At 72.2% G+C, this 56384-nt stretch carries 53 protein-coding genes (2 of these 53 only partly in view); 29 read left to right on the forward strand and 24 right to left on the reverse strand.

The window, feature by feature from the left end; genetic code table 11:
* A protein-coding gene (locus AMIS_RS16430) for a fibronectin type III domain-containing protein (RefSeq protein ID WP_172666593.1) crosses the window boundary here: on the forward strand, nucleotides 1-1834 show its 3' portion. It extends 503 nt beyond the left edge of the window; only the last 1834 of its 2337 coding nucleotides appear in the window; its start codon lies beyond the left edge, outside the window; it ends in the stop codon at nucleotides 1832-1834.
* 20 nt (nucleotides 1835-1854) lie between these two features.
* On the opposite strand, the gene AMIS_RS16435 is transcribed toward AMIS_RS16430, so the two are convergent.
* Nucleotides 1855-2862, reverse strand: a complete 1008-nt coding sequence (locus AMIS_RS16435; RefSeq protein WP_014443458.1) for a hypothetical protein — start codon at nucleotides 2860-2862, stop codon at nucleotides 1855-1857.
* 34 nt (nucleotides 2863-2896) lie between these two features.
* On the reverse strand, nucleotides 2897-3637 hold the full coding sequence (locus AMIS_RS16440) for an esterase family protein (RefSeq protein WP_041829829.1): 741 nt from the start codon (nucleotides 3635-3637) through the stop codon (nucleotides 2897-2899).
* Between the two features lie 46 nt (nucleotides 3638-3683).
* Between AMIS_RS16440 and AMIS_RS16445 the strand changes: the two genes are divergently transcribed.
* Nucleotides 3684-4640 (forward strand): formylglycine-generating enzyme family protein, encoded by a 957-nt coding sequence (locus AMIS_RS16445; RefSeq protein ID WP_014443460.1) that lies wholly within the window; start codon nucleotides 3684-3686, stop codon nucleotides 4638-4640.
* 27 nt (nucleotides 4641-4667) lie between these two features.
* Here AMIS_RS16445 and AMIS_RS16450 read toward each other — a convergent pair whose 3' ends face one another.
* The gene (locus AMIS_RS16450; protein ID WP_014443461.1) at nucleotides 4668-6242 is read right to left on the reverse strand and encodes a sigma-70 family RNA polymerase sigma factor; all 1575 of its coding nucleotides are present in this window, start codon (nucleotides 6240-6242) and stop codon (nucleotides 4668-4670) included.
* A 22-nt stretch (nucleotides 6243-6264) separates the two neighbouring features.
* Nucleotides 6265-8997, reverse strand: coding sequence for an Ig-like domain-containing protein (locus AMIS_RS16455; protein ID WP_014443462.1), 2733 nt, complete (start codon nucleotides 8995-8997; stop codon nucleotides 6265-6267).
* A 264-nt stretch (nucleotides 8998-9261) separates the two neighbouring features.
* On the opposite strand from AMIS_RS16455, the gene AMIS_RS16460 reads away from it, so the two are divergent.
* Nucleotides 9262-10290, forward strand: coding sequence for a glycoside hydrolase family 11 protein (locus AMIS_RS16460; RefSeq protein ID WP_014443463.1), 1029 nt, complete (start codon nucleotides 9262-9264; stop codon nucleotides 10288-10290).
* Nucleotides 10291-10386: 96 nt separating this feature from the next.
* On the opposite strand, the gene AMIS_RS16465 is transcribed toward AMIS_RS16460, so the two are convergent.
* The 4 genes from AMIS_RS16465 to AMIS_RS42710 all read right to left on the reverse strand — a co-directional run bounded on the left by AMIS_RS16465 (nucleotide 10387) and on the right by AMIS_RS42710 (nucleotide 13653).
* A complete protein-coding gene (locus tag AMIS_RS16465; protein WP_014443464.1) occupies nucleotides 10387-10932 on the reverse strand; it encodes a hypothetical protein in 546 nt (181 codons plus the stop codon).
* A 157-nt stretch (nucleotides 10933-11089) separates the two neighbouring features.
* Entirely contained in the window at nucleotides 11090-11698 is a 609-nt protein-coding gene (locus tag AMIS_RS16470; protein WP_014443465.1) for a response regulator transcription factor, read from the reverse strand.
* Nucleotides 11699-12134: 436 nt separating this feature from the next.
* Nucleotides 12135-12755 (reverse strand): hypothetical protein, encoded by a 621-nt coding sequence (locus tag AMIS_RS42705; protein WP_157434891.1) that lies wholly within the window; start codon nucleotides 12753-12755, stop codon nucleotides 12135-12137.
* Nucleotides 12733-13653 (reverse strand): hypothetical protein, encoded by a 921-nt coding sequence (locus tag AMIS_RS42710; protein WP_157434892.1) that lies wholly within the window; start codon nucleotides 13651-13653, stop codon nucleotides 12733-12735. Before AMIS_RS42710 ends, AMIS_RS42705 begins: the two co-directional genes overlap by 23 nt.
* A 225-nt stretch (nucleotides 13654-13878) precedes the next feature.
* Between AMIS_RS42710 and AMIS_RS16480 the strand changes: the two genes are divergently transcribed.
* Nucleotides 13879-14181 (forward strand): tetratricopeptide repeat protein, encoded by a 303-nt coding sequence (locus AMIS_RS16480; RefSeq protein WP_014443467.1) that lies wholly within the window; start codon nucleotides 13879-13881, stop codon nucleotides 14179-14181.
* An 11-nt stretch (nucleotides 14182-14192) separates the two neighbouring features.
* Here AMIS_RS16480 and AMIS_RS16485 read toward each other — a convergent pair whose 3' ends face one another.
* Together AMIS_RS16485 and AMIS_RS16490 are read right to left on the reverse strand one after the other, a co-directional pair.
* Nucleotides 14193-14969 carry an NPP1 family protein gene (locus AMIS_RS16485; RefSeq protein WP_014443468.1) on the reverse strand — a complete coding sequence of 259 codons (777 nt, stop codon included), beginning with the start codon at nucleotides 14967-14969 and terminating at the stop codon, nucleotides 14193-14195.
* 99 nt (nucleotides 14970-15068) lie between these two features.
* The gene (locus tag AMIS_RS16490; protein ID WP_014443469.1) at nucleotides 15069-16010 is read right to left on the reverse strand and encodes a GlxA family transcriptional regulator; all 942 of its coding nucleotides are present in this window, start codon (nucleotides 16008-16010) and stop codon (nucleotides 15069-15071) included.
* A gap of 76 nt (nucleotides 16011-16086) precedes the next feature.
* Here AMIS_RS16490 and AMIS_RS16495 point away from each other — a divergent pair, with 76 nt between their 5' ends.
* Both AMIS_RS16495 and AMIS_RS40585 read left to right on the forward strand, forming a co-directional pair.
* Nucleotides 16087-16698, forward strand: a complete 612-nt coding sequence (locus AMIS_RS16495) for a cysteine hydrolase family protein (RefSeq protein WP_014443470.1) — start codon at nucleotides 16087-16089, stop codon at nucleotides 16696-16698.
* An 82-nt stretch (nucleotides 16699-16780) separates the two neighbouring features.
* Entirely contained in the window at nucleotides 16781-17158 is a 378-nt protein-coding gene (locus AMIS_RS40585; protein ID WP_014443471.1) for a DUF2750 domain-containing protein, read from the forward strand.
* Here AMIS_RS40585 and AMIS_RS16505 read toward each other — a convergent pair.
* On the reverse strand, nucleotides 17124-18257 hold the full coding sequence (locus AMIS_RS16505; protein WP_014443472.1) for a DMT family transporter: 1134 nt from the start codon (nucleotides 18255-18257) through the stop codon (nucleotides 17124-17126). The two genes, AMIS_RS40585 and AMIS_RS16505, sit on opposite strands and share 35 nt — an antisense overlap.
* On the opposite strand from AMIS_RS16505, the gene AMIS_RS16510 reads away from it, so the two are divergent.
* The gene (locus AMIS_RS16510) at nucleotides 18256-19641 is read left to right on the forward strand and encodes an aminotransferase-like domain-containing protein (protein WP_014443473.1); all 1386 of its coding nucleotides are present in this window, start codon (nucleotides 18256-18258) and stop codon (nucleotides 19639-19641) included. The genes AMIS_RS16505 and AMIS_RS16510 overlap by 2 nt on opposite strands.
* Before the next feature lie 226 nt (nucleotides 19642-19867).
* On the opposite strand, the gene AMIS_RS16515 is transcribed toward AMIS_RS16510, so the two are convergent.
* Nucleotides 19868-20650: an alpha/beta hydrolase-fold protein gene (locus AMIS_RS16515; RefSeq protein WP_041829833.1), complete on the reverse strand. Its 783-nt coding sequence runs from the start codon at nucleotides 20648-20650 to the stop codon at nucleotides 19868-19870.
* Between the two features lie 29 nt (nucleotides 20651-20679).
* Here AMIS_RS16515 and AMIS_RS16520 point away from each other — a divergent pair, with 29 nt between their 5' ends.
* From AMIS_RS16520 to AMIS_RS16550, 7 genes are all read left to right on the forward strand, one after another.
* Nucleotides 20680-21153 (forward strand): DinB family protein, encoded by a 474-nt coding sequence (locus AMIS_RS16520; protein WP_014443475.1) that lies wholly within the window; start codon nucleotides 20680-20682, stop codon nucleotides 21151-21153.
* A gap of 28 nt (nucleotides 21154-21181) precedes the next feature.
* Complete coding sequence (locus AMIS_RS16525; protein WP_014443476.1) at nucleotides 21182-21874, forward strand: hypothetical protein; 693 nt, start codon at nucleotides 21182-21184, stop codon at nucleotides 21872-21874.
* A gap of 178 nt (nucleotides 21875-22052) precedes the next feature.
* Nucleotides 22053-23282 carry a sensor histidine kinase gene (locus tag AMIS_RS16530; RefSeq protein ID WP_014443477.1) on the forward strand — a complete coding sequence of 410 codons (1230 nt, stop codon included), beginning with the start codon at nucleotides 22053-22055 and terminating at the stop codon, nucleotides 23280-23282.
* Nucleotides 23270-23923, forward strand: a complete 654-nt coding sequence (locus AMIS_RS16535; RefSeq protein WP_041829834.1) for a response regulator transcription factor — start codon at nucleotides 23270-23272, stop codon at nucleotides 23921-23923. Before AMIS_RS16530 ends, AMIS_RS16535 begins: the two co-directional genes overlap by 13 nt.
* A gap of 97 nt (nucleotides 23924-24020) precedes the next feature.
* Nucleotides 24021-24809: an ABC transporter ATP-binding protein gene (locus tag AMIS_RS16540; protein WP_014443479.1), complete on the forward strand. Its 789-nt coding sequence runs from the start codon at nucleotides 24021-24023 to the stop codon at nucleotides 24807-24809.
* Entirely contained in the window at nucleotides 24806-27277 is a 2472-nt protein-coding gene (locus AMIS_RS16545) for an FtsX-like permease family protein (protein ID WP_014443480.1), read from the forward strand. The genes AMIS_RS16540 and AMIS_RS16545 overlap by 4 nt, the downstream gene beginning before the upstream one ends.
* A 115-nt stretch (nucleotides 27278-27392) precedes the next feature.
* Nucleotides 27393-28415: an esterase/lipase family protein gene (locus AMIS_RS16550; RefSeq protein ID WP_014443481.1), complete on the forward strand. Its 1023-nt coding sequence runs from the start codon at nucleotides 27393-27395 to the stop codon at nucleotides 28413-28415.
* Here the strand turns inward: AMIS_RS16550 and AMIS_RS41685 are convergent.
* On the reverse strand, nucleotides 28330-29379 hold the full coding sequence (locus AMIS_RS41685) for a S66 peptidase family protein (protein ID WP_014443482.1): 1050 nt from the start codon (nucleotides 29377-29379) through the stop codon (nucleotides 28330-28332). The two genes, AMIS_RS16550 and AMIS_RS41685, sit on opposite strands and share 86 nt — an antisense overlap.
* Before the next feature lie 473 nt (nucleotides 29380-29852).
* On the opposite strand from AMIS_RS41685, the gene AMIS_RS16560 reads away from it, so the two are divergent.
* Nucleotides 29853-30839: a malate dehydrogenase gene (locus AMIS_RS16560; RefSeq protein WP_041830943.1), complete on the forward strand. Its 987-nt coding sequence runs from the start codon at nucleotides 29853-29855 to the stop codon at nucleotides 30837-30839.
* 350 nt (nucleotides 30840-31189) lie between these two features.
* Here AMIS_RS16560 and AMIS_RS16565 read toward each other — a convergent pair whose 3' ends face one another.
* The 3 genes from AMIS_RS16565 to pdhA are packed head-to-tail and all read right to left on the reverse strand — an operon-like array spanning nucleotide 31190 to nucleotide 34724.
* A complete protein-coding gene (locus AMIS_RS16565) occupies nucleotides 31190-32644 on the reverse strand; it encodes a dihydrolipoamide acetyltransferase family protein (RefSeq protein ID WP_014443484.1) in 1455 nt (484 codons plus the stop codon).
* Nucleotides 32641-33621: an alpha-ketoacid dehydrogenase subunit beta gene (locus tag AMIS_RS16570; protein WP_197538129.1), complete on the reverse strand. Its 981-nt coding sequence runs from the start codon at nucleotides 33619-33621 to the stop codon at nucleotides 32641-32643. Before AMIS_RS16570 ends, AMIS_RS16565 begins: the two co-directional genes overlap by 4 nt.
* Nucleotides 33622-33629: 8 nt before the next feature.
* Complete coding sequence (gene pdhA / locus AMIS_RS16575; RefSeq protein ID WP_014443486.1) at nucleotides 33630-34724, reverse strand: pyruvate dehydrogenase (acetyl-transferring) E1 component subunit alpha; 1095 nt, start codon at nucleotides 34722-34724, stop codon at nucleotides 33630-33632.
* Between the two features lie 139 nt (nucleotides 34725-34863).
* On the opposite strand from pdhA, the gene AMIS_RS16580 reads away from it, so the two are divergent.
* Nucleotides 34864-35298: an Lrp/AsnC family transcriptional regulator gene (locus AMIS_RS16580; RefSeq protein ID WP_231859320.1), complete on the forward strand. Its 435-nt coding sequence runs from the start codon at nucleotides 34864-34866 to the stop codon at nucleotides 35296-35298.
* 233 nt (nucleotides 35299-35531) lie between these two features.
* On the opposite strand, the gene AMIS_RS16585 is transcribed toward AMIS_RS16580, so the two are convergent.
* Complete coding sequence (locus tag AMIS_RS16585; protein ID WP_014443488.1) at nucleotides 35532-36923, reverse strand: aminotransferase-like domain-containing protein; 1392 nt, start codon at nucleotides 36921-36923, stop codon at nucleotides 35532-35534.
* A 64-nt stretch (nucleotides 36924-36987) separates the two neighbouring features.
* Between AMIS_RS16585 and AMIS_RS16590 the strand changes: the two genes are divergently transcribed.
* A complete protein-coding gene (locus tag AMIS_RS16590; protein ID WP_157434894.1) occupies nucleotides 36988-38058 on the forward strand; it encodes a pyridoxal phosphate-dependent aminotransferase in 1071 nt (356 codons plus the stop codon).
* Here AMIS_RS16590 and AMIS_RS16595 read toward each other — a convergent pair.
* Nucleotides 38015-38983: a helix-turn-helix transcriptional regulator gene (locus AMIS_RS16595; protein WP_014443490.1), complete on the reverse strand. Its 969-nt coding sequence runs from the start codon at nucleotides 38981-38983 to the stop codon at nucleotides 38015-38017. The genes AMIS_RS16590 and AMIS_RS16595 overlap by 44 nt on opposite strands.
* Nucleotides 38984-39036: 53 nt before the next feature.
* Here AMIS_RS16595 and AMIS_RS16600 point away from each other — a divergent pair, with 53 nt between their 5' ends.
* Nucleotides 39037-39468 carry a VOC family protein gene (locus AMIS_RS16600; RefSeq protein ID WP_014443491.1) on the forward strand — a complete coding sequence of 144 codons (432 nt, stop codon included), beginning with the start codon at nucleotides 39037-39039 and terminating at the stop codon, nucleotides 39466-39468.
* Here AMIS_RS16600 and AMIS_RS16605 read toward each other — a convergent pair.
* Complete coding sequence (locus AMIS_RS16605) at nucleotides 39436-39765, reverse strand: DoxX family protein (RefSeq protein WP_014443492.1); 330 nt, start codon at nucleotides 39763-39765, stop codon at nucleotides 39436-39438. The genes AMIS_RS16600 and AMIS_RS16605 overlap by 33 nt on opposite strands.
* A 200-nt stretch (nucleotides 39766-39965) precedes the next feature.
* Between AMIS_RS16605 and AMIS_RS16610 the strand changes: the two genes are divergently transcribed.
* Genes AMIS_RS16610 through AMIS_RS16625 form a run of 4 tightly spaced genes read left to right on the forward strand, consistent with a single transcriptional unit; the run spans nucleotide 39966 to nucleotide 44744 of the window.
* A complete protein-coding gene (locus AMIS_RS16610; protein ID WP_041829836.1) occupies nucleotides 39966-40322 on the forward strand; it encodes a hypothetical protein in 357 nt (118 codons plus the stop codon).
* Entirely contained in the window at nucleotides 40319-42388 is a 2070-nt protein-coding gene (locus AMIS_RS16615) for a hypothetical protein (protein WP_014443494.1), read from the forward strand. The genes AMIS_RS16610 and AMIS_RS16615 overlap by 4 nt, the downstream gene beginning before the upstream one ends.
* Before the next feature lie 48 nt (nucleotides 42389-42436).
* Nucleotides 42437-42859 carry a YunG family protein gene (locus tag AMIS_RS16620; RefSeq protein ID WP_014443495.1) on the forward strand — a complete coding sequence of 141 codons (423 nt, stop codon included), beginning with the start codon at nucleotides 42437-42439 and terminating at the stop codon, nucleotides 42857-42859.
* A gap of 46 nt (nucleotides 42860-42905) precedes the next feature.
* Nucleotides 42906-44744, forward strand: coding sequence for a hypothetical protein (locus AMIS_RS16625; RefSeq protein WP_041829838.1), 1839 nt, complete (start codon nucleotides 42906-42908; stop codon nucleotides 44742-44744).
* A 230-nt stretch (nucleotides 44745-44974) separates the two neighbouring features.
* Here the strand turns inward: AMIS_RS16625 and AMIS_RS16630 are convergent, their stop codons facing one another.
* A complete protein-coding gene (locus tag AMIS_RS16630) occupies nucleotides 44975-45376 on the reverse strand; it encodes a VOC family protein (protein WP_014443497.1) in 402 nt (133 codons plus the stop codon).
* A 96-nt stretch (nucleotides 45377-45472) separates the two neighbouring features.
* Here AMIS_RS16630 and AMIS_RS43680 point away from each other — a divergent pair, with 96 nt between their 5' ends.
* Entirely contained in the window at nucleotides 45473-46141 is a 669-nt protein-coding gene (locus AMIS_RS43680) for an excalibur calcium-binding domain-containing protein (protein ID WP_014443498.1), read from the forward strand.
* A gap of 149 nt (nucleotides 46142-46290) precedes the next feature.
* On the forward strand, nucleotides 46291-46584 hold the full coding sequence (locus tag AMIS_RS16640) for a hypothetical protein (protein WP_014443499.1): 294 nt from the start codon (nucleotides 46291-46293) through the stop codon (nucleotides 46582-46584).
* Here the strand turns inward: AMIS_RS16640 and AMIS_RS16645 are convergent.
* Nucleotides 46563-47918, reverse strand: coding sequence for a gluzincin family metallopeptidase (locus tag AMIS_RS16645; RefSeq protein WP_014443500.1), 1356 nt, complete (start codon nucleotides 47916-47918; stop codon nucleotides 46563-46565). The two genes, AMIS_RS16640 and AMIS_RS16645, sit on opposite strands and share 22 nt — an antisense overlap.
* Nucleotides 47919-48044: 126 nt before the next feature.
* On the opposite strand from AMIS_RS16645, the gene AMIS_RS16650 reads away from it, so the two are divergent.
* Genes AMIS_RS16650 through AMIS_RS16660 form a run of 3 tightly spaced genes read left to right on the forward strand, consistent with a single transcriptional unit; the run spans nucleotide 48045 to nucleotide 52399 of the window.
* Nucleotides 48045-49622, forward strand: coding sequence for an ABC transporter permease (locus tag AMIS_RS16650; protein WP_014443501.1), 1578 nt, complete (start codon nucleotides 48045-48047; stop codon nucleotides 49620-49622).
* Nucleotides 49623-49644: 22 nt separating this feature from the next.
* Nucleotides 49645-50760, forward strand: a complete 1116-nt coding sequence (locus AMIS_RS40595; protein WP_014443502.1) for a GAF domain-containing protein — start codon at nucleotides 49645-49647, stop codon at nucleotides 50758-50760.
* A 19-nt stretch (nucleotides 50761-50779) separates the two neighbouring features.
* Nucleotides 50780-52399: a sensor histidine kinase gene (locus tag AMIS_RS16660; RefSeq protein ID WP_014443503.1), complete on the forward strand. Its 1620-nt coding sequence runs from the start codon at nucleotides 50780-50782 to the stop codon at nucleotides 52397-52399.
* A gap of 292 nt (nucleotides 52400-52691) precedes the next feature.
* On the opposite strand, the gene AMIS_RS16665 is transcribed toward AMIS_RS16660, so the two are convergent.
* Complete coding sequence (locus AMIS_RS16665) at nucleotides 52692-53366, reverse strand: NUDIX hydrolase (RefSeq protein WP_041829840.1); 675 nt, start codon at nucleotides 53364-53366, stop codon at nucleotides 52692-52694.
* 62 nt (nucleotides 53367-53428) lie between these two features.
* Between AMIS_RS16665 and AMIS_RS16670 the strand changes: the two genes are divergently transcribed.
* Nucleotides 53429-54484: an SPFH domain-containing protein gene (locus AMIS_RS16670; RefSeq protein WP_014443505.1), complete on the forward strand. Its 1056-nt coding sequence runs from the start codon at nucleotides 53429-53431 to the stop codon at nucleotides 54482-54484.
* A complete protein-coding gene (locus tag AMIS_RS16675; protein WP_014443506.1) occupies nucleotides 54481-55392 on the forward strand; it encodes an NAD(+)/NADH kinase in 912 nt (303 codons plus the stop codon). Before AMIS_RS16670 ends, AMIS_RS16675 begins: the two co-directional genes overlap by 4 nt.
* Here AMIS_RS16675 and AMIS_RS16680 read toward each other — a convergent pair.
* Both AMIS_RS16680 and AMIS_RS44110 read right to left on the reverse strand, forming a co-directional pair.
* Complete coding sequence (locus AMIS_RS16680; RefSeq protein WP_014443507.1) at nucleotides 55358-55906, reverse strand: metallophosphoesterase family protein; 549 nt, start codon at nucleotides 55904-55906, stop codon at nucleotides 55358-55360. The two genes, AMIS_RS16675 and AMIS_RS16680, sit on opposite strands and share 35 nt — an antisense overlap.
* A 46-nt stretch (nucleotides 55907-55952) precedes the next feature.
* Nucleotides 55953-56384: the 3' portion of a hypothetical protein gene (locus AMIS_RS44110; protein ID WP_014443508.1), read on the reverse strand. 42 nt of this gene lie beyond the right edge of the window; only the last 432 of its 474 coding nucleotides appear in the window; the start codon falls outside the window, past its right edge; the stop codon is at nucleotides 55953-55955.

Consider the following 56384-nt stretch of genomic DNA (forward strand, 5'->3'; position numbering starts at 1 on the left):
CATGTACATGCTGGACAGCATGCAGGACCTGCTCGTGAAGCAGGACGCCCAGGGCAACCAGACCACCGTCGCCCAGTACCCGGACATCATCGGCAGCGGCTCACTGGCGATCGACGCCCAGAGACGGCTCTACGTGGGGTCCAGCTCGGGCACCCTCTACCGGATCACCCAGGGCTCCGGCACGGTGGAGACGATCACGGCGGCCGCGGGCGGTGTCGCCGATGTCGCGGTGGCGGCGAACGGCGACATCTTCGTGTCCCGATTCACCGGTGAGGTGGTACGGGTGCTCGAGGACGGCACCGTGCTCCCCGCTCTCGCCCAGATCACCCAGCTGAACGGCCTGGCGGTCCGGACGGTCCCGGACGCGCCGGGCAACGTGACGGCCACCCCGGGTGTCGCGTCGGCCGACGTCAGCTGGGACGCCGCCGCGACCAACGGCGGCGGTCCGGTCGTGCGCTACGCGGTCGTCTCCGACCCCGACGGCCGTACCTGTGTCCCGGCCAACCCGGCGGACACCGGATGCACGGTCACCGGCCTGACGAACGGCCAGGCGTACACCTTCCGGGTGCGGGCGTCGAACACCGTGGCCGCGGTGGGGGAGTCCCTGCTCAGCACCGCCTCCGACGTGGTCACGCCGGGCCTGCCGGCCGCGCCCACGGCGTTGCAGGCGACGCCGGGCGACGAGTCGGCGGTGATCTCCTTCCAGCCCGGGAACCCGGGCGGGGATCCGAACCAGAGCTTCGAGACGTCCACCGACCAGTGGCAGAGCTGGCAGCCGCTCACCACGGCGTCCGGCGCCGGTGGAACGCTGACCGGCACGGTGACGAACCTGCTCAACGACGTGCCGACCGAGATCCGCCTGCGGGGCCGCAACACGTTCGGTGCCGGGCCGGACGCCGACACCACGGTCGTCGCGGTCGCGCCGGCGCCTTCGGCGTCACCGTCGGCCTCCTCCTCGCCGGCCCCGTCGCCGTCGCGCTCGGCCTCCGCCTCGCCCACCGTCCGGCCGCCGGCGCCGGCACCCTCCACGGTCCCGCCGGCCTCGCCGTCGCCCGCCTCGCCGTCGCCCAGCCCCACGGCCCCGCCCGCCTCGCCGTCGCCCAGCCCCACGGCCACGCCGGCGCCGACCACGACCGCGCCGACGCCGGCCGTGCCCAACCCGCCGACCGGGGTCACCGTGCTCGCCGGCACGTCGTCGCTGCAGGTCTCCTGGCAGGAGCCGGAGCCCAACGGTGTGCGGATCACCGGCTACCGTGCGATCGCCGAGCCCGGCCCGGCCGTCTGCGTCACCACCGGAGCCACCAGTTGCCTGCTCGGTGCCACGGCTGGTGTGTCCTATCGGGTACGGGTCGTGGCGCTCTCCGCGAAGGGCCTCTCCGCGCCGTCGGCGTACTCCAGCGCCGCGACGCCGAGTGCCCCACCGGTGGCCACGACGCCGCCGGACACCGAGGTGCCGCTCGCCACCGATCAGGGCCGCATCTCCGCCGCGTCACCCGGCGAGAGCCTGACCCTGGTCGGTACGGGCTACGCCGCGTTCTCGACCGTGACCCTCACCCTCTACTCCGATCCGATCGTGCTGGCGAAGACCACGACCGATCCCCAGGGGACGTTCCGGCAGACCGTGACCGTGCCCGACGACCTGGCCCACGGGTCGCACGCGTTCACCGCGACCGGGGTGGACAAGAGCGGTGAGCCCCGCACGATGCGCATGGACGTGACGGTCCGCCCCGAGCCGAGCACCCTGCCTGTCACGGGCACCAGCGTCCTCTGGATGCTCGTCGCCGGGCTGAGCCTCACCACGGCCGGCGCGGGTCTGCGCAGCGTGCGGCCCTGACCCGGCCGTCGCTGCGGCCGTCAGCCAGCTGCCGCAGCGACGTCGATACCGGTCACCTCGCCGGTGCCCACGATCACCTGGCGGGGCTGGAAGTCCGGCGGCACCACGAAACACATCCGCCCCTCGACGCTCCCCGCCGGGACTTGACCGTCGAAGCCGCCCGGCCCGCAGTGCCGCGCCGCGATCCGTTCGGCGGTGCCGGAACCCGAGCCGATCAGCGTCAGTGGGACATACCGACCGCCGGGGGCGCCCGTGGAGGAGGCGCTGAACGGGACCGTCAGCACGGTGAAGTCGCCGAGCCAGGGCGCCGATCCTGCCGGTGCGCCGCGCGTGACCGGCCCGGTCACCCGGAGCGTGACGTCCTGGAACGCGACGGGCTGCCCGGTGGCGGCCCGGGTGGCCGGGGCGAACCTCGCCTCGGTATAGATGCCCATGCCGGTGCTCGGTGGCAGCCGCGGGGCGTCCGCGATCGCGGCGGTGGACGCCAGCTGCCAGCCGCCGACACCGGCGAAACCGGCGACGGCGGCCGCGAGGAGCAGCGTCCACGGAACCATGCGGGCCATCCGCCGGGCGATGAGCGCCGCGACGACCAGGACGCCGAGCAGGAGAACGACCAGGAACAGGTACTCGTTCGTCCGGTGCGGCTGGTAGAGGGCGCCCGCCGCGCGGATCGCCACCAGCCGTCCGGTCACCGTGGACAGCGTGACGACGACCGGTTCCCCGTACCCCGCGGGTGCACCGGCCCCCAACCCCAGCGCGCGTCCGTCGTCGGCGCGCGCCGAGGCCCAGCGATAGTCGGAGCTGTCCTTGTCGAAGCCGTTGTCAAGCGCCGTGATGACGGCCGGGACCCGCTCGCTCGGCGTCAGGTTGTCGACGAGCGCAACGCCGAGAACGGCCACCGCGACCCCGGGCAGAACGGCGAGCAGGACGACGAGCACCTGGAGCGAGGTGATCGATCCCGGCTCCCGCAACCAGCCTCGCAACGTCGGCGGCCCGGAGGCGTACCGGGCGGCGAAGATAGCTCGCATGCGCGCCAGCGTAGATCGCGCCCGCAAGAGATGATCAGCAGAATCGGGGCAGGTGGTGGGCCAGCTGGGCACGCCACGACGGCCAGTCGTGCGGGACGTCGAAACCCCACCGATCCACTTCATGGGGTACGGCCTTCGCCTCCAGCAGTCCTGCCATGTGCCGTGTCGACGCCAGGGAGCCGGTCGTGTCCTCCCATCGCCCCTGCCCGCAGACGAGCAGCACGGAGAGCCGCGACCGCAACCAGTCCAGGTGATCGCCGTGCAGGTTGGCGACGTACGCCGCGGGGTTGTTGAAGTAGACCGCGTCGCCGGGTTCGCCCCACCCGTACCATGTGGTGGGGTTGAAGTTGCCGGAGAAGCAGAGCGCCAGCGGAAACAGATCAGCCCGCTTGAAGGCGAAATTGAGGGCGTGGAACGCGCCGAGCGAGCAGCCCGCCGTCACGATCTCCCCGGTCCCGCCGCTGTCGTCGCGGATGTGCGGCACGACGGCCTCCACGATCCACGACTCGTAGGCGCCGTGGCGCAGCGCCCGCTCCTCGATCGGGATGTCCGCCGCCGACCATGTCCCGCCGTCGAACGAGCCGACACAGTAGAGCTTGACCCGTCCCGCGTCGATCAGCCCCTCGACGGCCGCCACCATGCCCCGATCGGCGAACTCCTGTGGGTACCCGCCCTCGCTCGGGAACACGAGGACGGGCCGCCCGTAGTGTCCGTAGACGGCGATCGTGCCCTGGATGCCGGAGGGGGTGCGCAGCTCAGCCGTGTAGTGCCGCATGCGGCCCATTCTCCCCGAGCCTGCCGAGGCCGCCTATGCTGCTGCGATGATCATCGACGCGGCGCAGTGGTTCCGGCTCGGCATCGGGGACGCCGAGAGGGTGGCGGCCACGATCGCCACGCGGTGCGGCGCCACGACGGTGGAGGTCCGGGAGCATGAGTACGCCGGTCGGCGCGGGCCGGTCGCGTACTTCCTGGTCGAAGGCGAGCGGTTCGCGTTCGTGCCGGGCGGGAGGGTGACGGTCGGCTTCGACGGCGACCGTTTCGAGCCGACGCCGGAGCAGGAGGAGAGCTTCGCGGAGAGCGCCGCCGAGTACGGCATCGAGGCCGGCATCCGGCAGTTCACCGACTCCGTCACGTCCCCCCGGCGCACCGTGGTGGTGCCGCCGCTGCTGGTGGCGGTCGACGCCGTGGAAGCGGGCGCGGTCGCGGCGGCGCCCGACCACCCGGAGATCGTGCGTCGCGTCGACCGGCTGCGGAATCGGCCGCGATCGGCGGCCGAACCCCCGCCGACGCAGGTCGAGTGGTCGGGCGCTCGCGTGACCCTCCGGCCGGACTGGACCGTGGAGAGCGCCTGGCTTCTCGACGCTCCGTCGTACGACGGTGAGGTCGCGCGACTGGCCGGTCTCGGGCAGCGGCTCCTGACACCGGACGAGTGGGAGCACGCGTGCGGCGCGGGTGCCGCCTCCCTTTTCCGGTGGGGCGACAGCAACCCGGGCCGCGACCCGTGGTCGGCACGGACCGGCCCGCACCGGGAACCCAATCGCTTCGGTCTGCGCATCGGGGAGGACCCCTATCGCCCGGAGCGCACCGCCGCCCGTGACGTGGTGTGCGGGGGTGACGGCGGAACCGCCGTCTGTGGTGGCGCCGGCAGTTACCTCTCCTGGTTGACGATCGCCACCGCGTACCGCGACATCCATTACGCGGCCGAGGTGGCGAACGACGACAGCTTCGGCACCATGCTCCTTCGCCCGGCTATCCCGTTGGCGGGTGTGGAACTGTAGAGAAGTGCCGGCGATGGGGTATGCCGGTCATCCGGCGAGGGGAGCACGGGGCAGGAACGAGCCGTCCGCGCGGAACGCCGCGGTGCCGTCGGACTGGTCCACCCACAACTCGTCGCCGCGGTGCCGGAGGAACCAGCCCGGATAGTTGGACGCCTCCAGACGCAGCGACCCGGCCACCTCCCCGGCCTGCGGGCAGAACGTGGCGTCCCCCCGGAACAGCGGCGTGTCCTCGGCCCGGTCCGCCCGCACCCGCCACGACGCGTGCCGCAGGTACCGCCCGCCGGCCACCCGGAACGAGAAGCACTCCGCGTCGGCGAGCCCCGCCACGACCTCGAACGTCGCCTGCTGACGGGCCGTCACCGTGTTGCCGGGCCCGACGGCGGTGAGCACGCCGAGATCGCCGGCGACGGTGGCATAGCGTCCGGGGGAGTTCGCGGCTTCCAGCGACGACGACCCGGTCCGCAGCAGCGCGCCGGCGGCCGGCGGGCTCGCGGCCGAGGAAGGCACGCCACTGGCGGGTGCCCGCGACGCGCCGCCCGCAGAAGCCGCCGACGCGCCGGCTCGGGGAGTCGCGGACGGGCCCCCACCGGTCGTCGCGCCCGCCCCGCGACCCGGAGTCGTCGCCAGCGCCGGAACCGCCACGGTCCCCCCGGCCTGCGGCCGGCTCAGCGCCACCGCACCCGCGGCGGCTCCGGCGGCCAGGGCCCCCGCCGCCACCGTGGCCACCACCGGATGCGCCGCCGCAAGCGGCAGCAGATGCCCGAACACGCCGACCTTCCCCGCGGCCAGAACCCCGGAACCGCCGGCCGCGGCGCCACCCCCGCCACCGTGCGCCAGGATCGCCGCCGCCACCCCCACCGGCACCGGGAACAGCACCACGCTCGGCAGCAACCGCTCCACCGCCACCAGCTCACCGGCTGCCCGCCCGCACACCGCACACCCGCGCACATGCCGTCCCAGCCGTTTACGCCACCGCGGGCTCCGAACCCCGTCCCACCCCGCCAGCTCCGCCTCAAGCCCGGGACACCGGGGCCGGGCGTCCAGCGCCCCCTCCAACGCCCGCCCCAGCTCGAGCTGCGCCCGCATCCGCTGAACCCGGACTCCCGCGTGGATCACCGAGATCCCCAGTGCCCCGGCCAGCTCGGCCCGGGACAGCTGCCCCGCCACCTCCAGCCACCACAGCGACAGCAGCTCCCGGTCGCCCGGATCGAGCCAGAGGCCGGCCCGCCGCGCCTGCCGGCGCTGCGCGGACAGCTCCACCCGCAGCTGGGTGACGCCCTCGAACTCCGCGTCCGCGAGCGGCGTGGCCTCGTCGAGCGGCGCGGTCTGCCCGGCCGACCGTTGCGCCCGCCGCTGGGCGGTGCCGACCTGGCGTACCGCGATCGCCGCGAGCCAGGAGCGGAAGCTCTCCGGCGTGCGCAGCGTGCCGAGCTGCCGCAACGCGCGCAGCATGACGTCCTGCACGACGTCGTCGACGTCGGTGTCGTCGTCCAGGCCCTGCCGCACGATCGCGTAGACCATCGGCAGGTGCGCCGACACGAGGTCGTCCAGGGCGCCGCGATCACCGGCTTGAGCGGCCCGGACCAGGCCGGAAGCTCGCATAGTCGAGCAATATAGAGCGACGTCAGGGCCGCGGCTTCAGAAGGGTGATCCGGTTGGCTCCCAGCTCGGTCACGTAGAGGTTGCCGGTCGCGAGATGCTCGGTGACGTCGAGCGGCTGGCTGAAACCGGTCAGGCCGGGCCGGCCGGTGACCCGGTTGCTGAGCGCGCCCGACGGCGCCACGTCGAAGGTCTGGATGTCCTGCCCGGCGGAGTAGCGCACCACCAGGAGCCTGCCGTCCAGGGCGCCTCCGAACGCGGCGCCCCGGTATTCGATCACGCCGTTGGCGGAGGCGTGCAGACCGGCGTCGTACGTTCCGGCCAGGTCGAGGTTCGGGTCCGGCAGCGTGCCCGCCGGGTAGGCCGGCACCTCGAACGGGTCGGTCGCGGTCGTCGGGTTCCCGCCCGCGAGGACCCATTCGCAGCGTGCCGGGTTGGGGTGGCCGTAGTAGCGGCCGGGCCTGATGTCGAAGACGTAGTCGGTCTCGGCGGTGGGCACGCCGGTCAGCGCGGGCACCGCCGGTCCGGTGTAGCCGCGCCTGGCACACGCGGCGGGCAGCGCCGCCGGGGTCGCCGGGGTGTTGCCGCCGGCCGCCGAGCCGTTGGTCGGGGCGTAGAGGTGACCGTTGCGGTGCCAGACCAGGTCGTAGGCGTTGCGGACCCCGGTGGCGTGCAGGGTGAGCGGCGCGCCGGCGGCATACGGGTCGTAGCTGCCGCCGCCGGCGGTCTGCGCGTTCAGCGGCAGCGTGGCCGGCAGCCGGGTGAGGTCGAGGCGCAGGATGGCCGCGCTGAGCAGCTGTTCCGGACGGTTCCCCCAGGTGGAGTCGGGTGCGCCCATGGCGTTGTTGGCGCCCTGGCTCAGGTAGAGCGCGCCGTCCGGCCCGAACGCGAGCGAGTTGGTCTCGTGGTCCTTGACCGAGCGCGGCAGGCCGGTGACCACGGGCGTGTAGGTGGTCCAGCCGGGTCCGCTGAGCCGTCCGAGGCGGCCGGACCAGTCGGGCACGTTCAGCGGTCCGACGTACTGATAGTTATCGGTCACCCACAGGTCCGACGATCCAGGGTCAAAAGCCAACCCGATCACGGTACGGGCGGGAGCGCCGGCCAGTCCGAGAGCGGTGGCGTTGTCCCGTACCGCGGTGATGATCGCCGGTGTGCCGAGCGTGCCGTCGGTGTTGATCGGGAAACGGAAGATCCGCCCGTCCAGGGTGCCCGCCCAGAGCCGCCCGTCGGGGCCGGTGACCACGGTGGTGAACGCGGCGCCGGTGGCCACGCCGACGGTCTTGTCGAACGCGATCGGCCCGCCGGTCCCGCCGCCGCTGCCGGTGGTGAAGACGATCGAGTACGGGGCGAACGCCCGTCCCGTCACGTCTTGAACGCCGCTGGTCAGCGTGAAGCGGTAGGCCGTGTTCGCGGCGAGCGGAGTCGTGGGGGAGAGGTTGACGACGTCCCCGCCGCCACTGGTGATCACGGTGGCCGGGACGGGCGCCGCGTCGCTGAGCCGGGTCAGCGTCACCGTCGACGAGGTCAGTGACGACGCCGCCACGCCACCGCCGGGCAGGACAAGATCCTGGACCACACTGGACGTCGTCGGGACGGCTGTCGCCAGGTTCGCGGGCGTGCTCACCCGTACCCCCGGAATGCTGCCCGCGGCGGGCACCGAGACGATGTCGATGTAGTTGAACTTGGTGTTGATCCCGCCGGACGGCGTCAGCGTCAGCCTGCCGTCGGTGACGCGGACCGTGCGGGTCGCGGTGGCGTGCCGCGTGGCGGCCGTCGGCACGAACGCCGCTATCGCGTTCTGGTCCTCGACGTTGGCCCAGTGCACGCTGTTCAGCGCCGTTCCGGCGTCACCCACCGCGACCGTCACCGTGTAGAGGCCGGTGGGCACGGCGGCCTCCCACGCGCCCGGCGTCGGTATGCCGGCCGAGCCGGCCGGCAGCTGCGCGTGCATCAGCGTGGCGAGACGGACGTCGGTCTGTCCGGCGGCGGGATTCCGGTTGCGGCCGTTCCCGGTCAGATTCACGGGGGTACGCTCGCCGAGGTCCACCCAGCCGTACCCCCGCTCCGCGGTGTACGCCTCACCGGAGTCCCGCACGTATCCGGCCGGTGGCGCCGTCGCCGCATCCGAGAAGTTCACCTTGAGCGTGAACGGCGGCGGCTCGTCGGTGACCCGGGCGATCGTGACGTGGTTGAGCTTGGTGTTGGTCCCGCCTGCGGCGTCGATCGTCAGCCGTCCGTCGGCGACCTCGACCGTGACGGTGGCCTGCCGGAACTCGGCGGCGGCGGTGGAGACGAAGCCGGTGATCGCCGGGGTGCCCTCGACGCGCAGCGTGTGGCTGCTGTCGTACGCGGGCTGGTCGCCGCCCGAGACGGTGACCTGGTAACGGCCGGGGGAGACCGTGTGCTCCCAGGCCGCGGGCGTGGCGACGCCGTTCGTGCCGCCGGTGTCCCCGTACTGCATGTGGATAAGGGTGTTGAGCCGCGCGTCGATGCCCGCGCGGGCCCGGTCGCGGGTGTTGCGCGTGACGTCGAGCGGGGTGTGGTCGTCCTGGCGCACCCAGCCGGAGCCGCGGGCGGCGGTGAAGGCGGCCCCGGTGTCGGCGGTCCAGCCGGCGGGGGTGGCGGAGCTGGCCGGCTGGAAGTTGATCGCGGCGACGGGCGTGACGACGGCGGCGACGGCGGCCCGTGCCGGTGTGGCCGGCAGGAGCGCCGCGAGCGGCAGGAGAGCGGCGGCGACTGTCCGAACTCGACGGAGCATGACGACAAGGTGACACACCGTACCCGGATCGAGGTTGTCGGATATCCGTCGCCGTCATTCCGAAACTTTCGGAATTGGGACTCCGAATGTTTCGCCGGGACCCGCTGACGCTGGTTCGTACTCGCAGATGTTGGGGTTTTCGGTATTTCCGAAAGATTTCCGGAAGTTGTTGACAGGAATACGCGGCGCAGTCCACGATCTCGCAATGACCGGCCTCGATGGCTGATCCCCGTCAGCCCATCCCCATGGGAGGAACCAGTCCAGATGACCGCAGAACTCGCCACCGGAAGACCCGGGCGGCGCAACCGCATCCGCCTCTTCACCGCGGCCGCCTGTACCGCCGTGATGGCGGTCGCCGGTCTGGCCTTCACCGGCGTCGCGCACGCCGAAGCCGACCGGACCGTCACCTCCAGCATCACCGGCACCCACAACGGCTACTACTTCTCGTTCTGGAAGGACAGCGGCGACGCGAGCATGACCCTGCTCGCCGACGGCCGCTACACCAGCCGCTGGAACACCAGCACGAACAACTGGGTCGGCGGCAAGGGCTGGGCCACCGGCACGCGCCGGACGGTGACCTACTCGGGCACCTACAACCCGGGCAACAACAACACCTACCTGGCCCTGTACGGATGGACCCGCAACCCGCTGATCGAGTACTACGTCGTCGAGAACTTCGGCAGCTACAACCCGAGCAGCGGCGCGCAGCGGCTGGGCACCGTCACCACCGACGGCGGCACCTACGACATCCTGCGCAGCCAGCGGGTCAACCAGCCCTCGATCGACGGCATCCAGACGTTCTACCAGTACTGGAGCGTCCGCCAGCAGAAGCGCTCCAGCGGCACGATCACCACCGCGAACCACTTCGACGCCTGGGCGCGGGCCGGCCTGAACCTCGGCACCAACCACAGCTACCAGGTGATGGCGACCGAGGGTTACCAGAGCAACGGCAGCTCGGACATCACGGTCCGGGAGGGCGGCGGCTCCGGCCCGACGAACCCGACCAGCCCCACCCCCGGCAACCCGGGCAGCAACTGCACGGCGGTGCTCTCCGCCGGTCAGCAGTTCGGTGACCGGTTCAACCTCAACGTCGCGGTCAGCGGCACGAACAGCTGGACCGTCACGCTCAACCTGAACGGCGGCCAGAGCATCCAGAACAGCTGGAACGCCGGCGTGACGGGTACGACCGGGAGCGTCACCGCCAGGCCGAACGGCAACGGCAACAACTTCGGCGTGACGATCATGGCGAACGGCAACTGGACGTGGCCCACGGTCACCTGCCGGACGAGTTAGCCGGCGCTGTTTTCCGGCGCCTTTTCCGGCGGCGGCGCGGTGCACCCGGTCCCGAGGGCGGGACCGGGTGCACCGTCGCTGGGCCGGTCATCCGGGTCAGGACCGGCTGAGCAGCGCGAGCAGGGCGTTCAGGATCGCGGCCAGCGCGCCGGCGCCCGGGTTCTGGTCGAGCAGGCGGGTGATCGCGCAGAGCAGGTTGCCGAGCAGGTTGCCCGGCGCCGACTCGGCGGTGATCGTCAGGTGCACCTGGTTCAGGTCCACGACCAGGCCGAGCAGGTCCAGGTGCAGCGGACCGAGGGTGAGATCGAGAACCCGGCACGTCGCCTGCGCGACGGCGACGGGCATGGTCACGGTACGGGTGACGGTGTCGACGGTTTCACCGGACGCGTCGGTGAGTGTGCCGGTCACCGTACCCGAAGCAAGCAGTTGTCCGTCCTCTGCGGAGAACCTCGTCGGGGTGAAGGCGCCGGCGAAGGCGCCCGCGCCGCCGGTCGCGTCGGTGAAGCTCCCGGTGATCGGAATGGCGGGAACGGTTTGTTCCGCGGCCGGGTTGCGCGGGGCGGCCGTCGCGCCCGCGGCGGTGAGCCCCAGCATCGCCAGCACGGTGACGACGATGATCGAGAGCCGTTGCCGGTAGGTCATCGTTTCTCCTTTGGTAGCGGTCGCTTTCACTCACAAGCCTCGATGTGTACGGGGTCGGGTCACAGTGAGCGCTGTCATCGAAAGGCCTGACAGAAGTCACGTTTGCGCTCGCGGCGGGCTCTCGCTGTCAAACGCCGCAACAGCTCGGGCCGGCGGTTCACGGCAGCCAGCCCGCGTCCTCGGCGACCCGGACCGCCTCCAGCCGGTTGCGGGCGCCGGTCTTGCGCAGGATCACCGAGAGATAGTTGCGGACCGTGCCGGCGGTCAGGTGCAACGCGGCGGCGACCTCCGCGGACGGCATCCCGGACGCAGCGACGCTCAAGACATTGAGCTCCCGCGCCGACAACGGGCTGCGCGGCGCGGCCACCAGCGCGACGGCCAGCCCGGCGTCGATGACCCGCTCACCGCGGGCCACCCGCCGGATACCGCGCACCAGATCACCCGGCGCGGCCTGGGTCCCGATCACGCCGCCGACGTGAGTGTCCAGCGCCCGCCGCAGCCGCTCCGGCGCGTCCGGCCCGGCCAGCACGAGCGTGGCGCACGCCGGATGCTCCGCGCAGAACCGGGTGAACAGGCGCAGCCCGTCCCCGGCGAGCAGGCCGACGTCCACGACGGCGACGTCCGGCGCCGAGGCGCGCGCCATGTCCGGTGCCTGGGTGAGGCAGCCGAGCTCGGCGACGACGGTGAAATCGTCCTCCTGTGACAAGGTGGCGGCGAGGGCGCCGCGCAGCAGGTTCATCGGTTCGACAAGCAGAATGCGGATCACGGTGGCCTCCCAGCCAGGGGTCGCAGCGGTGGGAAGACCGGCATCCGGGTGCGGCGTGCGGGCTCGTACGTCGTTCGCGGTGGCCTGATGCGATGGCCTCGCGTGGTGGCCTCGCGTGGTGGCCTCGCGTGGTGGCCTCGCGTGGTGGCCTCGCGTGGTGGCCTCGCGTGGTGGCCTCGCGTGGTGGCCTCGCGTGGTGGCCTCGCGTGGTGGCCTCAATGGTTGGCCGTGTGCTGAGGCCCTTTGGGGTGACCGCGATCGCTGACCTTGCGCGACGCCTCGTTGCGATGGCCTCTGGTCGGCCATGCTCGGTGGCCATGTTCGGCGACCAGGTTCGACGACCAGGTTTGAGGCGGAGCCCGGGTGCGCGGATGCCGGCCGGTGGCGCGTCGCCGGGTCAGTTCACCGGGGGAGCGCCCGAAGCCGGACCGTGAAGTCAGCTGGGAGGGCCGCAGTAGCGGGTGGTGCGACCGGGCGTGCTCGCGTCCGCGGGCGTGCGGACGGTGTGCAGCGGAATGTGCGGGCACCAGGCGGAGGCGAGGGTGCCGAGCAGCGGTGTGGACCCGCCGCCGGAGTCGCGCAGAGGGGCAGCGCCGGCGGTCTGGTCAGAGGGTTGCCCGGGGTTTGCGGGGTGGGGCGAGTCGCCGTCCGCAGTAGTCGTCTCGCTCGACGTGCCGAGTTTGACGGCGCCTGCCGGCGCAGTCGCTACGTGCGACGGCGGCGGGGCGTGGTGAAGCTGCGGGCCGAGGAGCTCATGCGGATCCGCTTCGGATTCGCTGGGTGTCGCGACCGGTTGAGCCTGACTGCCGGCAGCCGTGGGCAGGACCGAATCGACGACAGCCGTGGCCGCGATCGATGTGCTCGGCGTCGCGATGGGCTGAGGCGGAGGAATCGGTGCCGACGCCGACGGTCGCAGCGTGACGAGCGGTGTGGTGAAAGTCGGCGTCGAGAACGAAGTCGGCAGAACATCCCCGCTGCGCATAACGGCACTGATCGGATATTTCACGATGGCCGTGAGAGTGGGCGTCAGCGCATCAAGTTCCGCACTGAGCCTCACGTCGTTCAGTTGACCAGCCGTCGGCGATCCGGAGATCGTCCCGTCCAGGGAAAACCCGGACCGCGCCCACGTTGATCGCGCTGCCATTGCCGGTGCCAGAGCCGGTCACGTTGACGACGCCGGCGCCGGTCGCAGTGCTCGTGTTGACCGCGGTGCTCGAGTTGACAGCGGCGCTCATGTTGACGGCGGCGCTAATGTTGAGCGCCGTGCTCGTGTTGACCGAAACCAGGCTTACCCGATTGATCGAGTTCTGAGCCTTCGAAGTCTCCGCGCGCACCGCAGCGGCCTTACGTGCCACGACGTCCGCCTTGCCGGCGCGTTCCTTGACGGGGTGCTTATTGACAACACCTCGCGCAGCGACATGTTGATTCATGCTGCTCTTGCTGACGACATGTTGATTGACGGTGCGCTTGTTGACGGCATGCCGCTGAACGGCATGGCGACTCGATTTTTGCGTCGTGGCGGCATGCCTCTTGTTGACGTGTTGATTGGCGGCGTGCGCGTTGACAACCTGTCGCTTGGCGACATGTTGAGTTGACTTGACCGTGTTGACGACTTGTCGTTTGTGGACGCGTTGATTCGATGCGCGCTTGTTGTCAACATGTCGCTTCATGACGTGTTGATTGAGGGCGTCCTCATTGACCACACGTTTCTTGATCGCATGCCTTTTGATCGCATGCTTCTTGTTGACGTGTTGATCGACAGCATCTTGCCCGGAGGCGCTCTTCTCAACAGCGGCCAGCGGATCAACATTGCCCAGTCGACCCGTCAACCCGTCATCAGCCCGCGCCGAGTGATCAAAAATGCTCAACGCGACATAGACGCCAACCGCCACCCCCATCATGAGCAGCAGCCGTGCGACGCGCTGAACCGCCGCAGCCGTCAATCTCCCGCGCACGGTCCACCTCCCGCCGCCAGCACCGTCACCGCCATCACCACGTCGCGCCAGTCGCCACCATCACTGCGGCACGGCGATCATCACTGTCACCACGTCACGGCGATCATCACTGTCACATCCATCAATGCCATCAGCGATTGACTACCCATTGCTCACCGGCTGATGCAAGCACGAAGAAAAACCCGATTGCTGTCGATCTCCACGGTCTCGATAAACGGTCCAGCGATGCGAACCCGGACCGCACCGCACACCCTGATCGTCATCCTCACCGCTGCCGAATGGCGCAGCTCCGAGCAGCCCGGCCGCGGTCGACAGCACCGAGACACCGCCCAGGAGCGGCGCTCGCAGAACACTCCGGCTCTGATCCGCGCCGCTCAGGGGCAGGCGCGGGAGCTAGTCACCCGTACCCTCGAAGTGCGCCGCAGGCTCCTCGGCCCGGATCACCCGGACACCCGGCGCTCGCGGCAGAACCTGGACCGGCTTGAGGGCGCGGGGGTCGCCGCCGAGCCGGTCGCCGAACTGACGTGATCGGCGCGCCCTCATGCGTGCGGATTGAAGGGGATCGCCGCCGGTTTGGCCGCGTTGAGCAGGCTCTCGAACGAGCCGTCCTTGATCTTGATGGTGGCCGCGCCGAAATCCGCCGTCATCAGCCGGGTGCGCAGTTCGGTGCTGGGCCAGCCGTTCCAGTCGACGAGCGGCGGGTAGCGCCAGGTGTGGTAGTGGTTCTCCGGCGGCTCGTCGCCCGCGGAGGCGAGCCGGAAGAAGTGCGTCGACGCGCCGTCCTTGTGGTAGACGACCTTGGGGTGGCTGCCGTCGAAGCGCACCTGCGAACGGGTGTAGGTCTTCTGTGAGCTGTGCTGCGTGGTGCTCACGTAGTCGACCTGGTTGGACGCCTGGTTGACCCAGGAGATGACGTGCTCCCAGTCGTGCCGGTGGCCGCCGAGTCCGCTGCCGGCGACGGCCTGGTCCTTCTCGAAGTAGCTGGCGTAGACGATCGCGCACCACCCGTTGTTGCACTTCGACCGGGCGTAGGTCTGCGAGTTGTCCAGGTCGGACTGGTCGCGGCAGCTGCCGTTGACCGCGCCGGTGGTCTTGAGCCCGCCGTTGAGCGTGCCGTCCGGGCCGATCGCCGGCGTCGCGTAGCAGCCGTCGGTGTCGTAGTCGTAGGCCGGGGAGAACGACTGCTCGTATCCGCCGGCGTTCTGCGGGAGGTTCGGCGGCGGCGCGGCGAAGGCCGGCGTGGCCGAGGCGGCGAGGAGCAGGACGGCGAGGCCGGACGTGACACCGATCCGGGCCAGGGGGCGGCTGCGACGCATCAGTCGTCGACCCTTCGTGTCGGCACGCCTTCGGGGCTGGCGGCTCGCAGTGATAGTCGCCGGAAGAATAGGAACCGGTCAATAGATGCGAAGAGAAGATCAGGCAAACCGACGACGGTACGAGCTGGGCGTCGTCGCGTAGGCCGCGGCGAAGCGCTGCCGGAACGTGACCACGCTCGCGAAGCCGGATTCCGTGGCGACCTGCTCGACCGGCAGCGAGGTCGTCTCCAGCAGGGTGCGGGCGCGGTCCAGCCGCCGGGAGAGCAGCCAGTGCGCGGGTGTCGTCCCGGTGACGCGGCGGAAGTGGCGGGAGAAGTTGCGCGGGCTCATCCGGGCCTGCTCGGCGAGTTGCTCGACGTGCAGCGGGCGGCCCAGGTTCGCCAGGGCCCAGGAGGTGGCCCGGCCGACCGGGTCAGTGTCGTCGGCGGCCGGCACCGGGGTCTCGATGTATTGCGCCTGGTCACCCTCGCGGTGCGGGGCGATGACCATGTGCCGGGCGACGGTGGCCGCGGCGGCCGCGCCGAGCCGCCGGCGAACCAGGTGCAGGCAGGCGTCCAGCCCGGAGGCGGTGCCGGCCGAGGTGAGCACGTCGCCGTGGTCGATGTAGAGCGCGGACGGGTCCACGGTCACCGACGGGTGGTCGTCGGCGAGCCGCTGGGTCGCCGCCCAGTGGGTCGCGGCGGTGCGTCCGTGCAGGATGCCGCTGGCCGCCACCGGGTAGGCGCCGAGGCAGAGCCCGACCACGACGGTGCCGCGCGCGTGCGCCGCGCGGATCAGCGCGGTGAACTCCGGGTCCGGGGCCGGCAGATGGTTCGGCCAGGACGGGATGACCAGGATGTCCGCGTCGTCGACGGCCTCGGCGCCGGCGAGCAGGCTCAGCGCGACGCCATCGGCGGTGGTGACCGGCTCGCCGCCGGTGCTCCACACGACGGTGTGCCAGTCGGGTGCGGGTGCGTGCTCGGCGGCCTCGGTGAAGACGAGCAGCGGGGTCGCGAGGTGGAACATGCTCATCCCGGCGAAGGCATGGATCGCGATCCGCACAGCTTGTCTCGATTCCATCGGTAGGCGGCTTCTCTGCCACTCACGGTACCGGGTGCGGGCGTCGCAGAGTGGTGGCATGACAACGCCGAACCGTGCCCTGGTGATCATCGATGTGCAGAACGAATACTTCGAAGGGCCACTGCGGATCGAGTACCCGCCACGTGACAAGAGCCTGGCCCGCATCCTGGAGGCGGCCGAGACCGCTCGCCGGGCGGGCATCCCGATCGTGATCGTGCAGCACGAGGCACCGCAGGACTCGCCGGTCTTCGCGGCCGGATCGCAGGGCTGGCGGCTGCACGAGGCCGTCGCCGGTCTGGGTGGCGCGCCTGTGGTCAAGAGCTACTCGAGCGTCTTCGCCGGGACCGGGCTGGACGACCGGCTGCGCGACCAGGGCGTCGACACCGTCACGCTCGTCGGCTTCATGACCAACAACTGCGTGCTGGCGTCCGCCGCCGCGGCCGAGCCGCTCGGATTCGCCGTCGAGGTGCTCAGCGACGCCACCGGGGCGATCAACCTATCCAACGAGGCGGGCAGCGTCACCGCCCAGCAGGTCCACGAGACCCTGATGGCGCTGCTGCACTCGAACTTCGCCGCGGTCGCCGACACCGCCGCGTGGACCTCCGCGGTCGACGCCGGCGCGGCCCTGCCGGGAAGCAACCTGGTGGTATCGGCCACAGCGGGACGGTGAGGTCGGCGCAGCGAGGGCGTCGGGTAGCGTGAAGCCGGGGTTCAGGCTGTCCGGCTCCGCACACGATCACCGAGGAGCTCGCATGGCACCCGACGACATCTCGCGCGCCGAGGCCGACCGCCTTCGCCGTCTCGACGGGCCCGCCCGGGCGGCCCGCACCTTCGAGGTGCTGGCCGACCGGGGCGTGCTGTGGGTCTGGGGCGACGAGGACGAGGTGCTCTTCACCGAGGACGCGAAACGCCGGACGCTGCTGCCGATCTGGCCGCACGCGGCGGTGGCCCGGCTGGAGCACGAGGGCGAGGTCGACGGCGAGCGCCCCATGAAGATCCCGGTGACGGTGTTCCTCACGGAGTGGCTGCCGCAGCTCGCCGAGGACGACGCCGACATCTCGATCTTCCCGGTCGAGGAACGCGGCGCCGCCGTCCTCACCGTCGAGGAGTTCCGCGCCCGGATGGGGTAACCGCAGGGGTAAGCAGGTCGTCGCCCTCCTCTCGCTGGTCCGGGGCGTCGCGCCGGCCGCGGCCGTCTTGCGCGTGGCGCTCGTTCTGCGTGTTGCGCTCGGTTTGGACGCTGCGCTGGTTTGGCGCGTGGCGCTCCTCTTGCGCGTGGCGCTCAGCCTGCGCGTGGCGCTCCTCTTGCGCGTGGCGCTCGCTCTGCTGGGGCCGGGTGCGGGCTCGTTGGGTGGCCACCACGCAGCCGAGCACCACGATCGCCGCCGCCAGCGAACCGGGGCTGACCGCCTCGCCGAGCAGCAGCGCCGACCAGCCGAGCGTGAGCAGCGGCTGGACCAGCTGAATCTGGCCGACCTTGGCGATGCCGCCGCGGGCCAGCCCGGCATACCAGGCGAAGAACCCGAGGAACATCGAGATCACCGTGAGGTAGCCGAACGCCGCCCAGCCGGCCAACCCGGCGTGCGGGGGAGCGGCCAGGGCAGCGGTCACGGTCACCGGAACGGTCACCGGAAGCGCCACGATCAAAGCCCAGCAGATGGTACGGGCGCCGCCCAGCTCCCGGGACAACGCGCCACCCTCGGCGTACCCGAGCCCGCACAGGATCACCGCCGCGAGCAGGAACAGGTCGGCCGCCGAGAGCGCGCCGTGCACCGTGCCACTGGCGATCAGGAACGTCAGCACCACCGCGAGCCCGCCGACGCTGGCCAGCCAGAACAGCAGCGGTGGCCGCTCGCCGGCCCGCAGCACCGCGAAGACGGCGGTCATCGCGGGCAGCACGGTGATCACGACTGCGCCGTGCGCCGACGTGGATGTGGTCAGCGCCAGCGACGTGAAGAGCGGGAAACCGACCACCACGCCGAGCGCGACGACGACGAGCCGGCGCCACTGCCGGGGCGTCGGCGTCACGGCCCCGGTGAACCGGAGGTAGCCCCAGGCCAGCGCGGCGGCCCCGACCGCACGTCCGAACGCGACGAACCAGGGGTCGAGATCAGCCACGGCGACCCTGGTGAACGGCAGGGACAGGCTGAACGCCAGGACACCGAGCGCCCCGAGCAGCAGCCCCGCCGTTACCGTCTTTTCTTCAGTAGCGCTACTCTCTGCTCTCATGGAGAACGGTAACGCAGCCGCCCGTGTTATCCAAGATCTTCGGCGGGTGGTGGCCGTCTCGCCGGCCGGTGCCCGGCTCGCGTCCGTGCGCGAACTGACCGCCCGGCACCAGGCGTCCCCGGTCACGGTCGCCGCCGCCATTCGCCAGCTCGTCGTGGAGGGCCTGGTCGAGACGCGGAACGGCCGCGGCACGTTCGTGGCCGCCCGCCCGGACCGGTCGCGCACCCCCGACCTGTCCTGGCAGACGGTCGCCCTCGGCCCGGCCCGCTCCGGCGAGCACGAGATGCAAGCGTTACTAGCGTTACCGCCATCAGGTGCCATCTCCCTCAGTAGTGGTTATCTCGACACGGATCTTCAACCGGCGGCCGCGCTCGGTGCCGCGCTGGCCCGGGCGGCCCGCCAGCCGGCGTCCTGGCAACGCGGGCCGGCCGAGGGCCGGGAAGACCTGCGCGCCTGGTTCGCCCGCGAGGCCGGCGGTGGCCTGCGCGCCGAGGACATGGTGATCTGTCCCGGCGGCCAGGCGGCGCTCTCCACGGCGCTGCGGGCGCTCACCGTGCCCGGCGACACCGTGCTGGTGGAGTCGCCCACCTACCTGGGCGCCCTCGCCGCCGCCCGGGCAGCCGGCCTGCGCGTGGTGCCCGTCCCGGCCGACGCGGACGGTGTGCGTCCCGACCAGCTGGCGGCGGCGTTCACGCGTACCCGGGCAAGGCTCTTCTACTGCCAACCCCTCTACGCCAACCCGACCGGCGCGAGCCTGGCGGCGTCGCGCCGGGCCGCGATCGCCGAGACGGTACGCGCTGCCGGCGCCTTCCTCATCGAGGACGACTACGCCCGCGACCTCACGATGGAGACGGCCCCGCCCCCGCCACTGGCTGCCGACGATCCCGACGGCCATGTCATCTACCTCCGTTCGCTCACCAAGGCGGCCGCTCCGGGCCTGCGTGTCGCCGCGATCGGCGCCCGTGGACCGGCCGGTACCCGCCTGCGCGCGGCCCGCCTGCTCGACGACTTCTTCGTCTCCGGCCCGCTGCAGCAGGCCACCTGCGAGTTCGTCTGCTCCCCGGCCTGGACCCGGCACCGCACCACCCTGCGAACAGCCCTCCGCGCCCGCCGCGACGCCCTGCTCACAGCCCTGTCCCGTCACCTGCCTGACCTGGTCCCGCCCCGTGTCCCCCGAGGCGGCCTGCACCTGTGGGCCCCGTTGCCCGGCGGTGCCGACGACACCGCCCTGGCCGCCGCCGCAGCCGCCCAGGGCGTGATCGTCTTTCCGGGCCGCCCGTGGTTCGCGGCCGAGCCGACCGGCCCGTATCTGCGCCTGACGTTCGCCGCCAGCCCACCGGAGCTGATGGACGAGGCCGTCCGCCGGCTGGCACGCGCGTTCTGACAGCCGGTCGGCGAGTTCCGGCGGCCGGGCGGCGCGTTCATGTGGCCGGGCGGCGGCACGTTCATGCGGCCGGGCGGCCGCGACCCGATGGTGGCCGATGTGCGAAAGGCCGGCCCCGAAGCGTCCGACGAGCGCCTGCCCCGCAACTCCTGCGGTGCCCGCCGTGTCCGACCCGTTGTGCCCGCCCGCTCGCCCCGGCGCCTTCACCGGCCTGTGGTGGGTTCGGTCAGCGAAGGCTCTCGGCGAGGAAGTCGAACGCCTCCGGGATCAGCGTGGACCAGTAGCCGAAATTGTGCTCACCCGGCCCGAACCCACCCGCCCGGGGCGGGACCGGCAGCGTCGCCCACAGTTCGCGCACGTTCCCGTACAGATCGTCTCCCTTCCCGCACCACAATCCGACAGGAGTCCGGCCGATCCGCTCCAGGCCGTCGAAGACCGCGTCTCCCGGCGTGACCGCGGGGGAGAACGCCGCCACCGAACGGACCAGACCGGGGAACGTCGACGCCAGCAGCAGCGACCCCGAACCACCCATCGACCAGCCCCACGCGGCGAGCCGGCCGGTGTCGAAGCCGCGCTCTGCGCACCACGCCGGCAACTCCTGCCGGACCATCCACTGCGGGTCGTCGCCACCCCGTGGCCGCCATGCCAGACGGTCACCGGTGGCACCGGCCAGCACGAACGGTGGCGCGCCGCGGCGCACCGCATCGGTCAGGAACCGGCCCAGGCCGAGCGCGGAGAAATCCGCGGGGCGTTTCGAGCCGCCGTGCAGCACCAGGCACACGGGCAGCCCGCGCCCGTCGCCGTGACCCGCCGGAACGGCCGTCCAGAAGTCCACGATCCGCCCACGGGCGGCCGAGAACCGCTGTTCGAGACGCTCATCGCCGGCCGGTGCCGAGGGCAGGACCGGTCCATCGTCGGGCCGGGTCCACGAGCAGCCGCTCAGCGCGGTCGTCAGCAGAGGGCCGGCCGCCAGCAGCGATCCCGCCGTCAGGAGTGTTCGTCGTCGCACATCTGACCAACGGCTGACATGCTGTCCGGATGTCCGTCTTTCATCAGCCACTGCGTGAGCAGATAGAGGCTCTCGTCGACGAACACCGCCAGGCCCTCGCCGCCAGCCTCGACGGCCTCACCGAGGAGCAGGCCCGCCGTCGGCTGGTGCCGTCGCGAACCACGCTGCTCGGTCTGGTCAAGCACGCCACGTTCGTGGAGAAGGTGTGGTTCGACGAGGCGGTCACCGGCCGCTCCCGAGCTGAGATCGGCATCCCGAAGACACCGGACCAGTCCTTCATCCTGGCCGGATCCGACACGATCGAGAGCGTGCGGAACGCGTACCGGAAGGCCTGTGAAAGCTCCCGGCGCGCCGTGGAGAAGATTGATCTCGACGATCTGTTGCCGGGCAATCGGCGCGGGCCGTTGCCGTTGCGCTGGGTCTACCTGCACGTGCTCCGGGAGCTGGCGCAGCACTGCGGGCACGCCGACATCCTGCGGGAGCAGATCCTGGCGGCTGAGTAAATCGCGGGCTCACGGGTACCGATGTGCCGTGAAAACCTCTCCCCTGATCGCGGCCGCAGCGGTGGTCCTGCTGGTGGGGGCCCGCGCACAACGGTCCCGCCACCAGCGATCCCTGCATCCGGCCGGCCGCTCGTTCACCGGCCGGCTGGAGATCTGGGGCGTTCCGGCCCCGACCGGATCCGACCTGCTGGACAAGCCCGGTGATTACCCCGTGACAGTCCGGGTGTCGAAGGGTCTGGGCAGCCGGGGCAGCCGCCCGGATGTGCTCGGCCTGGCGATCCGCATCCCCGGCCGTGACACCGACCTGCTGCTCTCCACCGCCGGAACCGGCAGACTGACCCGCCATCTGCCGATGCCGCGCCGCCGCTTCGACGCCCATTACGGGACGATCACCGCTTACCGCACCGGCACCGATCGCAAGATCTATCTCGCTGCCGCCCCGCTGCGCTCGGCCCCGCCCCTGGGCGGCACTCTCGACACGGTCACCGCGGCGGCGCTGACCGGCCGTGCCCAGCTGGTGCTCTTCGCCGACGACCAGCCGTTCGGCACAGTCTCGTTCGGCCCGCTGCTGCCGCCGTCGACCGACGCGGACCTGGCTTTCGACCCGATTCGCAACTCCACCGCGGACCTGCACCCGACCGGAACCATCCACGGGTCGCGCGCCCTGGCCTATCGTCTCAGCCAGCGCTGGCGCCGGCGCCCGGGCCCGGGCCCGGCCTGACCCCAACCCGGAGATCATCGAGGGCACGCGTGTCTCGGATCGGGAGTCGGAGCCGCGTGAGGTGGTGGCGGGGAAGGCGTTTGTCATGGCTCCGACGGTATGGCGAGCCGTCGTCGCGGGCGATCCCGCCAGCTGTGCTCCTGCGGTACAGCCAGCTGTACTCACTATCGTTCGACGAATGCGCCGTCATCTCGTCCGGAGGTTGCGTGCCGCCGGTGACGCCCTCGAGCACGTCGTCGGCGGGCTCGGCACGTCGGTGCTGGCCCTCGGCGCCGTCCTCTGGCTGCTCGTGGTCGCCGTCATGTGCCTCGCCGGGATCGGGCTCCTCCTCACACCGACCGTCTTCACGCTCACCCGTGCGGTGGCCGACCGGGAACGCCGCAGGCTGAGCCGCTGGGGCCCCGAGGTGCTCGGCCCGCCGCCCCTGCCGGCGACCACCCGGGAGCGCCTGCACGACCCGGCCGTCCGCAGGGAACTCGCGTGGGTGGTGTGGCACGGCACGGCCGGGTTCCTTCTCGGCGTCGTCGGGATCACGGTGCCGGTCCACGCGATCCAGAACATCACCTTCCCTCTCTGGTACCGGGCGTTCGAGCCTGAGGACCGCGGGCCCGGTCTCGTCTTCTGGCGTATCGACGACCTCGGCGACGCGCTCGTCGTCATGGTGATCGGCCTGGTCCTCGTCGTGGTCGCCGTGTCCGTGGTCCCCGGCATCGGCCGGCTGCTGGCGCTTCCCGGTCGCCGGCTGCTCAGCCCGGACGGCGACGTCGACCTGTCGCTGCGGGTGGCCGAGCTGACCGCCACCCGTGCCGCCGCCCTCGACGCGCACGCCGCGGAACTGCGCCGGATCGAACGGGCGCTGCACGACGGTACGCAGAACCGGCTGGTCGCCCTCACGGTGCTGATCGGGGCCGCCCGCCGGGCCGGCGAACGCAATCCGGACGCGGTTCCCGGCATCCTCGACCGGGCGCAGGACGCCACCGAGCAGGCCCTCGCCGAGCTGCGCGCGGTGGTGCGCGGCATCCTGCCGCCGGTGCTCGACGACCGCGGCCTGGCCGGCGCGCTCGGCGGACTCGCCGCCACCTGTGCCGTGCCGTGCCGGGTCGAGGTCGACGTGCCCGGCCGGTGCGCCGCGTCGGTCGAGGCGACCGCGTACTTCGTGGTGGCCGAGGCGCTCACCAACGTGGTGAAGCACAGCGGCGCGGCCTCGGCCGCCGTCACCGTGCGCCGGGTGGACGACCGGCTGCACGTGCGGATCACCGACGACGGGCGCGGCGGCGCGGCGCAGAGCGGCGGCTCCGGGCTGAGTGGCATCCGGCGGCGGGTCGAGGCCTACGATGGCCGCTTCGAGATGGACAGCCCGCCGGGCGGTCCGACGACGCTGGACGTGGAGCTGCCGTGCGGATCGTGATCGCTGAGGACGACCCGCTGCTGCGTGAAGGGCTCACCCTGCTGCTGCGCGCCGAGGGACTGGACGTGGTCGCCGCGACCGGCGCTCCCGGACCGTTCCTCTCCGCTGTCGACGAGCACCGGCCGGACGTCGTGATCGTCGACGTGCGGATGCCGCCCACGCACACCGACGAGGGGATCGTGGCCGCCGTCGAGGCCCGGCGGCGGCAGCCGGAGCTGGCCGTCCTGGTGCTCTCCGCGTACGTCGAGCAGGCCTTCGCCGCGGACCTGCTCGCGTCCGGCTCGGCGCGGCTGGGATATCTCCTGAAGGAGCGGGTGGGCCGGGTCGAGGAGTTCCTGGACGCCCTGCACCGCGTTGCCGGCGGCGGCACGGCGATCGACCCCGAGGTGATCGGCCAGTTGCTCACCAGGCCCCGCCCGGACAGCTCGCTGGAGCGGCTCAGCCCTCGTGAACGTGAGGTGCTCGCGCTGATGGCCGAGGGCCTCGGCAACGCGGCGATCGCGGAGAAGCTCTTCATCACCGAAGGCGCCGTGCACAAGCACATCCGCCGGATCTTCGCGAAGCTGGGCCTCGCCCCCGACGACCGCGCCGATCGCCGGGTCACCGCGGTGCTGCGCTACCTCGACGTCGCCGAAAGGTAGTGCCTGCTGTACCAACATTGACCAGGCAGCTTCATTTTCCCGCCCGGCGAAATCGGAAAAGCTTCTCCGTGACGACAGCACAGGGAGAGGCACACCGATGTCCGCGGTTCGCGTTCAAGGCTTGACCCGTATTTATCCGGCAAGTGACGGGGAGCAGGTCCGAGCTCTCGCCGGGGTCGACGCCGACTTCGCCGCCGGCACCTTCACCGCGATCATGGGGCCGTCCGGCTCCGGCAAGAGCACCCTGCTGCAGGCAGCGGCCGGGCTGGACCGGCCCACCGAGGGCAGTGTGTGGATCGGTGGCACCGAGCTGTCGCGACTCTCCGAGACCCAGCTGACGAAACTGCGCCGGGGCCGGATCGGCTTCGTTTTCCAAGCCTTCAATTTGATCGGCGCGTTGACCGTCGAGGAGAACATCGTTCTGCCCCTCCGCCTGGCCGGCACCCTCCCCGACCGTGCGTGGCTCCGTCAGGTGATCGAGCGGGTCGGGCTCGGCGATCGGCTGCGGCATCGGCCCTCCGCCCTCTCCGGTGGGCAGCAGCAGCGGGTCGCCATCGCGCGTGCCCTCGCCTCGCGCCCTGAGGTGATCTTCTGCGACGAGCCGACCGGCGCGCTCGACACCGGCACGGCCGCTGAGGTGCTCACCCTGCTCCGCGGGGTGGTCAACGAGCACGGGCAGACCGTCATCATGGTCACCCACGATCCGGTCGCCGCCTCCTACGCGGACCGGGTGATGGTGCTGGCCGACGGCCGGATCGTGCACGACATGCCGCAGCCGGGCGCCGACCGGATCGCCGAGCACCTGGCCGCCCTGGGCCGGCGCCCGCATGCGGCGACCCCGAGCGCCATGGGCTTGAGCGTCGCGACGGCGGGAGCACCCCGATGATCACGCTGGCTGCACGGATGCTGCGCCACCGTCCCGGTTCCTCGGTGGCCACCCTGATCGCTCTCACTCTCGGCGCCCTGATCCTGACCGCGATGGGCGTGCTCATCGAGTCGGGGCTGCGGTACCACCCGGCGCCCGCGCGCTATGCCGCCGCGGACCTGGTGGTGGCCCGCCCGGACACCACCTTCACCACGAAGCAGTTCGACGGGGAGGTCTATCGGAGCACGGCTGTCCTCCCCGAGGGAGGAACCGTTCCCGCCGCGCTCGCCACCCGGATCCGCGAGCTGCCGGGCGTCGCCGCGGTCGCCGTCGACGAGGGCATTCCGGTTGACGGGCGGCCCTCCGGCCGCGGCTGGTCCAGCGCGGCCCTGACCCCCTACCAGTTGACGACCGGCGTCGCTCCCCAGCACCGCGGCGAGGTGGTTCTGGACGGGGCAGCCGCGGGCGGCGCGCAGCCCGGCGACCGCGTCGACCTGTTGATCGGCGGGGAGCTGCGTCCGTATCTGATCACTGGTCTCGCGACCGGGAGCGGACCCGCCGCTGTCTTCTTCACCGACGCGGAGGCTGCGGCGCTGGCACCGAAGACGGGTGAGGTCACCGCCATCGGTGTCGACGCCCAGCCAGGCGCCGACGTCACCGAGTTGCAATCCCGGATCGCGACCCTCGCCGGCGACGCACGCGTCCTGACCGGTGGCGACAGCGGCCTGGCCGAGCATTCGGAGGACCGCGCCGCCGCCGGCCTGCTGGTCCAGATCGGTGGTTCGTTCGGCGGCTATGTCGTGTTGCTGATCGTCTTCGTGGTCGCCGCCACGGTTGGTCTGTCCGTGCGTCACCGCCGCCGCGACCTGGCGCTCGTGCGGGCCGTCGCCGCCACTCCCGGCCAGGTGCGCCGCATGATCATGTTGGAGTCCGCCCTGGTCAGCGTGGTCGCTGGAGCGATCGGCGTACCGGCCGGACTTGCCGCCGCCCACTGGCTGACCGGCGAGCTCACCGGCCGGGGCTTCCTGCCGTCGAGCTTCCCGATGCTGCCGGGCAGCATCGCCGCACCCGCCGCTCTTGTGATCGTGCTCGCGACGGCGGTCGTCGCGGGATTGCTCGCCGCCCGCCGTGTCGCCGGCATCAAGCCCGCCGAGGCGCTGGGCGAAGCGGCGATCGAGCCGGCCGATCCTGGGCGCAAGCGCCTGATCAGCGGCGTGATTGCGCTCGGCGCGGCGGGTTCGGCAGCGGGTGCGGCGGTCGTTGCCGGCGGGCAGACCGCGATGGGGGCCGCGCTCGGCATGCTGTACCTGTTCGTCCTCGCCGTCGCGCTGCTGGCGCCCTGGATCAACCGGATCGCGGCACGGCTGCTCGACCGCCCGTTGCGCGCGGTCTTCGGCACGAGCGGCTACCTGGCGTCAGCCAACCTGCGAGCCAACGCGCGCGGCACGGCAACGGTGCTGACGTCGCTGGTCCTGGCGGTCGGCTTCGGCGGATCGGTGTGGTTTCTGCAGAACAACCTGGAACGCCAGGCGGTCGCCGAAAGCCGCGCCGGCCTGCTCGCCTCGCGCGCGGTGGTCGCTCCGGCGGGGCTGTCCAGCTCCGCGGTGGCCGAGCTTCGAGCAATTCCTTCGGTACGGGCTGTCACGCCGACCCGGCACACGTCGGTCATCGTCCCGCTGATGGGCGACGCGGAGACGATCGTCGCGCGGGCTGTGGACCCCGCGTCCCTGGGGGAGACCCTCGACCTCGGTGTCATCGAGGGCAGCGTCGGCGAGTTGCGGGACGGGACCGCCGCGGTGTCGCGGACGCAGGCGTCCCTGTTCGGCTGGGATCTCGGCGAGAAGGTCGAGATGCGGCTCGGTGACGGCCGGTCGGCGCAGGTCCGGATCGTGGCGATCTACCAGCGCGGGCTCGGCTTCGGTGACGTGATGCTGCCGCTGTCACAGGTCGGCGGGCTGAGCGACGAAGTGCTGATCAGCGCGCCGGTCTCGGCGTCCGTGGACGCGGCGGTGCGTGACGTCGCCGCGACGCACCCCGGCAGCGCCGTCGTCGACACCGCCGAACTGACCGGCGGGCTCGCCCGCGACCTCGCCCTCAGCGCCTGGCTGAACCGGCTCCTGATCGCCGTGATGGTGGGGTATGCGGTGGTCGCCGCGGCCAACACGATGGTCATGGCTGCGCTCGCCCGCCGCCGCGAGCTCGCCATGCTGCGCCTGGCCGGGGTGACCAAGCGCCAGATCAAACGCATGGTCAACGCCGAGCAGGCCGGTCTGCTGGGAACCGCGGTCGTCCTCGGAGCCTCGATCGCCGGGCTGACCCTGAGCAGCGTGGTGCGAGCGTTGACCGGAAACCCGGTGCCGTACGTGCCGGCGATCGGAGCGCTGACAGTCCTCGGCGGGGCAGCGATTCTGGCGCTGGCCACGACGGTGCTGCCGATCGCCCGGCTGCTGCGGACGCCGCCGGTCGAGGACATCGGGATCAAGGAGTGAGCTCCGCGATGACGGGGTGGCTCGGGTCGGTGACCGGGGAAGGGAAGGCGTCACTGCGTACGGTGCTGATCGTTCCCTTCGCTGGTAGGTCACAGCCACGAGGAGCATCCGCGCCATGCGTCAGCAACGATCCCGCCCGTTCGGCGTCCGCGCCCTTCTGCTGGGCGCCGCCGCCGTCCTCGTCACCGGAGTGGGCGCGGCGTTCGCCATGCCCAGCCGGGATGCCGGGCCGCCGCTCGCCGTCTCGAAACTGGCGCTGCACTGTGTCGGCGACGCGGCCGCCAGCGCCCGCGCCGGGCGGACGCCGGTGCTGCTCATCCACGGGACCGGGTCGAACTTCCAGGCGAACTTCTCCTGGAACTGGGCACGGGCGTTCGCTCTCGAGAAGCGGGCGTACTGCGGGATCGACCTGCCGGACGACGCCAGCGGGGACATCCAGGTCGCCGCCGAGCATGTGGTGCAGGCGATCCGCACCCTGCACGAGGCCGCCCGGTCGCCGATCGCGCTGGTCGGGCACAGCCAGGGCGGGCTGATCGGGCGGTGGGCGCTGAAGTACTGGCCGGACACGCGGACGATGGTCGACGAGTATGTTGCGCTCGCGCCGCCGAACCACGGGACGAACACGTTCGTCGCCCAGTGCGAGGCGGCGGGGGAGTGCCCGGCGGCTCGGTGGCAGCAACGGACCGGGTCGCGGTTCCTCGCGGCGCTCAACGACGGGCCACAGACCTGGCCGGGCATCGACTATACGCAGGTCATGACGCATCTCGACGAGATCGTCGTGCCGTACAGCTCGTCGGTTCTGCCGGCCGGCGCCAACGTGAGCAACATCGAGGTCAACCGGATCTGCCCGGGCGAGACCGTCGAGCATTTCGGGCTCGCCTACGACAACGCGGCGTTCCTGATCGGCATGGACGCGCTCACCAACCCGGGTCCCGCGCAACCCGCTCGGATCGGCGCTGGCCGGTGCGGTCCGCCGCTGATGCCGGCGGTCGACCCGGCGACCTTCCCGACGCGGGCGGCGGCCGCGCTGGTGCAGAGCGCCAACGCGATGGTCACCGCCCAGCAGCTGGCGGCGGAGCCGCCGTTGCGCTGCTACGCCTCCCGGGATCAGCGGGACTGCACGCCGACTGCACGGTGAGGGTGCCGGCCTCGGGGTCCAGGTGCGCCGGCACGCCGAGGCCGACGGCGGCTTGCGGTCCGTCGTGGCCGATCTTCAGGCCGTGAAGCACGGGCACGCCGAGCCGCTCGACGTGTTCGGCGATGACCTCGTGCGGCTCGCGCGGCAGGAACCGGCCGAGCACGATCCCGGCCAGCCCGTCCAGGCTGCCGGAACGTTCGAGCTGCACCAGCATCCGGTCGACCCGGTAGGGCGCTTCGCCGGTCTCCTCCAGCAGGAGAATCGCCCCGCGAAGGTCGAGCTGATGCGGTGTTCCGACGTTGGAAGCGAGCATGGTCAGGTTCCCGCCGAGCAGGACGCCGGACACCGCCCGGCCGAGCAGGGTGCCAGAAACCGCGACGCCGCGCTCGGTGCCTGCCACCGCGACGCCGCGCTCGGCGCCTGCCACCGCGACGCCGCGCTCGGCACTTGCCACCGCGAGGCCGCGTTCAACTGCCGGTGCGGCACCAGTCGGCTTCTCGCCCGTCAGCGTGATCGGCTCGCTGGTCATCAGGGCTCGCCGCGCGGCCTCGGCCGAATCCGGCAGGCTTGCTCCGGTCGGGCCGTGCACGGTCGCCAGCCCGGTCTCGCACCAGAGCGCCGCGTGCAGCGCCGTGATGTCGGAGAAGCCCATGAGCAGCTTCGGATCGGCGCGCACCGCCTCGAAGTCGAGCCGGTCCGCGATGCGCTGGGTGCCGTAACCACCGCGCAGGCAGATCACCCCGCGCACCTCGGGGTCACGCAGAGCGTCGTTGAGATCAGCGAGCCGCTCGTCGTCGGTCCCCGCGAGGAAGTCACGCCGGCCCAGCGCGTGCGGTCCGAGTCGGGTCCGTAGCCCCCAGCCGCGCAGCACCCGGGCCGCGCCCTCGGCCTGTTCCGGGCGAACCGGCCCGGCCGGCGACACCAGAGCGACCAGGTCGCCGGGCCGCAGCGGCTCCGGTCTCATGTCCGGCAGCGTAGTGTCCGAGTGAGCGGGGTCGTGCACCGATCCGGCCTGCGCCCCCGGCCAAGCCGTGAAGCGGGCGGCCGGGCGATCACGGCCGGTCAGCGGGCCACCACGGAAGTCGGGCGGTCCGCCGGGCATCACGGACGGCCAACGGGCCGTCCGGATCCTGGCCGAGCGATCACGCCCGGCGACCGGGCACCGCGACGGGCGGGCACCCGGCGGCCCGCCACCACGGGGCCCGCCACCACGGGGCCCGCCACCGCGGGCGAGCGCACCACCAGCGAGGGCACCACGGGCGACGGCACTACCCCGTCCCCGGCCGAGTCGGGGACGGGCCTGCTACACGGACGGGTGATGGTAGCTCCTGCGCGCGGCTGGTTAGTGAGGTACTTATCATGGCCTGCGTCCGCTGAACGCCTTATAAGGTGTGTGGATCACAATCGCGTACCCACACTGTTAACAGGGAGATGCTCATGGCCGAGCCGATCAACGTAACCGTCACTGGCGCTGCGGGGCAGATCGGGTACGCGTTGCTGTTCCGTATCGCCTCCGGGCAGCTGCTCGGGGCGGACAAGAAGGTCAAGCTGCGCCTCCTGGAGATCCCGGCCGCCACCCGCGCCGCCGAGGGCACCGCGCTGGAGCTGGAGGACGGCGCGTTCCCGGCGCTCGCCGGTGTGGACGTGTTCGACAACCCGAAGCAGGCGTTCGAGGGCACCAACGTGGCCCTGCTGGTTGGCGCCCGCCCTCGTACCAAGGGCATGGAGCGCGGCGACCTGCTCGAGGCCAACGGTGGCATCTTCAAACCGCAGGGTGAGGCGATCAACGCGGGCGCCGCCTCGGACATCAAGGTTCTCGTGGTCGGCAACCCGGCCAACACGAACGCCCTGATCGCCCAGCAGCACGCGCCCGACGTGCCGGCCGACCGGTTCACCGCGATGACCCGCCTCGACCACAACCGGGCGCTCGCGCAGCTCGCCGGCAAGCTCGGCGTGTCGGTGGAGGCCCTCAAGAAGGTCACCATCTGGGGCAACCACTCGGCGACGCAGTACCCGGACGTCTCGCACGCCACCGTCAACGGCAGCAGCGTCCGCGACGCGATCAACGACCAGGCGTGGCTCGCCGACGAGTTCATCCCGCGGGTCGCCAAGCGTGGCGCCGAGATCATCGAGGTTCGTGGCGCGTCGTCCGCCGCGTCCGCCGCGTCGGCCGCGATCGACCACGTCTACACCTGGGTGAACGGCACCGCCGAGGGCGACTGGACGTCGGCCGCGGTCGTGTCGGACGGCTCCTACGGCGTGCCGGAGGGCCTGATCTCGTCGTTCCCGGTCACCGCGAAGGACGGCCGGTTCGAGATCGTCCAGGGCCTGGAGATCGACGAGTTCTCCCGCACCCGCATCGACGCCTCGGTCGCCGAGCTGGTCGAGGAGCGCGAGGCGGTCCGCAAGCTCGGCCTCATCTGACCGTCACCGGAGCAACGGCCGGCTCCTCCGCGAGCCGGCCGTTCCCGGCGACACGACAGAGCCGACGGGCGGTCCCACAGCGACGAGCGGCCCGACAACGACGACGGACGTCACCGCGGCCTGGGCGCGCATCGACGGCTGGATGCGCGAGCACTCCCCGCGCAGCGCGGCGATGCTGCCCGGCCCGGCCTCACCCGACCGGATCCGGCGGTGTCACTGGGGTCGACGAGCTCTGGTGGAGCCTCGCCGACCAGACCGACCTCAACGGCCGCCCCCTGCGCCCGGTGCGGCCCCGCGCCGGATCGTGAGCTTCTCCAGGCGCCGGGCCCCGAAGCCCACGATCCCGCGACTCACAGCGCTGCCAGGGCGGAGGCCGGGTCCTCGATCGCGTCGGCCACCACGCGCATGAAGCCCGCGGCGGTGCCCCCGTCGCACACGCGATGGTCAAAGACGAAGGACAACTGCGCGATCTTCCGTACGGTCAGAGCCCCGTCCACCACCCACGGCCGGTCGATGATCCGGCCCAGGCCGAGCATGGCCACCTGGGGGTGGTTGATGATCGGGGCGCTGCCGTCGACGCGGAACGCTCCGTAGTTGTTGAGGGTGAACGTTCCCGGCACGGTGGACTCGCCGCGGCGGGCACGGGCCGTCACGTCCCGGATCGCCGCGTCCAGCATGCTCGTGGTCATCGCCTGCGCGCCCGCGACCGCCGGGACGACCAGGCCCCGGTCGGACTGGACCGCGATCCCCAGGTTGATCTCGTCGAGTTCGACGATCTCCTGGCGTTCGGTGTCGAGGCGGGCGTTGAGCACGGGATACTTCCGCAGTCCGGCGACGACGAAGCGGGCCACGTAGGCGAGCAGGCCGGGTTCGGTGCGCTGCCGCAGCTCCCACAGGGGTGTGGCGTCGACGTCCACCCAGACGGTCGCCTCGGGAATCTCGGCCCGGCTGCGGCTGAGCACCGCCGACGCCGCCTTGCGGAACCCGCTGAGCGGGATGCGCCGCTCACCCGCGACGGCCGAAATCGCAGCGACGGGAGCCGCAGCGACGGGAGCTGCAGTGACGGCGGCCGTAGTGACGGGAGCCGCGGCGACGGGGGCCGCGGCGACGGGCCGCCCGGCCGCTTCCACGTCCTGACGGGTGATCACACCCCCCGGCCCGGTGCCCCGCAGCGCGGACAGATCCACGCCGCTCTCCCGGGCCAGCCGCCGCACCAGCGGCGACGCCACCCGAGCCGGCCGCCCCGCCGCCACGACGGACCCGGACGCCACGACGGACGGGGACGCCACGACAGACGGGGACGACACGGGAGACGCGGACGCCACAGCAGACGGGGAAGGGGCGGAAGACACGGGCGAGCCGCCCGAAGCGGCAGGCCCGGCCGGCGACGTCCGCCCCTTCGGCCGCCGATGCCGGGTCGCCCCGGTGCCGGGCTTGGTCCCGTACCCGATGAGAACGTTGCCGGAACCGGCCCGCTCCTCCTCGCGATAGGCCTCGCCGGCCGCCGAAGCCGCCTCCGAAGCCAGCGCCGAAGCCACCGCCGAAGCCGCCTCCGAAGCCAGCGCTGAAGCCACCGCCGCCACCGTGATCAGCGGCTCACCGACGGCGAGCGTCGTGCCCTCGGCGGCGTGCCGGGTCGCGACCCGTCCGGCGTGCGGGGACGGCACCTCCACCATCGCCTTCGCGGTCTCCACCTCGACCACCGGCTGATCGACCTCGATCACGTCGCCCTCGGCGACCAGCCAGCGCACGATCTCCGCCTCGGTCAGGCCTTCGCCCAGGTCGGGCAGGGTGAACGTGTTCACGCGTACTCCCACTGCAGCTCGTCGACCGCGTCCAGGACGCGGTCCACGGACGGGAGGTGGACGTGTTCCAGCTTCGGCGGCGGGAACGGGATGTCGAAGCCGGTGACCCGCCGGATCGGGGCGTGCAGCGAGTGGAAGCAGCGCTCGGTCACCCGGGCGACCACCTCGGACGACACGCTCGCGAACCCGGCCGCCTCGGCGATCACCACGGCCCGGCCGGTGGACCGGACCGCCTCGCACACGGTCTCGTCGTCGAACGGGACGATCGAACGCAGGTCCACCACCTGCAGGCTGCGGCCCTCCTGCGCGGCTGCCTCGGCGGCCTCCAGGGCGACCGGGACCGCCGGACCGTACGCGATGAGCGTGGCGTCGGTTCCCGGGCGGCGCACCACGGCCCGGCCGATCGGCGGCACCGCGGCGGTCAGGTCGGCCTCGGCGCGGGAGAAGTACAGCTTCTTCGGCTCCAGGAAGACGACCGGGTCGGGGGACTCGATGGCACGGCGCAACAGCCCGTAGGCGTCGGCCGGATCGGACGGCGCGACCACGTGCAGACCCGGCGTGTGCGCGTAGTACGCCTCCGACGAGTCACAGTGGTGCTCCACGCCGCCGATGCCGCCCGCGTACGGCACCCGGATCACGATCGGCACGCCGACCCGCCCGCGGGTCCGGTTGCGCATCTTCGCGGCATGGCTCACCAGCTGCTCGAACGCCGGATAGGCGAACGCGTCGAACTGCATCTCGACGACCGGGCGCATGCCGTTCATCGCCATCCCGATCGCCATCCCCAGGATCCCGGACTCGGCGAGCGGGGTGTCGAAACAGCGCTGCTCGCCGAACTCCGCGGTCAGCCCGTCGGTGATCCGGAAGACGCCGCCGAGCGGACCGACGTCCTCGCCGAACATCACCACCGTCTCGTCGGCGCGCATGGCGTCGCGCAGCGCCCGGTTCAGGGCGTTCGCCATGGTCAGTTTCTCCATGGTCGTGGTCATGACGGTACCTCCTCACGGGACAGTTCATCGGCGACCATGGCCTGCTGTTCGAGCAGCTGGGGGGTGGGTTCGGCATAGACGTGCGTGAACAGATCCCGGTAGTCGGCGACCGTCTCCGCGTTCAATCCGGCGCGCATCCGCTCGGCCAGATCCTCGGCCCGCGCCGCGACCACGGCCCGCTCCGCCTCATCGATCAAACCCCGATCATGGAGGTACGTGGCGAGCCGGGCGATCGGATCGCGGCTCAGCCACGGGGTCACCTCGTCGTCGGAGCGGTACCGGCCCGGATCGTCGGCGTTGGTGTGCGCCTGCACCCGGTAGGTGTGCGCCTCCACGAGCTGCGGGCCCTCCCCGGCCCGGGCGCGCTCCACGGCCGTGCCGAGCACCCGCAACAGCGCTGCCACGTCGTTCCCGTCGACACGGTGGCCGGGAACCCCGTACCCGATGCCCTTGTGCGCCAGCGACGGCGCGGCAGTCTGCCGCGACAACGGCACGGAGATCGCGTATTCGTTGTTCTGGATGAAGAACACCACCGGGGTACGGAAGACCGCGGCGAAGTTCAGCGCCTCGTGGAAGTCGCCCTCGCTTGTCGCGCCGTCGCCGCAGAGCGCCATCACGACGGTCGGCTCACCGCGCAGCCGGGCCGCGTGCGCCACCCCGACCGCGTGCAGCAGATGGGTGGCGAGCGGCGTGGCCTGCGGCGCGACCCGGGTGGCGAGCGGGTCGTAACCGCTGTGCCAGTCGCCGCGCAGCAGCGTCAGCGTCTGCACCGGGTCGACGCCGCGCGCCACGATCGCCGCGCTGTCCCGATAGGTCGGGAACAGCCAGTCGCCGTCGCCGAGAACCTGAACACAGGCGACCTGGCAGGCCTCCTGACCGTGCGAAGAGGGGTAGACCGCGAGGCGGCCCTGCCGGACCAGGGCGTTCGCCTGGTCGTTGAAGCGGCGGGCGGCGATCAGCGCGGCGTACGCGTGGACGAGTGCCTGGGGTTCGGGCATGTCGAGGCCGACGTGCGGAACGGGGTGGCCGTCCGGGTCGATGAGCGTCACCGGCTCCGTGGACGGCAGCAGGTGGGCTGCGTCACGTGTCATGCACGGATTCTGATTTGGCAGCCAATTGAACACCATACCCCCGGCAAACTCGAGATATTGTTTAAATCAGGGGGGTTCCCCACGTCCAATCGTCCAAGATCTGGCGGGCTGTGTGCCGGCCGGCGAGACAGGTGGCACCGTGCTCGACGACACCGATCGGCGCATCCTCGCGGAACTCGCGCGGGATGGGCGGATGTCCATGCGTACCCTCGCCGAAACCCTGCACATCTCCCGCGCCAACGCGTACGCCCGCGTCGCCCGTCTCCAGCAGGACGGCGTGATCCGCGGCTTCCACGCCGACGTCGATCCGGTCGCGGCCGGTCTGACCACTGCCGCCTACGTGACGCTCAACCTGCAGCAGGCCAACTGGCGGGAGGTGCTCGCCCGGCTGCGCACGCTGCCCGGCGTGGTGCACATCGGACTGGTCGGCGGCGACTTCGATGTGATCCTGCTGGTCCGCGTGGCGGACAACACCGAGCTGCGGCACCTGGTGCTCGACGAGATCCAGGGGATGCAGGGTGTGGTCAGCACGCGGACGCTGCTGCTGTTCGAGGAGTCGGTGCCGGGCGGGTAACGCGGCTGGTCGTCAGTGTCGTCCGGGAGTGGGCGGGGGAGCAGTGAGAGCCAGCTCGGTTCGTCCAGCTGGTCGTCAGTGTCGTCGGGCGTCGTTTCCCGTGCACTCAGCACCAGCCGGACCGGCTGGTGCTGAGTGCTGGCCGGCGGATCTCGGCGGATGATGGTCGTGTCGTGGGCACGGTCTGCCGAGATTGGCGGCAGGCGGCAGGCGGGGAGCGCGCCGGCACCCCTTCACACGGCCATCACCGGCGGGAACGGCTCCCGGCTCGGCCGCGCCTCGTACTCCCTCCACGCATCCGCCAGCCGCCGCACCGCCTCCCCCAGCTCCTCCTCCGAAGCCATGAACTGCACCCGCAACCGATCCCCGCTGCCACCCCCGGCGTCCAGCCCGGCCCCCGGCAGCACCGCCACCCCGTGCCGCAGCGCCACCTGCGTGAACGACCCGCCGTCCCCGGACGGCAGCCGCACCCACAGCGTCTGCCCGCCGGGCACCGCCGGAGCCTCCCACGACGGCAGCAGCCGCCCCAGCTCTGACCGCAAATGATCGTGCTGGGCCTTCCGCCGCACCGCCGACCGTGCCACCAGCGCGTCCAAGGTCGGGAGCAGGGCGGCTGCCGCGAGTTGCGCGGGGACGTTTCCGCCCAGATCCATCACGGTACGCATCCGGGCGAGCCGCGCCACCATCCCGGCGGAGGCGCGCACCCAGCCGACCCGCAGGCCGCCCCAGACCACTTTGCTCAGCGACCCGATGGTGATCACGTCCGCGGAGTGAACCGCCATCGGCGGCGGCACGGCAGCCCCGGGGAAGCCGAGGTCGCACAGCACCTCGTCGTCGATGAGGGGGACACCGGCCGCCGACGCCGACAGCGCCGCCCGCCGCCGCAGAGGCTCCGGCACCACCTCGCCGGTCGGGTTGTGGAACGCGGTGATCCCGTAGACGGCGGCGAGCCCGGCCGGCCCGCTGGTCACCGGCACCGCTCCCTCGGCCCGGAACGCCTCCAGGGCCCCGAAGTACGTCGGCGCCTGCACCAGGACCCGGTCCCCGGGCCGGACCAGGGTGCGGGCCAGCAGTGTGAGCGCCTGCTGACCGCCGGTGGTGACCAGGACCTGATCCGGCTCGGTCGGCAGCCCGCGTGATCGGTAGCGGTCGGCGATGGCCGTGCGCAGCGCGGGATGTCCCATCGGGTGGTACCCGATGTCGCCGGCGATCCCGGCCAGGTCGGGGAGGATCCGGGCGTACGCGTCGACGAGTTCCGGCGGTGGCGCGTCCGGTGCGGCACAGGCCAGCATGATCACGCCGTCGCGGGGTTCGAGCAGGTGCAGGAAGCCGGGCGCCTCGGTGGTCGGTTTCGGTGTGCCGGAGTCCGGGCCGGCGACCCGGGTGCCGCTGCCCTGCCGGCGCACGATCCGGCCCTCGGCGGCGAGCAGGTCGTACGCGGCGACGACCGTGCTGCGGCCGACCGACAGCGCGGTGGCGAGGACCCGGTCCGGTGGCAGCAGCGTGCCCGGCGGCAGCTCACCGTCGTCGATCAGGGAGCGGATCCGCGCGGCGAGCAGCAGGTACAGCGCGCCGCGCCCGGACGACCACCGCCCGAGACGCTCGACCAACCCGATTGGCTCCATCAGCAAACCAATCTAGCGGCATTGGCTCTGCCGGGGAACGGCCCGCGCGCCCACGATGAAGGACATGACCGTCTTCGCTGCCAGCCCGATGACCTCGCTGATCGACGACCACGCCCGCTACGACCTGGCCGAGAGCACCTGCCCGCCGGTCAGTGTCGGTCAGCTCGCCGGCCCGGAGGAGCTCGCCGCGGTGCCCCTGGGATACGGCACCACGCGCGGTGACGCCCGGCTGCGTGAGCTGATCGCCGCGGAATCCGCCGTGACTCCGGATCAGGTGCTCGTGACCGCCGGCGCGGTCGACGGGATGTTCCTGCTCGCCCAGGCCCTGATCCGGCCCGGCGACGAGGTGGTCCTGGTCACGCCCTGTTTCCCGCCCGCGCGGGCGGTCCCGGAGGCGCTCGGCGCGGACATCCGGGTCGTGCGGGCGTCCTTCGACGAGGGGTACCGGCTGCCGCTCCCGGGTATGGCGGCGGCGCTCGGACCCCGTACGAGATTGGTGTCTCTGGCTTCTCCGCAGAATCCGTCGGGGGTGAATCTGACCCCGGGGGAGCTGCGGGACCTGGTCGGCGTGGTGCGGGAACGCGCACCTCAGGCGGTGATCCTGGTCGATGAGACGTATCGTTTCTCGACCTACGGGGACGCGAGCGTCCCGCCGCCGGCCGGGCCGGGGATCGTCACGTGCGGCTCGGTCTCGAAGGCGCACGGCGCGCCCGGCCTGCGCGTCGGCTGGCTCACCGTGACCGATCCTGATCTGTACGAGCGGTTGCGTGACGCCAAGTTCCACACCGCGATCGCGTGTTCCGGTGTGGACGAGTTCCTGGCGGCCCGCGTGCTCTCCCGGGCCGGTGAGATCCTCGCGCCGAGGGCGAAGTTCCTGGCCGGGCAGCTGGCGGCGCTGCGCGAGTGGGCCGCCGCGAACGGGGTCGCGATGGTGGAGCCGGACGGTGGCCCGCTGTGCTGCCTCAAGGTCCAGGATCGGAGCTTCTACCAGCGACTTCACGACCTCGAGGTACGCGTCGCGCCGGGCTCCTGGTTCGGCGAGGAGGACAGTGTGTTCCGGCTCGGGTTCGGGCACCTGTCCGCGGACGACTTCAGCGCCGCTCTCGACCGTCTGAGCCGGGCGCTGCGGCCTTGACGCCGTAGAGCGTCACCAGCTCCGCGCCGATGCGGGACAGCTCCGCCCGTACCGGATCGGGGTCCTCCACCTCGACGATCGCGCCCCACCCGGAGAGCGTGCGCGCGATGTCGCGGGGCGTGGGCGCGCCGACCCGGGCCCGCACCCGGCCGTCGGGGAGCACCTCGCCCGGATGGCAGTGCAGCCCGAAATGGTCCTGCAGCACCCAGAGGAAGCGCTCCGGGATCAGCACCGTGGCCCAGGTGCGCGAGCGGCGTTCCTCGATCGCGCCGACCACCTCGGTCCACGCCTCGTCCAGGGCGAAGTCGCCGGGACGCTCGAACGACCGATCGAGAACCGTGAGATCGCTGATCCGGTCCACCCGGAAGGTGCGCCGCCCCCGGTCGGTCCCGGCCAGCAGGTACCAGACGCCGTCCTTGTCGATCACGCCCCACGGGTCGGCCTCGCGCGTCGCGTCCCGGTAGCCGAACCGGATCGCCCGGCGGCGCACCACCGTCTCCTGCAGGATCCGCACGTCGCCGGGGACGTCCCGCTCGCGCTCGCCCCAGCCGGCCGGATCCCGCAGCGTCGCGTCGGTGGCCGCCCGGGCCTCGTCCCGGTACGTCGCGGGCAGCGCCCGCAGCAGCTTGCGCAGCGCGGCCTTGAGCTCGCCGGATGCATCCGCGGCAGGGCCGGCGAGCAGGAACAACGCGCGCGCCTCGGGGGCGGACAGGCCGCTCAGGTCGGTGCGCGCGCCACCGATGAGCTGCCAGCCGCCGTGTCGGCCGGGCTGCGGATAGACCGGGATGCCGGCCGCCGACAGCGCCTCCAGATCCCGCCGCGCGGTGGCGACCGAGACCTCCAATTCGGCTGCCAGCTCGGCGGCGGTGATCCGGCCACGTGCCTGCATCAGCAGGAGGGCGGCTACGAGGCGGTCGGCGCGCATCGTCCGAGAATAAGTGCTCAGAAGGTGAGCACTTAAGTCGGCAGGATGAGGGCATGACAACGCTTCGTGGATTCACCACCGTCACCTTCTTCGCCGACGATCTGGACGCGGCCCGCGCCTGGTACACCTCGGTGTTCGAGCAGGAGCCGTACTTCGTGCGGGACGGGGCCTACCTGGAATGGCGGGTCGGCGACTACCAGCACGAGTTCGGCCTGCTGAACAGCGCGTACGCGCCGCACCGGCACACCGGGGAGGCCACCGGGGCGATCATCTACTGGGCGGTCGACGACGCCGAGGCGGCCTATCGGCGGCTGCTCGGGCTCGGCGCCACGCCGCACGACAAGCCGGTCGAGCGCGGCCCCGGATATGTCACCGCGTCGGTGCTCGACCCGTTCGGCAACATCCTCGGCGTCATGCGCAACCAGCATTACGACGACGTGCGGGCGCTGGCGTCACCCGAGCGACAGGATCAGCGTGGTCGCTGACGCCGCCAGGAACACCACCCCGCCGACGATGTTGCGGGAGCCGACCCGCAGATGGGCGACGATCGCGCCGACGAAGTAGAGGACGAGGCCGGCGGCGGCGAGCCGGCCCAGCCACGGCACGGCGAGCCCGGCCAGCAGCCCGACCGTGCCGGCCGCCAGCAACAACCCCAGCACCGGTACGAAGCGGCGCGGGATGCCCTTCATGTCGGCCTGCGCCTTCGGGTACTCGTGACCGATCAGGTAGAAGACGGCGGCGCTGCCGGTGAGCAGCGCCGTGACGACGGTCATCGTTTCCATGCACAGTGGACGACACGACGCCCGGAAACGTGACAACTACCTCGATCGAGGGAAACAACGGTCGCCATCCCGGACATCCGCCCAGCTCATCGGCGTTCTCGTAAGGGTGTCGGCCGTTCGTCCGGGTGGCCGTGCGCAGGCGCGCGGCGAGACTACCGGCCGAGCGCGACGACAGGTCGCGGAGCCGGAAAGAGACGGACATGTACTTCCAGAACGTCGCGGGCGGGAACGTGCACATCGGGCAGCAGATCGCCCACAACACCGGAACGGTCACGACCGGATCCGCCGGCCCTCTCGACCCTGAACTCGACCGCCTGCGGGCCGCGCTGCGCGAGGCAGGCCTGGACCGTGACGTGCGCGAGGAGGCCGAGCGGGAGATCGAGGCGGCCCGGACCGCCCTGGCCGGCGCCGACCTGGCCGGCACCGTTCTCGCCGGCCCTGACAAGAATCGGGCGATCCGGGCGTTGCGACGGCTCAGCGGAACCGTGGAGGGGTTCGCCGGTCTCGGCGCGCTCGCCGGGTCGGTCATCGCCGCCGTCGAAGGGTGGCCGGCGTGACCGCGTTCACCAACGAGGCCGACGGTGACCTGCACATCGGCACACAGATCGGTGTCCTGCACCACGGCGCCACCATCTACCAGACCGCGCCGGCCGCCGCTCCCGCCGAGAAACTGCAGGTGGCGGTGAACTACCTGCGCGGCGGCTCGCCCCGGGAGGCGGAACGGCGGATCTCCGCGCTGGTCTTCGAGGACGGGCTCAGCTCCGCCGAGGTCGCGTACCACTGGGTGCTGTCGGTGCTCAGCGGACGGTCCCTGACCAGCCTCAGCGGCGCCGAGATGCACCAGCTGGACCAGGCGTTCACGATGTCCGAGCGGCATCCGAGCGGCCGGTGGTGGCGCTGCGTCGAAACGATCCGGATGCTGGTGAACGCGCTGCTCATGGTCGGTCCGGACGGCCAGCCCCCGCCGCAGGCCCTCGGCCGGGCGCTGCAGGCCTACGCGACGCTGCCCGACGACGACCGCCAGGACATCGAGCGGCATCTGACGCTCACGCTCTCCGGGGTTGCGCAGGACCACATCGAGGACCTCAACGCCGACCACGTGCGCCGGGCCCGGACGGCCGGGGACCGTGCGGTACGCGTACCCAAGTTCTTCGAGCCCGACCCGGCCGAACCGATCGCCAAGATCTCGCGTCCGGCGCCGGCCGAGTCGACGTGGCTGCCGCTGGCCGGCGGCGGCGCGCTGCTGCTGGTCGGCGCGGTCACGCTGGTCCAGGCCGCCGGCACCCGCAGCATCGTCGCCGCCGTCGCGGTGTTCGTGCTGCTCGTGGCCGGTGGTTACGCGGTGGTCCGGCACGGCCTGGACCGCGCGTTCCTGCGCAGCCGGCTCGCCGCGAAGGAGGACGAGTTCCAGACCGGGCGGCGTCCCGCGTACACCGGACCCGGCGGCAACGCGCTGAGCGCCGGCTTCACCGCCACGATCGCCACCGTCGTCGACCAGGCGTTCGTGAACGCGCAGCCCCGTGAGCACCAGATGCGCGACGCGTTCTGGCGCGACACCACCGGCTTGCGCATCGCACTGCAGGGAGACCTGATCGATCTGTACGGTGTCCGCGGCATCCGGCCCGAGGCGATCCGGTGGCTGGCAGCGCACCACGCCGAGGACATCGCAGGCCGCTGGCGCGACGGCAGCCTGGACGACTTCCGCCGCCGGTACCGTCCCGCCGCCATGTCTCCGGCCTTCCTCGGTGGCCTTGCCGCGCTGGCCGGGGCCGGGCTCGTCGTCCTCCTCTCCGCGACCGCGATGACCGCGTGCGCGCTGGTGGTGGCCGCTCCGCTGCTCTGGTTCGGCGGCCGCCTCGCCCATCGCGGCGGCCTGGCCCTCTACGGCGAACGCCGCCGGATCGCCCTCGACACCGCCGAGTTCCAGGAGCGTTACCACGCCGAATGCCTCGCCTACGACAGGTGGGTCGGCTGGCTGGCGGACCGTCCCACCGACGTGGAGATGGGCAACTGGCTGGCGCTGGACCTGGCGCACTGGAAGCGCGGCGTGATGGCCGACTACCGCCTCTCCAACCGTGACCTCCTCACCCACCTGACCCTCACCGAGGCCGCGCCGCGCAGCCGCCGCGCCCGTGACGTGGGCGGCCCGTTCCGGCACTCGGCCTACACCGTCCTGCTGTTCCTGCTCACCGAGGGCGGCGTCCGCCAGGTGCAGACCCGCCTCGACTTCGTGACGGGCGCCTTCTCCGGCGAGCGGCGCACGACGTTCCGCTACGACGCGATCGGCTCGGTCCGGGTCACGGAGGTAGGCCTCCGCGTCGACGACCAGAAACTGGTCTCCCGTCAGGCATTCCAGCTCTCCCTGAACAACGGCGAACGCATCCGCGTCCTCCTCGACGACTTCGCCGACGAGCCCGTCGACGACTACCGCGAGAGCGCCGACCACCTGGCCCGCCTGGCGTCGGACGCGGCCGGAGTCACCAGCGCCACCCACATCCTGGAGGCGGTGGCGGCGGAGGGCCGGGAGTGGATCGCCTTGGAGCGCCAGCGCTTGCACCGCCGCCTGCCCCGCCAGCAACCCCCCATGCCGTCCCCGGTCACCTATCCCGGCCTGTCCGGCTGACCGCGCGGGCTTGACCCTCGACCCGCTCGAGCCCTTAACGTCCCCGTCATGCACACCGTGGAGACCTTGGAACCGATCGTGCGCGCCTCCTGGGACGCCGACACCTGCGACCCGCACGACCTGCCGTGGCGCCCGGACAACCCGGAGCGCGGCCAGTGCGGGGTGACCGCCCTGGTCCTGCACGACCTGCTCGGCGGAGACCTGATCCTGGGCGAGGTCTTCGAGGACGGTCGCAAGGTCGGCCACCACTGGTGGAACCGGCTGCCGGACGGCCGCGAGGTAGACCTGACAGCGGCCCAGTTCCACCCCACCGAGACCGTGACGGCCGGCCGGGTCCAGCACCGTCCACCGGGCCCGCCGCGGAGGTGCCGCGCTCAGTACGAACTGCTGAGCAGCCGGGTGGCACGCCACGTGAACCCCGCCGCCGGGGGAGGGGCCGATCACATTGCGCCCGGGGAGGCCCGTGGGTGAGGATCGGGCTCATGACGAACGGAAAGGGCGCCACGCGCCGCACAGTGTGAACGGCCCCGCGGCGGTTGCGCCGCCGGGCGACCATGGCTGGCTGGACGCGGCCATCCTGTCGGGTGATGTCCTGATCCCCGGCAGCGACGGGCGATCTCGTGTCTTCGCCGAGGTCGGAGCCGACCGGGACGGGCCGGTGACCCGTCACCTGCTGACTTTTGCGGCCGACGACCGTACGTCGGTGCGGCGGACGGTCTTCGCGTTGCTCGAGCACCTGTTCTTCCAGAGATCGGGCCCGCCCTCGGTGGCCGGCGCCGCCGAGGCGGCCCTCACCGATGTGGACCCGCAGGTGCGGCGGACCGCGGCGGCACTGCTGGTCTCCACCGCTGACCCGGACCGGGCCGCGGCGGCGCTGCACGCCTGCTCCGAACCGGTCGCGCGGATCGCCCTCGTGGACGCCTTGACCAGGCCCGCGAGCACCCGGCCTCGACCCGATCTGAACCGCTTGCGATCGGATCCCGTGCCGGCCGTCCGGCTCCTGGCCAACGTCGCTCTCTTCAGCGGGGACGACCCGGCGGCGTGGACCCGGCTGGACACGGCGGTCCGCGCCGACCTCGATGCCTCGGCGGGCGTTCTCGACGCGTCCGGGTCTGTTCTCCGGCTGACCGCGGGGGAGCGGTGGGCGCGAGTGCTGACCGGTTTCGATCGGGAGGGGGACTGCTACGGCTGGGTGCGGCGGCTCACGGATTCTGCCGAGAAAGCACAGGTCAGGCGCGAAGGCGTACGTATGGCGGTCGAGGCGATGCGCCAGTGGCGTGCGGCACCCACCCGGCTCGCGCCCGTGCTGACCGCTTGCTTGAAAGAAGACCCTTCCGAGGTGCGGTCGTCGGCACTGCGCGCTGTGGCCGCGTCCCTGACCGCGTCCCGGCTGGCCGCCGACGATCTCGCCGCGACGCTGGACGACCCGGAGCTCGGCGCCCCGGCCGCCGTCGGACTCGGCAGCACCGGCGACCACCGCGCGGTCCCGCACCTGGTCCGTCTCGTGCTGACCGAGGGCTCGCGCTCCGGTGACGCGCTTGCCGGCCGCGAGGAGGCTCGCCTGGCGAAAGCGTTCCGGGCGGTCGCCCGCGCCGGCGCCGACCCGCGGGCGCCGGTGGCCGCGGCCCGGCAGATCCTGGCGGAGCAGCCGGATCCGTGTGCGGTGGCCCTGCCGATGAGCGTGCTCGCCGCGTTCGGTCCGGCCGCGGCCTCCGCTGTGCCGGAGCTCATCGCCATGATCAGGGTGCTCGGGAACGACACACCGGGCTGCGTCTTCGACGTCCTCGGGCGGATCGGTCCCGCGGCCGAGCCCGCGGTTCCGCTGCTGCGGCAGCACTCGACGCAGAGTGCCGCGCTCGCTCTGCTCCGGATCACCTCGGACCGGGCGGTGGCCGACCGATACCTCGCCGGCCGTCCGGAGGAGCTTCGCCACGGCCACGTCGCGGCGGAACTGCTGACCTGGCTGGCCGGGCACGGCGGGCTCACCACGCGCCAGCACCGGCAGCTGCGGAGCCTGTTCCGGCGTCCCGGTTTCGGGCAGGTGGAGTCGGCCGGCGCGGTGTGGCTCCACGAAGGCCCCGCGGCGGCGGCCGAGCTGCTGGAGGTCCTCACGGGTTACCTGTCCGACGACATGCGCGGACCCGAGGCGCTACGCGTACTCACCGCGATGGGACCGCACGCGCTGCCGATCATCGACCGGCTGGACCGGTCCACCGCGTCCCGGCGTCGAGCCGGCTTCGACATCGGTGACTGGGATGCCGAGATGCGCGCGGACGAGATGCTGCTCGCCGCCAGCCTCGACGCCCGCGAACGCATCGCCGGCGATCGCCGGAAGGCTGTCACGGAGTCCGGGTGATCGGCGATTGAGGCAGCGCATCCGGCCACCGCGGCGAGGACCGGCTGGGTGGATCGGCCGTCACTGCACACGGCCCGGATCGGCGGTGCAGGTGTACCACCCCCGCTCCGACACCTGGTCCCGCGGCCGGCGCCGCCCGAGCCGCGGGCCGAAGCGGGAGCGGTCACCCTGCGCAGCCGACCGGGCGCCGGGCCCGCGCCGGGGTCGCAGCGGGTGCCGTGGCACTCCGCTCAACCGGCATCAGCGACGAGCTCCACCTCGAAGCCGGCCGCGTTCTCCAGATAGGCCGCATACGTCCCCGGTCCGCCCGCATGCGGATGCCGGTCCGGGAACAGCAGCGTCCACCCGTGCCCCGCCGCCTCGGCGACGACCGCGTCCACCTCCGCCGGGGAGCCCGCCCACAACGCCAGATGATTCAACCCGGTACGCATCCGGTCGTGGCCGCCGCGGACATGGTCCGGCCCCGATTCGATGACGATGTACGCGTCCCCGTTCACCCAGCTGCACCCGGTGTCCCACCTGCTCCCCACGGTGTAGCCGAGCCGGCCCAGCAGCCACGCCCACGACCCGTCGTCCGCAAGCCACAATTCCAGGTGGTGCAACCGTCCACGCTCGCGCACAGCGACGAACATAAAAGCGAAGTGGCTGACCCGGAACTGCCGGAACGGACGCGCCTGCCACCCGATCGTGGAATCGACGGTGATCAGCGGAAACTGCAGGGTAGTGCGGTGACCAATCAGCAGCCCAGCTGGCAACCCGGCTGGCAGCAGCCCGCCGCCCCCCAGCCGCCCGCGAAGAAGCGCTCCCCGTGGAAACTCATCGGCGGAATCACCGCGGGCGTCCTCGTCCTGTGCTGCGGCGGGTTCACCGCTCTCGGCGCTCTCGTCGACGGCCCGGAGCAGAAGAAGGCCGCCGGCGCGGTCGCCGGCACCCTCGAACCCGTGGCCGGGCCGGAGGCCAGTGACCCGGAGACCGAGCCGGTCGCCGCGGGCGCGTCATCGAGCGCCGGCCCGTCCCCGTCGGAGGCCGTCAGTTCCCCGCAGGCCGGTTCGACGACGAGGACCCCGGAGGCCCAGCCCACCGCGACGCGGGCGACGAAGGAGCCCACGACGAAGCCGGCGACGGGAAACCCGACGACGAAGCCGACCACGCGGAAACCGTCGACGAAGCCGACGACCCGGAAGCCCTCGACGAAGCCGGCGACCCCGAAGCCGACCACGAAGAAGCCGGACCCGGAGCCCGAGCCGACGTTCGAGGAACCCGAGCCCGAGCCGGAAACGGTCTACTACAAGAACTGCACGGCGGTCCGCAAGGCCGGCGCCGCGCCGATCCGCCGCGGCGACCCCGGATACGCCCGCCACCTCGACCGCGACGGGGACGGCGTCGGCTGCGAGTAGGTAGCCCTCCCGGCAGAGCCCGGCCGCGATGGCGGCCGGCTCACCGACGCGCGGCGATCACCACCCCACCAGTGAAAGCACAGCAAACGTACAGCTCAGAGCTCGACATCACCCCGTACCGTTGATGGTCCCCCCAGCGGAGCAAGGAGATGATCGCAGTGGGAATGATGAAGCGGTTCGTGCTCTCGATGGTGGCGTCCAGGCTGCACCGCGCGTCGCAGAAACGGCACAACCCGGCCGTCGACGGCCTGCTGCGCGAGGTGAACCACCGCATCGCGCGCAGTCAGGGCCATGGCTATCACCCGGGTTACGGTCACCCGGGTTACGGTCACCCCAGCTACGGGCAACCCGGCTACGGTCATCACGGCCACTACCGGCACCACGGGCATTACCGCCACCGCGGGCCGGGCCACCACGGTCATTACCGCCGCAGGTTCTGGTGACTCACGGTGACTGCGCGCGGTGCCGGGATCATCGCGGCGTAACCGGCGCCCGCGACCGGCGCTGAGGCCTCGTCCAGGCCGCAGGACGCGAGGGTGTGCTGGCGCAGCAGCATCGACGTCGGCACCGGGGCGATCTCGCGCCAGGCGAAACAGGACCGGATGATCGCGGCGTTGACGCCGCCGGTGAGCGTGCGGTCCGCGTCGAGCAGCGTCCGCAGCACGGTGTGGTAGGTGAGGAAGTCGGGGGAGAGGGTCGCCCAGGTGGTCGCGAGCAGCCGTCCGAGATAATCGCGGGCCAGCAGCAGAGACTCCTTGAAGGCGGCCTCGTTCCCGGCGTACGCGGTGGTGAAGTCGGTTTGGATCTGCTCGAGGTCGTGGACGGTGCCGGGCAGGTTCGTCGAGCGGTTCCGCAGGTCGTCGCTGATCAGCTTCTTGTCGACCAGGTCCTGCTGGAAGACCTCGACCATGGTGTCGAAGATGGCGCCGGTGAGCGGCAGCGACCGGTCGTGCGGCTCGTCGCCGACGTCGGACATGCGCATCGCGTTGAAGGCGATCCGGATCTGCCGGCTGTCGGAGAGCTCGCCGACCCGGTCCAGCCCGTTGATCGTGAGCAGGTTGCCCTTGGTGTTGTCGAGGAGCATGTCGACGACCGAGTGGAAGTGCAGCGACGCGACGATCGCGGCCAGGTCGCCGGAGGACTCGTGCAGGCCGCCGTAATCGATGCCCTCGTCGAGCGGGCTGGCCGGCACGCCGACCTCGGCGAAGATCACGCTGTGGCCGAACTCGTGGCAGAGCACGTCGAAGTTCTCGCAGAACGGCCGGCTGTGGTCGATCGTGCCGGTGGCCGACCGGCCGAAACCGAACTCCAGGAACCCGTACCCGGATTGGGCGTTGTTCCATTCGATCAGGGGGATCAGCTCGAGGCGGGCGAAGTCGGACTCGAAGTGCCACCGGATGGGCCGGCCGAAGTAGTCCTCCCAGATGTCGAGCACCCGGCGGACCGTGGCATACATGGTGGCCGCTGAGAACTCCCTGGTGTCCGGATCGAGGTGGTCGAAGTGGCCGTCCGGCCCGGGAAGGACGGGGTCACGGGCGGCGCCGGTCCAGGGTGGCCGGAAGAACTGGTTGTAGGGCAGCTTGCCGATCGCGTCGACGACGAACATCCGGTCGTCGGCGGGTCCTCTCTCGACGGCGCCGGGCGACGGGGCGACGACGATGGTCTCCGGCTCCGGGAAGAGCGGCGAGCCGTCGGCCTTGGTGAGGAATCGGGGCTGCGGGAAGATCCGGAACCGGGTGCCGGTCTCGGCGAGTCTGCGGTCGAGTTCGAGTGACATGGGAACCTCCCTGAGGCGTGTCTTTCAGCGGTAGACCTCCCCTGATCCGAAGTCAACGAAGCTGTCCATGAACCATCCCAAGGAGCCGCCTGGACAGCCGCTCCGATGAGGGAGGACGATGCGGGTATGGCCGGAACCGGCGCCCTGCTCCGCTTCAACCTGCGCCTGGAACGGCGCGGCCTGCCGTTCTGGGTGGCCGGCGCCGGCCTGCTCTTCCTGATCCAGTCGACACAGAGCCAGAGCCTCTACGGCACTCCGGAGAAGCTCGCGCAGCTGCGGGCCACGCTCGGCGGGAACACCGCGGTGGTTGCCATGAGCGGACCGGAGGAGCTGCTCGGCACGATCGGCAACGAGATCGTCTTCGAGATCTTCGCGTTCGTCGCGATCATCGTGGCGCTGATGAACATGTTCCTGGTCGGCCGGCGCACCCGTGGCGACGAGGAGACCGGCCGCGCCGAGCTGATCCGATCGACGACGACGAGCCGCCATGCACCGCTCCACGCGGCGCTGCTGCTCGCCCTTGCCGCCGACATGATCACCGGGGCGATCATCTTCGCGGCGCTGATCGGGACCGGTCTCCCCGCCCGGGGCTCCGCCCTCACCGCGGTCGCGATCGCCGGCGTCGGCCTGGTCTTCGCCGCGGTCACCGCCCTCGCCGCGCAGATCTTCGAGAACACCCGCGCCGTCTACGGGTTCACCGGCCTGATCCTCGGCGCGAGCTACGCGCTGCGGGCCGCCGGCGACGCCGGGAACCCGGCGCTCTCCTGGGCCTCGCCGATCGGCTGGGGACAGCGGACCCTGCCGTTCGGTCCGGGCCGCTGGTGGCCGCTCCTGCTCATGGTGGGTACGGCCACCGCGCTCGTCCTGCTCGCGACGACCGCCCTCGACCGCCGCGACGTCGGGGCCGGCCTGGTCCGCCCCCGTCTCGGCCGCCCGCGCGCGTCGCGGGCACTGCGCAGCCCGTCGGCCCTGGCCTGGCGGCTGCAGCGGGGCAGCGTGATCGGCTGGGTGGCCGGGGTGGGACTGCTCGGAATGGTGTACGGCTCGCTCGGCGACAGCATCGAGGAGTACATCCGCGACAACCCGGAGGTGGCTGCCTACCTGCCGGGCGGGGCGGCCGACGTGGTGGACGCGTACCTGGCGCTGACCGTGACGATGGGCGCCCTGCTCGCGGCGGCGTTCGGGGTGGCCGCGACGCTGCGGGCGCGCGCCGAGGAGACGTCCGGCCGGGCCGAGCTGGTGCTGGCCACCGCGACGAGCCGGCGACGGTGGCTGGCCGGGCAGTTCGGCGTGGCCCTGATCGGCAGCGCGCTGGTCCTGGCGGCGGCCGGGTTCGGCGAGGGACTGGCCTACGGGCTGACCGTCGGTGATCCCGGTCAGGCGGGGCGGATGACCGGCGCGGCACTGGTCTACCTGCCGGCGGTGTGGGCGGTCATCGCCGTACCCGTGCTGGGTGTGGGATGGTGGGCCCGGGCCGCCGCCGTCGCCGGATGGGCCGTGCTCGGCTATTGCGCGGTCGTCGAGTTGTTCGCCGACTCGTTCGAGCTGCCGGACTGGGCGCAGCAGGCGTCACCCTTCGCGCACCTGCCTGACGCGCCCCTCGAAGCGGTGACCGCCGGCCCGCTGATCGCGCTCACGGCGGTGGTGGGGGTCCTGGTCGCCGCCGGATTCGCCGGCTTTGCGCGGAGAGACGCGGGCTACTGAGAAAAGTGCCGATACTGAGCGGATGCAGGGGGCGGACCGGGAGGAGCTGGGCGCCGTGGTGCGGATCGCCGCGGCCGTCGCCGGCGTGCCCACCGCGGCCCTCAACCTGATCGACGAGGGTCGTCAGGTCCAGGTCGTCACCGCCGGTTTCCCGGGCCGCGACTGCGACCGGGCCGACGCGATGTGCGCGGTCCGGCTGGGCACCGGGCGCCCGGTGCACGTGCCGGACGCCCGCCTCGACCCGGACTACCGCGACAACCCGTGGGTGACCGGCGAGCTCGGGCTGGTCCGCTTCTACGCGAACGCGCCACTGATCACGCCGGACGGGTCGGTCCTCGGCACCCTCTGCGTCTTCGACACCGTGCCGCACGAGCTCACCGCCGAGCAGCTGGACCGGCTGCAGGACCTCGCCGGCGTCATCGTCGCGTTGGTCGAAGGACGCCGGCAGACCCGGACCGTCGCCGAGTTCGCGCAGGCCACCGAAGCCCGCAAGAAATGGGCGGAGGCGCTGCTCGACGGCATCAACGTGGCGGTGATCGCGGTGGACACCCAATACCGGCCGATCCTCTGCAACCAGGCGTTCCGGGACAGCCACGACCCGGGCATCGACCTGACCGCGGCGCCGGTCGGCATCGCCGAGCGTTTCCAGATCTACGAGCCGGACGGGCAGACGCCGATCACCGACGAGGGGACGCCGATGATCATGGCGATGAACGGCCTCGGCCCGGTCACCGGCCGGGAGTTGATGCTGCGCGGGACGCGGAACGGCGCCGCCATGGTCCGGGCGAACGCCCGGGCGCTGTACGGCGCCGACGGCGCGATCAGCGGCGCGGTGCTGGCGCTGCACGACATCACCGCCGAGGCGGCCCGCAAACGGCTGATCGAGGAAGCCCGGTCCCGGCTCGCCGCCGCCAACGCCGAGCTGCGCCGCTCGAACACCGATCTGACCAACTTCGCCGCCGGGGTCAGCCATGACCTGGTGGCCCCGCTCGCGGCGGTCGGCGGTTACCTGGAACTGCTCGCCGAGGAGGTCACCGAACCGGCGGCCGGTCACGTGGCGGCGGCCGGCCGGGCGGTCGAGGAGATGCGCGACGTGATCCGGTCCCTGCTCGGCGCGGCCCGGTCAGATACGGCGTAAACCTGCCGATAGTTCAGGGGTGGACGTCGAGCGCGAGCGGCGGCGGCTGGCCGCGTTGCACGAGTACCACCTGCTCGACGCGCCCGCCGACGACGAGCTGGAGGCGGTGGTCCGGGTCGCCGCCGCTGTCGCCGGGGTGCCGACCGCGACCCTGAACCTGATCGACGAGCACCGGCAGTGCCAGCTCACCACCGTCGGTTTCCCCGGCGCCGACTCGCCGCGCTCCGATTCGATGTGCGCGATCCGCTTCGAGGCGGGCGAATTCATGTACACCCCGGACGCCAGCCGGGACCCGACCTACCGGACCAATCCGTGGGTGACGGGTGATCGCGCCGGCGTCCGGCTCTACGGCTCGGCGCCGCTGATCACGCCGGACGGCTACGCGCTGGGCTCGCTCTGTGTCTTCCACGACGAGCCGGGCACGCTCGACGCCGTCCAGGTGGCCCGGCTGCGGGACCTGGCGAGCGTGATCCTCGCCCTCTTCGAACGCCGCCGCCAGGCCCGGATCAACCGCGAGCTGGCCGTGATCGCCGAGGCCCGGCAGCGATGGACCGACACGTTGCTGGAGACGATCGACGTGGCGGTGGTCGCCGCCGACCAGTCCGGCCGGCTCACCGTCTTCAACCGGGCCGCCCGCGAATGGCACGGCCTCGACGCCGACCCGACGCTCGATCCGCACGAGTTCGCCGACCGCTACCAGCTCTACACCACCGACGGCGTCACGCTGCTGCCGCCCGCTCAGCTCCCGCTGCTGCGGGCCCTGCGGGACGGCACCGTCGAGAACGCCGAACTGATCATCAAACGGTCCGGCGCCACCCCGATCCATGCCACGGTGAGTGGCCGCGCGCTGGTCGCCCCGGACGGCACCCCGATGGGCGCGGTCGTCGCGATGACCGACGTGACGAGCGACCGCGCCCAGCAGCGCGCGATCGAGGCGGCCCGGCGCGAGCTCGCCGCCGCCAACGCCGAGCTGCGTCGCTCCAACACCGAGCTGACCAACTTCGCCGGAGCGGTCAGTCACGATCTGGTGGCGCCGCTCTCCGCGGTCCGCGGTTACCTGGAACTCCTCGAAAATGAGGTGACCGGCGAACACCGTACCTGGGTGGACGCCTGCTGCCGGGCGGTGAACCGGATGCGCGACCTGATCGATTCGCTGCTGCAATACGCCCAGGCCGGCAGTGCCCCGATCCGACGCGTCCCCGCCGACCTGGGCCGGATCGCCGACGAGGTGCTGGCCGACCTCCAGCCGGCCGTCGACGAGGCATCGGCCGAGGTCACCGTCCCGGCCCCGCTGCCGGAGGTCTCCTGCGACCCGGTGCTGGCCCGCCAGCTCCTCCAGAACCTGATCGCCAACGCGATCAAATACCGCCATCCGTCCCGCCCCTGCCGGGTCACGGTGACCGCGGCCCGCGCCGACGCCGGCTGGTCGATAACGGTCGCCGACAACGGCATAGGCATCCCACCCGACAAGCGCCGCCGCGTCTTCGACATGTTCACCCGCCTCGACGACACCCCCGGCGGCGGCCACGGCATCGGCCTCTCCAGCTGCCTGCGCATCGTCGACCGCCACGGCGGCGCCATCCGCGTCGAGGAGAACCCCGGCGGAGGGACCTGCGTGATCTTCTCACTCCCCGATTGAGGGTACGGACGACGAAAGCTCTCCAGAGGCCGCGCGACCGTGCCGCCCACGCCAGGCCGTCAGGCGACATTTCGCTACGCTGCCCACTCGCTCTCCGGCGCCCCCACCCCTGACCCGTCCCCGCTCCCGGCCAGCGCTCCCGCCCTGCGCGCCCCGGCCCGTGGCCCCGCGCTCCCGAGCCGTAGCCCACGCAGGTTCCGGAGCCGTTTCACCCGTCTGGGCTACGGCTCGGCCAGCGAGCGGCGCCCGGCGAGCGGCGATCACCGGGCGGCGATCACCCGCGCCGGCGGCGTCAGCGGGACGGGCGCAGCAGCGGCGGGTGCAGCAGCGCCGCCGGCCCTCGCCGATACAACTGCGCCGGCCGCCCCCGATCCCGGATCGCGGTGTTCCCGGTCGGCTCCACGAAACCCTCCGCCGACGTCACCTTGCGATGGAAGTTGCGGGGGTCGAGGGTCGTCTGCCACACCGTCTCATACACCTCCCGCAACTGGGCCACCGTGAACTCCGGCGGGCAGAACGCGGTGGCCAGCGGTGTGTACTCCAGCTTCGCCCGTGCCCGTTCCAGCCCGTCGGCGAGGATCCGGTCGTGGTCGAAGGCCAGGTCGCGGACGTCGCACGGCCGCCACTCCGCCCCGGACGCGTCGCTGCCCGCGGTCGGCGCCGGCAGATCGGGCAGCAGGGCGAGATAGGCGACGGTCACGACCCGTCCCCGTGGATCCCGCCCCGGCGTCCCGTAGGTGGCGAGCTGCTCCAGGTGACCTGCCTGCGGGTCGAGCCCGGTCTCCTCCCGCAGCTCTCGGACGGCGGCCGCGTCCAGGTCCTCGCCGTCGAGCACGAACCCGCCGGGTAGCGCCCACCGGTCCTGGTACGGCGGTATGCCCCGGCGTATCAGCAGCACCTGTAACGCGCCCTGCCGGATGGTCAGCAGCACGAGATCAACTGTGACGGCCGCCATATTAAGCGTCATGTTGACGATAATACCGTGCATAGTTATCGTCAGAGTGACGAGAACGAGGAAAGGCACAAGACATGGCTGACGTGACACGCCGACTGCACCTGCGGCACCTCCGGGCGGCGCCGACCACCTGGGTCAGTCACACCGTCCGGGGCACCGCGAAACGGGCCGGCACCGGGCTGTCGTTCTGGTACCGGCCGCTGACCGCCGCGCTCTCCGAGGTTCCGGTGGACGACCGGGAGCTGCCGCTGCTGTTCCACGCGCGGACCGAGGACTTCGCCGACGTCACCGTCCAGGCGACCGTGACCTACCGGGTGAGCGACCCAGCGGCCGCCGCGGCACGACTGGACTTCTCGATCGACCCGTACAAGGGAATCTGGCGGGGTCAGCCCCTCGACCAGGTGGCCGGGCTGCTCGCCGAGCTGGCCCAGCAGCCGGCGCTGGACCTGCTGGCCCGGCTGCCGCTGGCCGAGGCCCTGACCACCGGCGTCGCCCGGATCCGGCAGTCGGTCGCGGACGCCCTCGCCGCCGACCCGCGGCTGACCGAGACCGGCGTGTCGGTGGTCAGCGCCCGGGTGGTGGCGATCCGCCCGGAGCCCGATCTGGAGCGGGCCCTGCAGACGCCAACCCGTGAGCAGGTGCAGCAGGACGCCGACCGGGCCACCTACGCGCGCCGGGCGCACGCCGTACAGCAGGAGCAGTCGATCGCCGAGAACGAGCTGCAGAGCAAGATCGAGCTGGCCCGGCGCGAGCAGGAGCTGGTCGAGCAGCACGGCGCGAACACCCGTCGCGAGGCCGAGCTGAGCGCCGAGACGAAGCTGGTCGCGGCCCGGTCCGCGGCGGCCCGGGAGGAGGTCGCGAGCATCGCGGCGGCCGAGCGGACGCGGCGCGAGGCGGCCTCCGAGGCCGAGGCGTCGAGGGTACGGGACGAGGCCCGCGCCGCCGGAGCCCGAGCCGTCGGCCTGGCCGAGGCGGAGGCCGAGACCGCGCGCCTGGCCGCGTACCGTGATCTGCCGCCGGCCGTCCTGCAGGCGCTCGCCCTCAAGGAGCTGGCCGCCCACGTGCCCGCGATCGGCGAGCTCACGGTCACCCCGGACCTGCTCAGCAAGCTGGTCGGACGACTCGGGTGAGCACCGCGAGGACAGGCAACGCGACGAGGAGCACCCTTCCCCCGCGCGTGGTGGTCGTGTCGCGGCGCAGCGAGCTCGACGAGCTGCTCGCCCGGCACGGCACCCGCGGCGCCGCGGCGTTCTTCCTGCGCCAGCGCGGCCGCGACCTGGACGAGGTGACGCAGCGGCACGAGGCGTTGCGGTCCGCGCTGACCGAGGTCGGCGCGGCCGTGCCCGCGGACTGGCGGCGCGGTCACGTGGAACGCGCCGACCTGCCGCGCTTCCTGTTCGCGCCGGAGGACGTGGTGATCGCGGTCGGCCCGGACGGCCTGGTCGCGAACGTGGCGAAGTACCTGGACGGCCAGCCGGTGATCGGCGTCGACCCGGAACCGGGCCGCAACGCGGGCGTGCTGGTGCGTCACCGGGCGTCGGCGGTGGCCGGGCTGCTGCGCGCCCGCCCGGCCGGGCAGGAACGGACCATGGTGGCGGCCCGGCTCGACGACGGCCAGGAGCTGTACGGCCTGAACGAGATCTATGTCGGACACTCCGGTCACCAGTCGGCGCGTTACGTGCTCGCCGACCCGTCCGGCGCCCGGGAGCGTCAGTCGTCGTCCGGCCTGATCGCCGGCACCGGCACCGGGGCGACCGGCTGGTGCGCGTCGATCGCGCGGGACCGTGCGGCCGCCCCGCCGGCGCCGGCCCCGGGCGAGGAGGCCCTGTGCTGGTTCGTCCGGGAGGCCTGGCCGTCACCGGCGACCGGCGTCTCGCTCGTCGCCGGCACCCTGACCGGCCGGGCCGAGCTGGAGCTGACTGCTGAGTCGGAACGCCTGGTCGCCTTCGCCGACGGCGTGGAGTCCGACGCCCTGGAGCTGTCCTGGGGCCAGCGGATCCGGATCAGCGTGGCCGGGCGCCGCCTGCATCTGGTCTGACGACGCTGCCTGCCGCGCGAGCGGGCAGGCGGTGCAGCGTGACGTCGGTGAGCTGCCCGTCCGCGGCGGTGGCGGTCAGGTAGGTGTGGAACGGCTGCCGCCGCCGGTCGGTCGGCGACCCCGGGTTGAGCAGCCGCAACCCGCCCGGAGCGACGCTGTCCCAGGGGATGTGCGAGTGCCCGAAGACGAGCAGGTCGGTGTCCGGGAAACGGTCCGCGCAGCGCCGCTCCCGCCCGGCCGCCGGACCCGTCTCGTGGACGACGGCCATCTGTACCCCGCCGATCTCGGCCCGCGCGATCTCCGGCAGCCGGGCCCGCAGCGCCGGTCCGTCGTTGTTGCCGTGACAGGCGACGAGCCGGGCCGACCGGGCTTCGAGCAGGTCGAGCAGCGCCACGTCCACCCAGTCCCCGGCGTGCACCACCACGTCGGCCTCGGCGACCGCGGCCCAGAGTTGCTCGGGCAGGTCCCGGGCCCGCTTCGGGAGGTGGGTGTCGGACATCAGCACGAGTCGCACCCGCCGAGCCTATGTCCTGAGCGGCGCGCCGGGCCCGGCGCGCCGCTCAGCGTTTCGCGCCGCCCTCGGCGCCGTCCCCTGAGCCGTCCCCGAGCTGCCGCTTGGCCCGCTCGGCGAGGCTCCCGCCGAGCCTGCCCATGGCCGAGAACGCCCGCCCGCCGGTCTCCTTGCCGATCTTCCAGGCGGCGTCGACGCCCTCCGCGCCGGTCTCCAGCGCGCGGTCCCGGGCCTGCGCGGCCGCGTCCGTCCAGGCCCGGGCCCGCACCGACCGCAGGAGGCGCTCGATGCCGAGACGTCCGTGGAAGTCGACGACGGCGTTCGTGACGTGGTTGCGCGAGTGCACCAGCGACCGGGACGAGGTGGGGTTGAGCAGCACCTTCGCGTTGGCCGCGGTGGCCGCCGCGTCGAGGCGGGCGAGCAGCTGCCCGGTGCTGCGCGCGATGAGCTCCAGGCGGTTCTGCCGGGCGGTCCGCAGCCC

It is taken from the genome of Actinoplanes missouriensis 431, from assembly GCF_000284295.1.
GTDB classification, from domain to species: Bacteria; Actinomycetota; Actinomycetes; order Mycobacteriales; family Micromonosporaceae; genus Actinoplanes; species Actinoplanes missouriensis.

Coding starts and splice junctions, on each gene's coding strand:
- AMIS_RS16435 (WP_014443458.1), bottom strand. CDS start 2,862: ATGCGAGCTATCTTCGCCGCCCGGTACGCCTCCGGGCCGCCGACGTTG.
- AMIS_RS16440 (WP_041829829.1), bottom strand. CDS start 3,637: ATGCGGCACTACACGGCTGAGCTGCGCACCCCCTCCGGCATCCAGGGC.
- AMIS_RS16445 (WP_014443460.1), top strand. CDS start 3,684: ATGATCATCGACGCGGCGCAGTGGTTCCGGCTCGGCATCGGGGACGCC.
- AMIS_RS16450 (WP_014443461.1), bottom strand. CDS start 6,242: ATGCGAGCTTCCGGCCTGGTCCGGGCCGCTCAAGCCGGTGATCGCGGC.
- AMIS_RS16455 (WP_014443462.1), bottom strand. CDS start 8,997: ATGCTCCGTCGAGTTCGGACAGTCGCCGCCGCTCTCCTGCCGCTCGCG.
- AMIS_RS16460 (WP_014443463.1), top strand. CDS start 9,262: ATGACCGCAGAACTCGCCACCGGAAGACCCGGGCGGCGCAACCGCATC.
- AMIS_RS16465 (WP_014443464.1), bottom strand. CDS start 10,932: ATGACCTACCGGCAACGGCTCTCGATCATCGTCGTCACCGTGCTGGCG.
- AMIS_RS16480 (WP_014443467.1), top strand. CDS start 13,879: ATGCGAACCCGGACCGCACCGCACACCCTGATCGTCATCCTCACCGCT.
- AMIS_RS16485 (WP_014443468.1), bottom strand. CDS start 14,969: ATGCGTCGCAGCCGCCCCCTGGCCCGGATCGGTGTCACGTCCGGCCTC.
- AMIS_RS16495 (WP_014443470.1), top strand. CDS start 16,087: ATGACAACGCCGAACCGTGCCCTGGTGATCATCGATGTGCAGAACGAA.
- AMIS_RS40585 (WP_014443471.1), top strand. CDS start 16,781: ATGGCACCCGACGACATCTCGCGCGCCGAGGCCGACCGCCTTCGCCGT.
- AMIS_RS16510 (WP_014443473.1), top strand. CDS start 18,256: ATGGAGAACGGTAACGCAGCCGCCCGTGTTATCCAAGATCTTCGGCGG.
- AMIS_RS16505 (WP_014443472.1), bottom strand. CDS start 18,257: ATGAGAGCAGAGAGTAGCGCTACTGAAGAAAAGACGGTAACGGCGGGG.
- AMIS_RS16520 (WP_014443475.1), top strand. CDS start 20,680: ATGTCCGTCTTTCATCAGCCACTGCGTGAGCAGATAGAGGCTCTCGTC.
- AMIS_RS16530 (WP_014443477.1), top strand. CDS start 22,053: ATGCGCCGTCATCTCGTCCGGAGGTTGCGTGCCGCCGGTGACGCCCTC.
- AMIS_RS16540 (WP_014443479.1), top strand. CDS start 24,021: ATGTCCGCGGTTCGCGTTCAAGGCTTGACCCGTATTTATCCGGCAAGT.
- AMIS_RS16545 (WP_014443480.1), top strand. CDS start 24,806: ATGATCACGCTGGCTGCACGGATGCTGCGCCACCGTCCCGGTTCCTCG.
- AMIS_RS16550 (WP_014443481.1), top strand. CDS start 27,393: ATGCGTCAGCAACGATCCCGCCCGTTCGGCGTCCGCGCCCTTCTGCTG.
- AMIS_RS41685 (WP_014443482.1), bottom strand. CDS start 29,379: ATGAGACCGGAGCCGCTGCGGCCCGGCGACCTGGTCGCTCTGGTGTCG.
- AMIS_RS16560 (WP_041830943.1), top strand. CDS start 29,853: ATGGCCGAGCCGATCAACGTAACCGTCACTGGCGCTGCGGGGCAGATC.
- AMIS_RS16570 (WP_197538129.1), bottom strand. CDS start 33,621: ATGGAGAAACTGACCATGGCGAACGCCCTGAACCGGGCGCTGCGCGAC.
- pdhA (WP_014443486.1), bottom strand. CDS start 34,724: ATGACACGTGACGCAGCCCACCTGCTGCCGTCCACGGAGCCGGTGACG.
- AMIS_RS16585 (WP_014443488.1), bottom strand. CDS start 36,923: ATGGAGCCAATCGGGTTGGTCGAGCGTCTCGGGCGGTGGTCGTCCGGG.
- AMIS_RS16590 (WP_157434894.1), top strand. CDS start 36,988: ATGACCGTCTTCGCTGCCAGCCCGATGACCTCGCTGATCGACGACCAC.
- AMIS_RS16595 (WP_014443490.1), bottom strand. CDS start 38,983: ATGCGCGCCGACCGCCTCGTAGCCGCCCTCCTGCTGATGCAGGCACGT.
- AMIS_RS16600 (WP_014443491.1), top strand. CDS start 39,037: ATGACAACGCTTCGTGGATTCACCACCGTCACCTTCTTCGCCGACGAT.
- AMIS_RS16605 (WP_014443492.1), bottom strand. CDS start 39,765: ATGGAAACGATGACCGTCGTCACGGCGCTGCTCACCGGCAGCGCCGCC.
- AMIS_RS16610 (WP_041829836.1), top strand. CDS start 39,966: ATGTACTTCCAGAACGTCGCGGGCGGGAACGTGCACATCGGGCAGCAG.
- AMIS_RS16620 (WP_014443495.1), top strand. CDS start 42,437: ATGCACACCGTGGAGACCTTGGAACCGATCGTGCGCGCCTCCTGGGAC.
- AMIS_RS16630 (WP_014443497.1), bottom strand. CDS start 45,376: ATGTTCGTCGCTGTGCGCGAGCGTGGACGGTTGCACCACCTGGAATTG.
- AMIS_RS16640 (WP_014443499.1), top strand. CDS start 46,291: ATGATCGCAGTGGGAATGATGAAGCGGTTCGTGCTCTCGATGGTGGCG.
- AMIS_RS16645 (WP_014443500.1), bottom strand. CDS start 47,918: ATGTCACTCGAACTCGACCGCAGACTCGCCGAGACCGGCACCCGGTTC.
- AMIS_RS16650 (WP_014443501.1), top strand. CDS start 48,045: ATGGCCGGAACCGGCGCCCTGCTCCGCTTCAACCTGCGCCTGGAACGG.
- AMIS_RS40595 (WP_014443502.1), top strand. CDS start 49,645: ATGCAGGGGGCGGACCGGGAGGAGCTGGGCGCCGTGGTGCGGATCGCC.
- AMIS_RS16665 (WP_041829840.1), bottom strand. CDS start 53,366: ATGACGCTTAATATGGCGGCCGTCACAGTTGATCTCGTGCTGCTGACC.
- AMIS_RS16670 (WP_014443505.1), top strand. CDS start 53,429: ATGGCTGACGTGACACGCCGACTGCACCTGCGGCACCTCCGGGCGGCG.